Annotated in this window: 49 protein-coding genes, 1 tRNA gene and 2 pseudogenes (1 of these 52 only partly in view); 21 read left to right on the forward strand and 31 right to left on the reverse strand. The window is 43.6% G+C overall.

Features of this window, described 5'->3' with window-relative positions; translation table 11 throughout:
* Positions 1-21: 21 nt before the first annotated feature.
* Positions 22-933 carry a LysR family transcriptional regulator gene (locus AZ602_RS00210; protein ID WP_103033178.1) on the reverse strand — a complete coding sequence of 304 codons (912 nt, stop codon included), beginning with the start codon at positions 931-933 and terminating at the stop codon, positions 22-24.
* 169 nt (positions 934-1102) lie between these two features.
* On the opposite strand from AZ602_RS00210, the gene AZ602_RS00215 reads away from it, so the two are divergent.
* Complete coding sequence (locus AZ602_RS00215) at positions 1103-1648, forward strand: VOC family protein (RefSeq protein WP_103033179.1); 546 nt, start codon at positions 1103-1105, stop codon at positions 1646-1648.
* Positions 1649-1695: 47 nt separating this feature from the next.
* Entirely contained in the window at positions 1696-2694 is a 999-nt protein-coding gene (locus AZ602_RS00220; protein WP_103033180.1) for a fumarylacetoacetate hydrolase family protein, read from the forward strand.
* 233 nt (positions 2695-2927) lie between these two features.
* Here AZ602_RS00220 and AZ602_RS00225 read toward each other — a convergent pair whose 3' ends face one another.
* Both AZ602_RS00225 and AZ602_RS00230 read right to left on the reverse strand, forming a co-directional pair.
* Positions 2928-4127 carry an anaerobic sulfatase maturase gene (locus AZ602_RS00225; RefSeq protein ID WP_199174054.1) on the reverse strand — a complete coding sequence of 400 codons (1200 nt, stop codon included), beginning with the start codon at positions 4125-4127 and terminating at the stop codon, positions 2928-2930.
* Positions 4128-4180: 53 nt separating this feature from the next.
* On the reverse strand, positions 4181-5857 hold the full coding sequence (locus AZ602_RS00230; RefSeq protein WP_158245096.1) for an arylsulfatase: 1677 nt from the start codon (positions 5855-5857) through the stop codon (positions 4181-4183).
* 237 nt (positions 5858-6094) lie between these two features.
* Between AZ602_RS00230 and AZ602_RS00235 the strand changes: the two genes are divergently transcribed.
* The 7 genes from AZ602_RS00235 to AZ602_RS00265 all read left to right on the forward strand — a co-directional run bounded on the left by AZ602_RS00235 (position 6095) and on the right by AZ602_RS00265 (position 12946).
* On the forward strand, positions 6095-7180 hold the full coding sequence (locus AZ602_RS00235) for a TRAP transporter substrate-binding protein (protein WP_199174055.1): 1086 nt from the start codon (positions 6095-6097) through the stop codon (positions 7178-7180).
* A 55-nt stretch (positions 7181-7235) separates the two neighbouring features.
* Positions 7236-7772: a TRAP transporter small permease gene (locus AZ602_RS00240; RefSeq protein ID WP_103033183.1), complete on the forward strand. Its 537-nt coding sequence runs from the start codon at positions 7236-7238 to the stop codon at positions 7770-7772.
* Positions 7773-7791: 19 nt separating this feature from the next.
* Positions 7792-9117 (forward strand): TRAP transporter large permease, encoded by a 1326-nt coding sequence (locus AZ602_RS00245; RefSeq protein WP_103033184.1) that lies wholly within the window; start codon positions 7792-7794, stop codon positions 9115-9117.
* A 204-nt stretch (positions 9118-9321) separates the two neighbouring features.
* On the forward strand, positions 9322-10020 hold the full coding sequence (locus AZ602_RS00250; protein WP_103033185.1) for a CoA transferase subunit A: 699 nt from the start codon (positions 9322-9324) through the stop codon (positions 10018-10020).
* Positions 10021-10059: 39 nt separating this feature from the next.
* Positions 10060-10689: a 3-oxoacid CoA-transferase subunit B gene (locus AZ602_RS00255; RefSeq protein ID WP_103033186.1), complete on the forward strand. Its 630-nt coding sequence runs from the start codon at positions 10060-10062 to the stop codon at positions 10687-10689.
* A gap of 30 nt (positions 10690-10719) precedes the next feature.
* Positions 10720-11901 carry an acetyl-CoA C-acetyltransferase gene (locus tag AZ602_RS00260; RefSeq protein ID WP_103033187.1) on the forward strand — a complete coding sequence of 394 codons (1182 nt, stop codon included), beginning with the start codon at positions 10720-10722 and terminating at the stop codon, positions 11899-11901.
* Between the two features lie 178 nt (positions 11902-12079).
* Positions 12080-12946: a hypothetical protein gene (locus AZ602_RS00265; protein WP_103033188.1), complete on the forward strand. Its 867-nt coding sequence runs from the start codon at positions 12080-12082 to the stop codon at positions 12944-12946.
* A 392-nt stretch (positions 12947-13338) separates the two neighbouring features.
* On the opposite strand, the gene hrpA is transcribed toward AZ602_RS00265, so the two are convergent.
* The gene (gene hrpA, locus AZ602_RS00270) at positions 13339-17544 is read right to left on the reverse strand and encodes an ATP-dependent RNA helicase HrpA (protein WP_369803828.1); all 4206 of its coding nucleotides are present in this window, start codon (positions 17542-17544) and stop codon (positions 13339-13341) included.
* A gap of 225 nt (positions 17545-17769) precedes the next feature.
* Between hrpA and AZ602_RS00275 the strand changes: the two genes are divergently transcribed.
* Positions 17770-19191: a DUF3482 domain-containing protein gene (locus AZ602_RS00275; protein WP_103033189.1), complete on the forward strand. Its 1422-nt coding sequence runs from the start codon at positions 17770-17772 to the stop codon at positions 19189-19191.
* A 450-nt stretch (positions 19192-19641) separates the two neighbouring features.
* Here the strand turns inward: AZ602_RS00275 and AZ602_RS00280 are convergent, their stop codons facing one another.
* The 3 genes from AZ602_RS00280 to AZ602_RS09960 are packed head-to-tail and all read right to left on the reverse strand — an operon-like array spanning position 19642 to position 22432.
* A complete protein-coding gene (locus tag AZ602_RS00280; RefSeq protein ID WP_103033190.1) occupies positions 19642-20220 on the reverse strand; it encodes a hypothetical protein in 579 nt (192 codons plus the stop codon).
* A gap of 48 nt (positions 20221-20268) precedes the next feature.
* Entirely contained in the window at positions 20269-22179 is a 1911-nt protein-coding gene (locus AZ602_RS00285) for a hypothetical protein (RefSeq protein ID WP_146025204.1), read from the reverse strand.
* The gene (locus AZ602_RS09960) at positions 22139-22432 is read right to left on the reverse strand and encodes a hypothetical protein (protein ID WP_146025205.1); all 294 of its coding nucleotides are present in this window, start codon (positions 22430-22432) and stop codon (positions 22139-22141) included. The genes AZ602_RS00285 and AZ602_RS09960 overlap by 41 nt, the downstream gene beginning before the upstream one ends.
* A 237-nt stretch (positions 22433-22669) precedes the next feature.
* Here AZ602_RS09960 and AZ602_RS00295 point away from each other — a divergent pair, with 237 nt between their 5' ends.
* From AZ602_RS00295 to AZ602_RS00305, 3 genes are all read left to right on the forward strand, one after another.
* Positions 22670-22963 (forward strand): transposase, encoded by a 294-nt coding sequence (locus AZ602_RS00295; protein ID WP_078317111.1) that lies wholly within the window; start codon positions 22670-22672, stop codon positions 22961-22963.
* A gap of 289 nt (positions 22964-23252) precedes the next feature.
* Positions 23253-24326: a DNA cytosine methyltransferase gene (locus AZ602_RS00300; RefSeq protein WP_103033193.1), complete on the forward strand. Its 1074-nt coding sequence runs from the start codon at positions 23253-23255 to the stop codon at positions 24324-24326.
* On the forward strand, positions 24317-25534 hold the full coding sequence (locus AZ602_RS00305) for a DNA cytosine methyltransferase (RefSeq protein ID WP_103033194.1): 1218 nt from the start codon (positions 24317-24319) through the stop codon (positions 25532-25534). Before AZ602_RS00300 ends, AZ602_RS00305 begins: the two co-directional genes overlap by 10 nt.
* Positions 25535-25576: 42 nt before the next feature.
* On the opposite strand, the gene AZ602_RS00310 is transcribed toward AZ602_RS00305, so the two are convergent.
* The 8 genes and pseudogenes from AZ602_RS00310 to AZ602_RS00345 form a co-directional block, all read right to left on the reverse strand.
* A complete protein-coding gene (locus AZ602_RS00310) occupies positions 25577-26761 on the reverse strand; it encodes a DNA cytosine methyltransferase (protein ID WP_078317108.1) in 1185 nt (394 codons plus the stop codon).
* A 15-nt stretch (positions 26762-26776) separates the two neighbouring features.
* A complete protein-coding gene (locus AZ602_RS00315; RefSeq protein ID WP_078317107.1) occupies positions 26777-28888 on the reverse strand; it encodes an AIPR family protein in 2112 nt (703 codons plus the stop codon).
* Between the two features lie 23 nt (positions 28889-28911).
* Entirely contained in the window at positions 28912-29886 is a 975-nt protein-coding gene (locus AZ602_RS00320) for a PD-(D/E)XK motif protein (protein WP_158077912.1), read from the reverse strand.
* Entirely contained in the window at positions 29879-32578 is a 2700-nt protein-coding gene (locus tag AZ602_RS00325; RefSeq protein ID WP_158077911.1) for a Z1 domain-containing protein, read from the reverse strand. The genes AZ602_RS00320 and AZ602_RS00325 overlap by 8 nt, the downstream gene beginning before the upstream one ends.
* Complete coding sequence (locus AZ602_RS00330; protein WP_103033195.1) at positions 32568-34025, reverse strand: ATP-binding protein; 1458 nt, start codon at positions 34023-34025, stop codon at positions 32568-32570. The genes AZ602_RS00325 and AZ602_RS00330 overlap by 11 nt, the downstream gene beginning before the upstream one ends.
* Before the next feature lie 715 nt (positions 34026-34740).
* Positions 34741-34872, reverse strand: a pseudogene (locus AZ602_RS00335) (IS3 family transposase); the annotation flags it as partial.
* Positions 34873-35080: 208 nt separating this feature from the next.
* A pseudogene (locus AZ602_RS00340) lies at positions 35081-35230 on the reverse strand (integrase arm-type DNA-binding domain-containing protein); the annotation flags it as partial.
* Between the two features lie 173 nt (positions 35231-35403).
* Positions 35404-35490 (reverse strand) — tRNA-Leu (locus tag AZ602_RS00345).
* Between the two features lie 340 nt (positions 35491-35830).
* Between AZ602_RS00345 and AZ602_RS00350 the strand changes: the two genes are divergently transcribed.
* Complete coding sequence (locus AZ602_RS00350; protein WP_103033196.1) at positions 35831-37498, forward strand: ABC transporter substrate-binding protein; 1668 nt, start codon at positions 35831-35833, stop codon at positions 37496-37498.
* Between the two features lie 141 nt (positions 37499-37639).
* On the opposite strand, the gene leuB is transcribed toward AZ602_RS00350, so the two are convergent.
* The 6 genes from leuB to leuC form a co-directional block, all read right to left on the reverse strand.
* Positions 37640-38710: a 3-isopropylmalate dehydrogenase gene (gene leuB / locus AZ602_RS00355; protein WP_103033197.1), complete on the reverse strand. Its 1071-nt coding sequence runs from the start codon at positions 38708-38710 to the stop codon at positions 37640-37642.
* A 63-nt stretch (positions 38711-38773) separates the two neighbouring features.
* Positions 38774-39421 (reverse strand): 3-isopropylmalate dehydratase small subunit, encoded by a 648-nt coding sequence (gene leuD, locus AZ602_RS00360; RefSeq protein WP_103033198.1) that lies wholly within the window; start codon positions 39419-39421, stop codon positions 38774-38776.
* 19 nt (positions 39422-39440) lie between these two features.
* Complete coding sequence (locus tag AZ602_RS00365) at positions 39441-39830, reverse strand: type II toxin-antitoxin system VapC family toxin (protein ID WP_199174056.1); 390 nt, start codon at positions 39828-39830, stop codon at positions 39441-39443.
* On the reverse strand, positions 39814-40038 hold the full coding sequence (locus AZ602_RS00370; protein WP_103033200.1) for a hypothetical protein: 225 nt from the start codon (positions 40036-40038) through the stop codon (positions 39814-39816). The genes AZ602_RS00365 and AZ602_RS00370 overlap by 17 nt, the downstream gene beginning before the upstream one ends.
* Before the next feature lie 9 nt (positions 40039-40047).
* Complete coding sequence (locus tag AZ602_RS00375; protein WP_103033201.1) at positions 40048-40365, reverse strand: hypothetical protein; 318 nt, start codon at positions 40363-40365, stop codon at positions 40048-40050.
* A 24-nt stretch (positions 40366-40389) separates the two neighbouring features.
* Positions 40390-41808 carry a 3-isopropylmalate dehydratase large subunit gene (leuC, locus tag AZ602_RS00380; RefSeq protein ID WP_103033202.1) on the reverse strand — a complete coding sequence of 473 codons (1419 nt, stop codon included), beginning with the start codon at positions 41806-41808 and terminating at the stop codon, positions 40390-40392.
* A gap of 459 nt (positions 41809-42267) precedes the next feature.
* Here leuC and AZ602_RS00385 point away from each other — a divergent pair, with 459 nt between their 5' ends.
* Together AZ602_RS00385 and AZ602_RS00390 are read left to right on the forward strand one after the other, a co-directional pair.
* Complete coding sequence (locus AZ602_RS00385) at positions 42268-42570, forward strand: hypothetical protein (RefSeq protein WP_103033203.1); 303 nt, start codon at positions 42268-42270, stop codon at positions 42568-42570.
* Positions 42571-42699: 129 nt separating this feature from the next.
* Positions 42700-43572, forward strand: coding sequence for a LysR family transcriptional regulator (locus AZ602_RS00390; protein WP_103033204.1), 873 nt, complete (start codon positions 42700-42702; stop codon positions 43570-43572).
* Between the two features lie 107 nt (positions 43573-43679).
* Here the strand turns inward: AZ602_RS00390 and ruvA are convergent, their stop codons facing one another.
* The 7 genes from ruvA to pdxA all read right to left on the reverse strand — a co-directional run bounded on the left by ruvA (position 43680) and on the right by pdxA (position 50330).
* Positions 43680-44297, reverse strand: coding sequence for a Holliday junction branch migration protein RuvA (gene ruvA / locus AZ602_RS00395; protein ID WP_078317095.1), 618 nt, complete (start codon positions 44295-44297; stop codon positions 43680-43682).
* Positions 44294-45331, reverse strand: coding sequence for a class II fructose-bisphosphate aldolase (gene fba / locus AZ602_RS00400; protein WP_103033205.1), 1038 nt, complete (start codon positions 45329-45331; stop codon positions 44294-44296). Before fba ends, ruvA begins: the two co-directional genes overlap by 4 nt.
* A 122-nt stretch (positions 45332-45453) precedes the next feature.
* Complete coding sequence (locus AZ602_RS00405; RefSeq protein WP_078317093.1) at positions 45454-45744, reverse strand: entericidin; 291 nt, start codon at positions 45742-45744, stop codon at positions 45454-45456.
* Between the two features lie 213 nt (positions 45745-45957).
* Positions 45958-47160 (reverse strand): phosphoglycerate kinase, encoded by a 1203-nt coding sequence (locus AZ602_RS00410; RefSeq protein WP_103033206.1) that lies wholly within the window; start codon positions 47158-47160, stop codon positions 45958-45960.
* Between the two features lie 145 nt (positions 47161-47305).
* Positions 47306-48139 carry a symmetrical bis(5'-nucleosyl)-tetraphosphatase gene (locus AZ602_RS00415; RefSeq protein WP_103033207.1) on the reverse strand — a complete coding sequence of 278 codons (834 nt, stop codon included), beginning with the start codon at positions 48137-48139 and terminating at the stop codon, positions 47306-47308.
* A gap of 39 nt (positions 48140-48178) precedes the next feature.
* Positions 48179-49030 carry a 16S rRNA (adenine(1518)-N(6)/adenine(1519)-N(6))-dimethyltransferase RsmA gene (gene rsmA, locus AZ602_RS00420; protein ID WP_103033519.1) on the reverse strand — a complete coding sequence of 284 codons (852 nt, stop codon included), beginning with the start codon at positions 49028-49030 and terminating at the stop codon, positions 48179-48181.
* Between the two features lie 199 nt (positions 49031-49229).
* A complete protein-coding gene (pdxA, locus tag AZ602_RS00425) occupies positions 49230-50330 on the reverse strand; it encodes a 4-hydroxythreonine-4-phosphate dehydrogenase PdxA (protein WP_103033208.1) in 1101 nt (366 codons plus the stop codon).
* 162 nt (positions 50331-50492) lie between these two features.
* Here pdxA and dnaB point away from each other — a divergent pair, with 162 nt between their 5' ends.
* The 3 genes from dnaB to AZ602_RS00440 all read left to right on the forward strand — a co-directional run bounded on the left by dnaB (position 50493) and on the right by AZ602_RS00440 (position 53889).
* A complete protein-coding gene (gene dnaB, locus AZ602_RS00430; protein WP_078317088.1) occupies positions 50493-51893 on the forward strand; it encodes a replicative DNA helicase in 1401 nt (466 codons plus the stop codon).
* Positions 51894-51980: 87 nt separating this feature from the next.
* Positions 51981-53111, forward strand: a complete 1131-nt coding sequence (gene alr / locus AZ602_RS00435; RefSeq protein ID WP_103033209.1) for an alanine racemase — start codon at positions 51981-51983, stop codon at positions 53109-53111.
* Positions 53112-53130: 19 nt separating this feature from the next.
* Positions 53131-53889 carry a MipA/OmpV family protein gene (locus AZ602_RS00440; protein ID WP_227525119.1) on the forward strand — a complete coding sequence of 253 codons (759 nt, stop codon included), beginning with the start codon at positions 53131-53133 and terminating at the stop codon, positions 53887-53889.
* An 85-nt stretch (positions 53890-53974) separates the two neighbouring features.
* On the opposite strand, the gene bfr (AZ602_RS00445) is transcribed toward AZ602_RS00440, so the two are convergent.
* The 3 genes from bfr (AZ602_RS00445) to AZ602_RS00455 form a co-directional block, all read right to left on the reverse strand.
* Positions 53975-54448, reverse strand: a complete 474-nt coding sequence (gene bfr, locus AZ602_RS00445; RefSeq protein WP_103033211.1) for a bacterioferritin — start codon at positions 54446-54448, stop codon at positions 53975-53977.
* A gap of 12 nt (positions 54449-54460) precedes the next feature.
* Positions 54461-54955, reverse strand: a complete 495-nt coding sequence (bfr, locus tag AZ602_RS00450; RefSeq protein WP_078317084.1) for a bacterioferritin — start codon at positions 54953-54955, stop codon at positions 54461-54463.
* A gap of 449 nt (positions 54956-55404) precedes the next feature.
* Positions 55405-55617 (reverse strand): bacterioferritin-associated ferredoxin, encoded by a 213-nt coding sequence (locus AZ602_RS00455; RefSeq protein WP_369803831.1) that lies wholly within the window; start codon positions 55615-55617, stop codon positions 55405-55407.
* A gap of 329 nt (positions 55618-55946) precedes the next feature.
* Here AZ602_RS00455 and AZ602_RS00460 point away from each other — a divergent pair, with 329 nt between their 5' ends.
* Together AZ602_RS00460 and AZ602_RS00465 are read left to right on the forward strand one after the other, a co-directional pair.
* A complete protein-coding gene (locus AZ602_RS00460) occupies positions 55947-56966 on the forward strand; it encodes a WG repeat-containing protein (protein WP_158245097.1) in 1020 nt (339 codons plus the stop codon).
* A gap of 64 nt (positions 56967-57030) precedes the next feature.
* Positions 57031-57671: the start of an L-serine ammonia-lyase gene (locus AZ602_RS00465; RefSeq protein WP_103033214.1), read on the forward strand. Its footprint extends 775 nt past the window's final position; only the first 641 of its 1416 coding nucleotides appear in the window; its start codon is at positions 57031-57033; its stop codon lies off the right edge, out of view.

A 57671-nucleotide genomic window follows, 5' to 3' on the forward strand; every position in this document is an offset into this window, starting at 1 on the left:
AGCGCACCTCTACGGGTCGCCTTAGGTATAGTCATGACTTTGTAAATGCTGACACAGCACCACATAAAACTTATGCGCTGCATCTGACAGCGTACGGCCACGCAAGCGATACAGATAGGATGCTCGGGTGATGCGTGGTGATGCCAGCGCTCGCATTTCAAGACCATTTTGGGCGACTCGGGTGCGAGAATAGGGCAAACATATCGTCAGCCCCAGCCCTTGGCTGACCATACTAAATGCCGTCGTCAAAAAATTCACCTGATAAGCGGCATTTTTGATCATCGCTGCTTCATCGCTTGGCAAATCAGCACTTAGCACTTCAGAAAACATCCCGGCCATCGTGATTAGCGGCTCATGCTTTAGATCCTTCCATTCGACACTCTCACGCTGACACAAAGGATGCGTCGGCGGCATCACCACATAAAACGGCAAATCAAACAACAACTCCGATGACAAGCTATCGGCGATATTACGAGCAGGCGCTATCCCAAAATCCACCTCGCTTGACGCCACCGCATCGATGACTGCATCGACTGAGCAATCTTTCATGGATACTTTGATATTGGGATAAGAGGCGACAAACTCTGCGATCACCTTGGGCAGAATCGATGCCGCCAGCTGCTGACTGACAGCGACATTCACCACACCGCTTTCAAGCGCCTTTAGTCTGCTCACTTCGGTGGTCATATTTTCAACATCATACAAAATCTTGGTCGCCATCGGGTAGATGTGCTGACCTGCCACCGACAAGGTCAGCTTACGCGTCGTCCGATCAAATAGACGCAGTGATAGCGTACCCTCAAAATCCTTAATCAAGCCGCTCAATGCCGACTGTGTCAGATGCAGGCTCTCCGCCGCCTTTGTAAAACTGCCCGTCTCTGCCACTGCCTTAAAGGCGCGGAGCTGGCGCAATGTAATGTTATTTAGGTTCATAATAACCACTCAGAATTGAATTATGCATAACTTATCATAAATATCGATAAATAATCAAGAAAATCCCGTTTTACCTTTGCGCTGTTTTTTGGTGAAATGATACCAAGATCAATGCAGGTGCATTTTTCGCTTACCAAGATGGCACAACTTAATATCAAGGAGTAAAGATATGACAATCACCCAAGGCGTGCATCATGTGGCTTATCGCTGTAAAGATGCCAAAGAAACCGTCGAATGGTACCAAAAACATCTGGATATGGGCTTTGTACTCGCCATCGCCGAAGACAAAGTACCATCAACCGGTGAACCTGATCCGTATATGCACATCTTTTTGGATGTGGGCGGCGGTAATATTTTGGCATTTTTTGAGCTGCCGACCAAGCCTGAAATGGGGCGTGATGAGAACACACCGCTATGGACACAGCACTTGGCGCTCAAAGTCAAAGATATGGATACGCTACTTGCTACTAAAGAACGCCTAATCGCAGGCGGTGTCGATGTGCTAGGCCCAGTGAATCATACGCTGTTTCAGTCGATTTATTGCTTTGATCCGAATGGCCACCGCATCGAGCTTGCTTGTGATGTCACTACTGACAAGATGGCAAAGGCACTTGATAAGGTCAAATGGGATATGCTGAGCGAATGGGCAGTCACCAAAAAAGCCCCACAGCACGCACGCTGGGTACATGATGGCACTGAGCCACCAGAAGTGTGATTTATCTCAATCATCATTTAATTTAATTAACAATAAGGAAATATCAAATGAAATTAGCAACTCTAAAAAAAGGCGGTTTGGATGGTACTTTGGTTGTTGTCAGCCGTGATTTGAGCATCTGCCGTGAAGTCGCTGACATCGCACCGACGCTACAATCAGCCCTAGATAACTGGGATGAGGTCGCCCCAAAACTACAAGCAGTTTATCAAGAGCTTAATGATAGCAAAGATGGCGTGGCATTCGACCAAACCGCTTGTCATTCACCACTACCACGCGCCTATCAATGGGCGGATGGCTCAGCTTACCTAAACCATGTGGAGCTGGTGCGTAAGGCTCGTAATTCAGAAGTGCCTGCGTCTTTTTATGAAGATCCACTCATGTATCAAGGCGGCTCAGACAGCTTCATCGGCCCACGAGATGAGATCATCGCCAAAGAAGCATGGGGCATCGACATGGAGGCGGAAGTTACCGTCGTGACTGGTAAAGTCGCTCTAGGTAGCACGCCTGAAGAAGCGGCTAAGCAAATTCGCCTGGTGATGTTGGTCAATGATGTCTCGCTGCGCAATCTGATTCCAGCAGAGCTTGCCAAAGGTTTTGGCTTTTTCCAAAGTAAGCCTGCATCAGCATTTAGCCCTGTGGCGGTCACCCCTGATGAGCTAGAAGATTGGTCAGATGACGCCAAATTGCACCTGCCATTGGTCGTGCATCTAAATGACAACCTATTTGGTCGCCCAAATGCTGGCACGGATATGACTTTTAGCTTTGGTCAGCTCGTCGCTCATGCCGCCAAAACTCGCAACCTAGCCGCCGGCACCATCATCGGCTCAGGCACAGTCTCAAATAAGCAGGACAGCCTATGGGGTTCAAGTGTTGAGCATGGCGGTGTCGGCTATTGCTGCCTAGCCGAACTTCGTATGTACGAAGCCATCGAGGGCAAACCACAAACCCCATTTATGACTGATGGTGATGTGGTGCGTGTGGAGATGTTTGACAAAGCAGGTAATAACATCTTTGGCACGATTGAAAATACTGTCAAAACCATCTGATTGCGTGTTTAACGCTTAATCCAAAAAAATTGGCCATCGCTTAGGTGATGGTCAATTTTTTTAACTCATGTAGTAGTTTTCGCTGATGACTTATTGATAATAGCTAAGTGATAATCACCAAATGGAAATTACCGACAGACTATTACAAAGCGACAAACATCAAGCCATCAACCGCTAACACAAAACAACTCATCATTCATCATGACCTCAGCTGATCAATGGGTCATGAAATATCAGCGATGAGCTTGAGGGATAACTTTGGCTTGGGTAAGGCGGCTATGGATCGTGGGTAGGTCTTGTGCCACTTGTGAAAAATATGTCTTGAGTCCTGTACACAGATAATTAAGACGATGCGTGCCATCACTGTCTGCGATAAAGCGATTTTTTGGGCATTCACCCCAGCATAGTTTTAAGAACTTGCAACGCTTACAATCACTGGGCAGGTTTAGATGCTTGGCATAGCCAAAACTCGCCTGCTGTTGGCTAAAAGTCAGTTTAGATTCGTCAATCTGAGTGATATTGCCCAAGCGATATTCTGGATACACAAAATGATCGCAGCTATAGACATCGCCATTATGCTCGATGGCTAGTGCCTTGCCACAGATCGGTGCGGTAGTGCATTTTTGGGCACCCAGACCAAATGCCTGCGAAATGGTATTTTCAAACTGATCGACAAACACTTTACCATAGTCATTAGCAAGCCACTCATGCCAAACCGTCACCAAAAACCGACCCCAGTCATCGGGCGTCACCGACCAGTCTGTGACACAGCTGGCATGGGTGTGGATGCGGCGCTCATTCGCATCGGGCGATGCGCGCATATACAAAGTTGCTTGTGTGTCAAAATCCACAGGCGCAACAGCACTCAAAAACTGAATCATACGAGAACGCACTTCATCTCGTAAAAAACGATAAACTTCAAGCGGTGCTTGTGCATTGTAGTGATTCACCACGCACAGTGCATGAAAGGGGATTTGGTACTGGTGCAAAAGATTAATGGCTTTTTTGACATAATCAAAGGTCGGCTTACCATTTTTGGTAACTCGCAGCTTATCATGCAGTGGCTTTGGGCCATCGATGGAAATGCCGACCAAGAAATTTTCCGCCTTCAAAAACTGGCACCACTCATCATCAATCAGTAGTCCATTGGTTTGCAGATCGTTTAAAATTCGCTGATTGGGCTTGGCATGGCGTTTTTGTAGCTCGACGGCTTTTTTGAAAAATGCCAAACCCATCAAGGTCGGCTCACCGCCTTGCCAAGTAAACACCACTTCATCAGTTGTTTGAGCGTTGATGTATTGGACGATATGCTGCTCAAGTACCGCATCGCTCATGCGTGGTGACTTAGGCTGATTGAGTAGATTTTCTTTATGTAAATAAAAGCAATACTCACAGTCAATATTGCACTGTGAGCCGCTTGGTTTAATCATCATATGAAACGCAAAAACATCGGATGGTTTTTGCGTTTGGTCATGTTTTATCATAGTTAGTCAGCTACCTGTGGATTGATTGGGCTGATTTCTACCACTTTGACAGCATCTGAATACTTAGCATACTGCTCGATCAAAGCCGCCAAAACTTCTGGATGATCTTTGGCAATGTTATTCGTCTCACCAGGATCGGCATGGACATCATACAGTTTCCACTGACCAGCATCAAGCTGATCGATTGGCAGTCCTGCCGGCAAATTGCCTGTGTAAACCGCTTTAAAATTGCCTTGACGCACCTGGCGGTGACCACGCATCTCAAGTGACTCGGCACGGATCGGTCCTTCTAGCTGTGCCGATGGTGCAGCTAGACGATTATTGAGGCTCATGCCAGTCATCGGTGTTTTGTTTGCTGCTGTGGCTTTTGAGACGCCTGCCAGATCCAATAAGGTCGGTGCCAAATCTTTTAGGGTACTGTAACGACCTTCAATGCTACCTGCTTTGGCAGTCGGTGCTTTGATAATCAGCGGTGAGCGGATACCGCCATCGGTGGTAAATCCCTTAAAATAGGCAAAAGGCGACATGGATGCCTGCGCCCATGCAGGACCTGTTGACACATAGCTGCTGGCTTGACCCATATTTGCCAAAACATTATCTCGAGAAGCACGGATCCAACTGCCCCATTTTTGAGATGCTTCTCGAGATGCACCTGCTGCCCCATTATCCGATAAGAAGACGATGACAGTGTTATCATACTGACCTGTGGCTTTTAGGTGGCTGATGACGCGACCGATATTATGATCCATGTTATCCACCATTGCTGCATATAGCTGCATTCGCTTGGTCTCTACAGCTCGTTGATCATCACTTAGGCTTTGCCAGTCAGGAGCTGCGATGAGTGGATGAGCGGCAGCATCTTTTGACACCAAACCCATCTGCTGCAAGCGAGCAAAACGCTGATCGGCAAGTGCTTGTGGCCCATCGCGATAAAAGCCTTGATATTTATCAACATAAGCCTGTGGTGCTTGCAAAGGTGAATGTGGAGCGGTATAAGCCAAAAAGGCAAAAAATGGCTGCTCTACTGGCTGCTTTGACAAACTCTCCAAGAGATAATCGGTATAAAAATCAGTCGAAAACGCGCCCTCGGGCAGCTGCACATCTGCGCCATTATGACTGTATAAATCTCGCCCATCTGGTGAATCTTGGCGGTCTTGATAGCGATAGTTATTCGCTTCACCATTAAGTAGTGCAAATGAGTCATCAAACCCCCAAGCGTTCGGCTGATGCTCAATGGCTTTGCCCAAATGCCACTTACCCGATAAGACAGTGTGATAGCCTGCGTTTTTGAATCGCTGTGCGATGGTGGTGGCGTTATCCGTCAAGTGTCCGACATAGTTGGGTGCTGCTGCTTGCTCTGGTGTATTGAGTTCATAGATATTACCCAAGCCGACTTCATGCGGATCAGCACCAGTCAAAAACATCGCACGAGATGGTGAGGAATAAGGCGATACGAAGAAATTGGTGAAGCTGACACCTTCTTTGGCAAGCGCATCCAAATACGGCGTCTGAATCTCACCACCATAAGGGGCGATGTCCGACCAACCCAGATCATCAGCCATGATGACCAAGATATTTGGCGATGTTTGCTTGGCATGAGCAGGTAGGGTGATGCTGCCTAGGGCGATCGCCAAAGCCAGTGACAGTGGATGCGTGGCCGTTTTGAATAAGTTTGACATGGGGACATTCCTTTGAAATTGAAAAATATTCATCATAATGAATAAATTATGCTAATATCACATAATCAATCACTTATGATGACATCATTGTACAGTCAATCATCCGATGAATTTATCATGAATTTATATAAATAAATCAGAAAATACCACTGTTATTTTTTTGTCAAAACAAGTTTAATAAGCACATCGATTCAAATTATATGGGTGCCAAGCAAGGCATGGGATTGGGAGAGTAGCATGAAGCTAAAAACACTATCAATGATTATGGGTGTCATGATCTTGGCAGCCTGCACCGAAGACAGACTACCAAAACCATCACCGATCGGCGAAAACGAGCGTGTCGTCTTGCGTGTGGCGCATTTTTGGCCAGCGACAGCCATGAGCCAAAAGAAAGTACTTGAGCCATGGTGCGCAACCATCACCGAGCAGTCTGGTGGGCAGATGACCTGTCAGTTCTATCCTGCGATGCAGCTGGGTGGCACGCCTGCACAGCTGATGGATCTGGCTCAAGATGGCATCGCTGACATCGTATTTACACTGCCAGGCTATACACCAGGTCGCTTTCCGATCATGGAAGTGATGGAGCTACCATTTATGACCATCGACGGTGAATACAGCAGCCGTGTGGCATGGCAGATTTATCAAGAATTTGCCCAAGAAGAATTTGCAATGGTCAAGCCATTGGCATTTAATGTGCACGATCGCGGGCAAATTTTAAATAACCGCCGTCCGATTACCAAGATCGAAGATTTTAAAGGACTAAAACTGCGTGCGCCGACTCGCTTGACCAACAAGATGGTCGAGGCACTGGGCGCAACTCCAGTCAGCATCCCGATGCCAGCTTTGACCGATGCCACATCTAAGGGTGTTGTTGATGGCGTTGTGCTGCCTTGGGAGGTGATTCCAACTTTAAAATTACAAGAAGTTGCTCGCTATGCCAGCGAAATCAACGCTCCAGATCCTGTGCTGTACAGTGCACTATTCACGATTTCCATGAATAAATATAAATACGAAGCACTACCGCCTAAGCTCAAAAAGATCATCGATGACAACACAGGCGCCAATTTCTCACAACAGCTTGGTCGCACTTGGGATGAACAAATCACCACCGCACGCCAAAAAATCGAGGATAATGGCAATCCGATCAATCAGATCGCATCTGATGAAGTGGCACGCATCCAAGAAGCTGCCAAGCAAGTTGAAGCTGACTGGATTGCTGAAATGAACGCCAAGGGCTATGATGGTCAAGCCATCGTCAATCGAGCAAAAGAGTTGATCGCTGAAGCCAAACAAGCTAAAGATGCAGCAGCGACAACCAACTAAATTAAATAATGATGGAATTTGTCAAAAAAAGACAAAATCAGGATGAGAGGTGACTATGGCCGAATTTTTTGAAACACAAGTACAAGATGACACACCACAGGATGCCATCGGCCGATTTTTGATGGCGTGGTCCAAGCTGTCAGCCTTTGGTGGTGTGGTGGTGTTGGTCTTGATTTGCTTAATCGCCACCGCAAGCGTCATCGGCCGTGCGTTATTTGCCACGCCCATCAAAGGTGATGTGGAGCTGGTGCAGCTTGGTTGCTCTTGGGCGATTGCGGCATTTTTACCATATGGCCAGATGAAAAAAGCACATGTCATCGTGGACTTTTTTACCCTAAAGGCACCAAAAAGTCTGCGCCGCGTGTTTGATATTTTTGCGGCAGTATTATTAGCATTATTTGCACTGCTATTGATGTGGCGCAGTTATTTTGGTGCTATCGATGCCATCAAGCATGGCACGACGACGATGATTTTGGGAATGCCAGAGTGGATTGCTCACATCACCATCGCACCAGGATTTTTCTTATTGGCTTTGACGGCTTTGTACACCGCTTGGCAATTTATCAAAAACTATGATGGCTATGCCAAATAATAACTAAGGATGGAAAATTATGGATCCAATGATTATCGGACTTGGGATGGGTGCATTTACCATCTTGTTATTGGTTTTTCGTATTCATATTGGTATTGCCATGCTAATGGCTGGTGTCACAGGCTATGTGATGATCGCAGGCTGGTATCCACTATTGAGCTACCTAAAAGGCATGCCATTTGCTCGCTTTTCGGTCTATGATTTATCCGTCGTACCGCTGTTTTTGTTGATGGGTAACATCGCTTCTCGTGGCGGCTTATCCAAGCGACTGTTCCAATCTGCCAATGCGTTTTTGGGGCATTATCGTGGCGGTGCTGCCATCAGTGCTGTTGGTGCTTGTGCTGGCTTTGGTGCGATTTGTGGATCATCATTGGCTACTGCAGCGACGATGGGTCAAGTGGCGTTGCCTGAACTTAAGCGAGCCAATTATTCAGATGCACTGGCAACGGGCGCTCTGGCAGCAGGCGGCACGCTAGGGATCTTGATTCCGCCATCGGTGGTACTGGTGATCTATGCCGTCTTGACCGAACAAAATGTCTCAGCGATGTTTATGGCATCACTGATCCCTGGCATCATCGCCATGCTGGGCTACATGCTTGCCATCGCCATCTATGTACGCATCGTGCCGAATAGCGGTCCTGCGATGCCACGCATGAGCTGGAGCGATCGCATCACACTATTAAAAGGCGTATGGCCTGTAATTGCGGTATTTGTATTGGTCATCGGCGGTATCTATGGCGGTCTATTCACCCCAACAGAAGCTGCTGCCATTGGTACAGTCGCTGTTGGCATCCTAGCCTTTGTGACCAAAGAAATGACTTGGTCGGGTCTGATGAATGCACTGTATGACACTGCTGCATCGACGGCGATGATTTTTCTAATCTTACTTGGCGCTGATGTATTGAACGCATTTTTTGCACTATCACAGATGCCGATTAGTCTGGCTGAATGGGTGATTAATAGCGGTCTATCACCGCTGACCGTGCTACTTGCGATGATCATCATCTATATCGTGCTTGGTTGTGTGATGGATAGCCTATCGATGATTCTCTTGACGATTCCTGTGTTTTTCCCTATCATCATGGGTATGGATTTTTGGGGACTGGATCCGACAGATAAGGCGATTTGGTTTGGTGTACTTGCTTTGATGGTCGTCGAGATCGGCTTGATCACACCGCCTGTAGGTATGAATATCTTTATCATCAACAGCATGGCAAAAAATGTCTCGATGAAAGAAACTTATAAAGGTGTGCTGCCATTTTTATGTTCGGATCTGATCCGCATCGTGGCACTAGTATTTATGCCGTCGATGGCACTGTGGCTGGTTCATGTCCTGAATGGGTAATAGCAGTAGGGCGATGGTTTTGAGTCTATGGTGAATAAAATTAGCTTCAAAACCATCATGATTTATGTAATACTATTGCATATTTGTACTAATAACTTAACAATTTAATGATAGGTATAAAGAAATAAACTGCCATATAAGGTCGCTCATCTGCACAGCATTTTTTTATCTAACTTTAATGTCAACTCAACCTAAGGAATGATTATGAGTAAAGTTTATCCATCAGCACAAGCAGCACTTGCCGATATCGTCGCAGATCATCAAACCATTGCCGTCGGCGGCTTTGGACTATGCGGCATCCCCGAAAGCTTAATCACCGCCTTGCGTGATAGTGACGTGACTGGTTTGACTTGCATTAGCAACAACGCTGGCGTGGATGATTTTGGCTTGGGACTACTCTTACAAACTCGCCAAATCAAAAAAATGATCGCCTCGTATGTTGGCGAAAACAAAGAATTTGAACGCCAGTTTTTATCAGGGGAATTGGAAGTGGAACTCACACCACAAGGCACCTTGGCAGAAAAACTACGAGCAGGCGGTGCAGGGATTCCAGCCTTTTTTACCAAAACAGGGGTCGGCACCCAAGTCGCTGAAGGCAAAGAAGTGCGTGAATTTGATGGCGAAGCATATGTGATGGAACGCTCACTTACCGCTGATGTGGCGCTCGTCAAGGCGTACAAGGCGGATAAGGCAGGCAATCTGGTGTTTCGTAAAACCGCACGCAACTTCAACCCCGATGTTGCCACCGCAGGCAAAATCACCGTCGTTGAAGTCGAAGAACTCGTTGAGACGGGTGAGATTGACCCTGACAGCGTCCATCTGCCCGGTATCTATGTGCATCGTATCGTGGTCAATAACAACCCCGAAAAACGCATCGAACAACGCACCATTTCAAAATCATAATTGATATCATAAATAATATTAAAGAATAAGGAGTAACTCATGGCTTGGACTCGCGAACAGATGGCACAGCGTGCCGCCGCAGAATTACAAGACGGTTTTTATGTCAATCTTGGCATTGGATTGCCGACATTGGTCGCAAACTACATCCCCGATGGCGTCAATGTCATGCTACAGTCCGAAAATGGGCTACTTGGCATCGGCGCATTCCCCACTGAAGAAGATCTGGATGCTGATTTGATTAATGCTGGTAAGCAGACTGTCACCGCACAGACTGGTGCCAGTTTCTTTAGCAGCAGTCAGTCCTTTGGCATGATTCGTGGCGGCAAGGTGAATTTGGCAATCCTGGGTGCGATGGAAGTCAGTGAGCGGGGCGATTTGGCGAACTGGATGATCCCAGGCAAGATGGTCAAAGGCATGGGTGGGGCGATGGACTTGGTCGCAGGCGTTCAACGAGTCATTGTGCTGATGGAGCATACCGCCAAAGATGGCTCGTTTAAGATCAAGCCAAATTGCGATTTGCCATTGACCGGTCAAAAAGTCGTTCACCGCATCATCACCGATCTTGCTGTGCTCGATGTGACCGCTGATGGCCTAAAGCTAGTTGAGCTTGCCGATGGCGTAAGTTTTGATGAATTACAAAGCAAAACTGGCGTAAAAGTATCACAATAAATTTAGGAAAATTCATCATAAGGAGATACCATGACTGATGTAGTCGTCATCGTCGCTGCCAAACGAACGGCAGTGGGTTCATTTTTAGGGTCATTATCAAGCGTGCCTGCACCCAAGCTTGGCTCGGCTGTGATTAGCGACTTACTGGCTGACACAGGTGTCAGTCCTGACGTGGTAAGCGAAGTGATTATGGGCAATGTCTTGACCACTGGCGTGGGGCAGAATCCTGCTCGCCAAGCTGCCATCTTTGCAGGGCTACCGGTCCAAACGCCTGCTACCACCGTCAATGTCGTCTGTGGCTCCGGCCTAAAAGCCGTGCAAATGGGCGTGCAAGCCATCCTATGCGGTGATAGCGACATCGTCATCGCAGGTGGTCAAGAATCGATGAGCCAAAGTCCGCATTTCATCCACCTGCGTGACGGCATCAAGATGGGCAACGGCAGTCTGACCGACAGCATGGTCGCAGATGGCTTGACCGATGTGTATCATGGCTATCACATGGGCATCACCGCCGAAAACATCGCTGAGAGATATGGCATTGATCGCAGCACCCAAGATGAATTTGCACTCTCATCCCAACAAAAAGCTGCCAAGGCTGCTGCTGATGATAAATTTATCAATGAAATCAGTGCTGTATCCGTAGCACAGAAAAAGGGTGATGCCATCATCGTCAATCGTGATGAGTACATTAAGCCAAACACAAGCCTAGACGGTCTTGGCAAACTCCGTGCCGCATTCAAAAAAGACGGTACCGTCACCGCAGGCAACGCATCAGGCATCAATGATGGTGCAGCAGCAGTGATGCTGATGAAGCAAAGCCGAGCCGAAGCACTTGGACTACCGATTTTGGCAAAAATCGTCTCATATTCAGCCACAGGCATCGAGCCTGAAGTGATGGGCTTGGGTCCTGTATCAGCAGTCAAATCGGTACTGGATAAGGCTGGCTGGCAGGTCGATGATGTCGATCTGTTTGAGGCCAATGAAGCTTTTGCTGCTCAAGCACTGGGCGTCGCCAAAGAGCTGAATCTGCCAACTGAGCGAGTAAATGTCAATGGCGGTGCGATCGCCATCGGCCATCCGATCGGCGCATCTGGCTGCCGCATCCTTGTGACGCTCGTGCATGAGCTGATCCGCAGTGGCAAATCTAAAGGCGTTGCTACCTTGTGCGTCGGTGGCGGTATGGGACTTGCAATGGCGATTGAGCGAGTTTGATTGCCTGTAAACCATAACTCAAAAGCATCTTGGCATCTTGAATTAATTTTCAAGATGCTTTTGTTATTGTTGATGATTTAGAAATGCACTGTAAAAGAAATATCAAAACATTCAAAGTGCTATTGACAAACCCCGCAAGGAAGTTTATAAACATTGCATCACATCATTGGAATAGACTATGCCTATCTATACAAAAGACAAACTTGAGCAAGATATATCAAATAAAATTGTTGAGTATGTTGCAAATTCCGCTTCTAATATGAAGCAGAAAGAAATTGATTATATCAATAATAGCGAATATAAGTGGATTTATGATGATCAAATCAAACGGTTAGAACTGGATATTCACAAATCCATATTATCATTACAAGCCTATTATCCAAAAACCTATCAATATTTAAATAATTTTCAATTAAATTGCCAACTAGCGGTTTATTGGTATCAATTAACAGAGCTTGAATTATCTTTATCAACATTTTTTGAACTAAACCAAAGAATTTACTTTTTAACTGACCCACGCAGGGATTATTATGATTGGCTACCAATCTATTTAAAAGATGGTTGGTTAAAAGCATTTGGTGGTGTGTTGCTGTCGGAGGATTTTAGATTTATTCAAGATGGAACAATGTTAATTGGCGATCCTTACAGTTGCTGGAAACCATTTGATATTTACCTATCCAATTCACGCAAAAAAGCCAAGCAAGCAATTGAAAGTTTGGTTAAAAAAATTCCCTATGCTTTTATTGATATTGAAATTGAAGGTGTTGAAAAACAAGAAAAATACATAACAAAGGGCTTTCCCAATCTAAGGGTTATGATAGATTGCCGTAAGCCTGATGAAAACCCAAAAGAATATGATTTGATACTCATGTGTTACTATTATGACCATCGTATGTTTTGGGTAAAAGATGGTGATTTTATTAATAGCATTTATGAAATCAGCAATCCGCAAACAATGCTAGATGAATATTTTTTACATGTCTTTTCTCAAACGGGTGAAGAATATGCCAGATTTGATTTTAGCCCATGGGCTAGTAAACTCTAACCAGTTTTGTCGAATGGATTGGGTGTGCGGTTACACAGACTCACGCCCAAATATAACATCAAATCAATTAATCAAAGCAAAGAGCGCATAGATAAATCAAGAAATCATGGTTCATATTATTTTTTTAAATATCAATACTTACAAAATAAATATGAAGCTACGGTGCATTTCATATAATTTAACATAATATACATTATGCGAAGTATAAGCAATCGGACTTAACAGCTTTTGCCCGATTATTTTAATCAACTGCCGCCTTATCAATTTGCCATATTGGCAAGCCTAAGAATCTATCAACTAAGATTAGACATATTTAGTCAGGCGAAAATTTAAAATACGGCCAAGTAAGCAGCTCATCGGCGATGATGCTATTAACATCACCGCCGATGGATTTATTTGGTGTTCAAAGATGCCCAAAGTTTTTCTAGGCGTTTGGCAGAAACTGGCTGCGCGGTTTTCATCGGCTGGGCAAATAAATTGATGCGGTATTCCTCCACAAGCCAGCGATATTCAGCAAACTTTGGCTGATGCGCGCATGTTGCCAGTCGCTCCATGTGAGCGTCAAGCAGATACACCGCATCCAGATCAGCATCCAGATTGTGCTGGAGTCGATCCAGTCGAATATTGAGCGCTTGCAGATAGCGCGGATATTGACGCCAATACTGATATGAGCTGCGATACACAAAATCAGACAGCTTTAGGTCATCTAGCTGATCTTCGATGTCCTCAATGCTTTCAGCAAAAATCTCATTGTCTAACATCAAAAGCTTGCCACGCGCGGTCTGCCATGCGGTATAAATGTCTTTTAACAACTTTAAAATCGACTGTCCGACCAATAAAAACTGAGCCAAAATCTGCTCTTGACAAGCCTGATACTCAGCTTCATCCATCGGCAAATGCGTCACTAGCCATTCATTTTGAGCTGTGATAAGGCCTGTAATCGCAGCGCGTGCGTGTTGAGCTTGGTTGCCCATGGCTGATTTTTCAAAATCGATGCCATGCTCATGCAGACAAGCATCCAATGTCGCATCCACCACGATATTTTTTAATTTTTCTAAATCACCAAGCGGCGCAAAAGCCAATTTAAACGCCTTATCAATCTGACCAGTCAGCTGCTTTTGTTTGGCACCCAGCTTAGATTTGATCAGGCTTAACACGCCTTTTTTGTGGGCGATCAGTGCTGCATTAATCTCGGTGAAATTTGCAATAAACACCGCAGTGCTGTTTTGAGCCGCTTGTAGAGCGGAGAATTCTTGCATCACGATGCCTGACGCGTGCTTATTTTTGACAAAATCAAAATGTGCTGGAAAATCATGATGTAGCCCCTTTTCTATCACCGTGCTTTGTTCGGTGGCTTGGCGATGACGAGCTTGCAGATGCTCCAAATCACGGCTTTTTTCGATCACACGATTTTTATCATCCACCACACAAATCAGCGGTCTAAGATAATCATCTACTTTCTCAGGTGCGAAATCTTGGGGCGTAGTACGCACACCTAAGGCCATCAATGCTGCCACCAACTGATCCAAAAGCCCCATCGAGCCTGACACATCAAGCTGACCAAATATCTTTTGGCAAGTGTCAGGGATTGGTACGATTTGTCGGCGTATTTCTTTAGGTAAAGTTTTTAATAATTGCAAAACGAGCTCATAACGCCAACCTGCAATTCCCCAAAGCAGCGCCACAGGATCGAGCTGCGCCAATGCCTTGACAGGCACGCGCACACTGACGCCATCATCATCGCTGGCCGGATCAAAGATATAAGACAACGGCAACCGCAGACCGCCTAAGTGCCAGCTTTCTGGGAATTGACGGCTGTCATCGATGGACTCATTGAGCACATCTTCATCACTAAAATGCAAAAAATTGGGCGATTTATTTTCAGCGTCGTGATAAAACTCCTCAAAACTTTTGCGACTGGCAATGTGCTTGGGAATTTTGGCATCATAAAATTGATACAATGCCTCTTCATCCACCAGCAGATCGCGGCGGCGCATCTTATCTTCGATGCGTTCGATGTCTCTGATTTTATTGGCATTATCTGCCAAAAATTTGATGTGCATGCCGTATTGATTGGCCACCAAAGCATCACGAATAAAAATCTCACGCGCCTGTTCTAAGTCAATCTGCTCAAAATTCACCAATTCTTTGGCGATGACAATGAGTCCAAATAAGCTAATCTGCGCATAAGCACGCACGCGCCCTGCTTTTTTTGACCAATGCGGCTCAAAATAGTGGTATTTGAGCAGATTTGGCGCCGCTTTGATGATCCATTCAGGTTCGATTTTTGCCAAAGTGCGCATGTACACCTGCGAGGTCTCGACCACTTCAAAGGCCATCAGCCATTGCACGCCCTTCTTATGCAGCGTGCTGGCAGGAAAAATCCGCGCCTTCTGGCCGCGCGCCATCAAATATTCACCGACGGTATCGGTTTTATGCGCCACAAAAGACAGCAGCGCAGTCAGCAAAGCTCGATGAATATTGGCATATTGTGCTGCTTGCTGATTGTTTTTGTCATCCGATTTAAGCTGCTTGGCGCCTACCAATGCCTGACGGATCTGAGTATTGGCTGAGGTTTTGGCAGAAGTTTTGCTTAAGGATAAGCGCACGCCTTTTTTGGTATCAACCTTATCGGTGGCATCAGTGGCCTTTGTGCTTTTGTGAATATCAAAGCCCATCTCCGCCATCATCTGTGTCAGCTGAGTATGAGTTTTTTGCCATTCTCGGATGCGCGCGTGGCTCAGATAATGTTTTTTGGCAAAATTGCGCCTTGCGTTACTGGATAGGATTTGATGGTCATTGATGGCATGTCGATCAAATAATGCTTGAAATAATTCAAGATAAAATAAAAAATCAGAATCATCTCGGCGAAACAGCGCATGCTTTTGGTCAGCTTGCGCCTGCTTGTTTATCGGCCTTTCACGAACATCTTGAACCGATAGAGCCGAAACGATAATCAACATATCTGCCAGACAGTCAAACACATCACCTGCCACCAGCATACGCGCCAAGCGTGGATCGATGGGCATTTTGGCCATCTGTTGGCCAATTTTGGTAAGGCTGCCCTTTTGAGCGCGCCCTTTTTTGGCACGGGTTTTGGTAAAAGATTGCTCATCCAATGCCCCAAGCTCAATGAGCAGCTTGCGACCGTCATTGACCAATCGTAAATCAGGCGGCGTGATAAAATCAAACGATTGCACATCACCAAGCTGCAGTCGCTCCATCTGCAAAATCACCGATGCCAAGTTCATGCGCAAGATTTCAGGCTCAGTAAATTCAGGACGACTATTAAAATCTTCTTCAGAATACATACGAATACATACCCCAGATGCCACACGGCCACAGCGCCCTTTTCGCTGATTGGCGGCGGCTTGGCTAATCGCTTCGATCGGCAGTCGCTGAATGCGCGAACGATAATTATAGCGAGAAATACGCGCAAATCCCAAGTCGATGACATAGCGAATGTTGGGTACAGTCAATGCAGTTTCTGCGACATTGGTGGCGATGATGATGCGCCGACCTTTGGCGCTGGGCGAGAATATGCGCTGCTGCTCTTGATAACTTTGACGAGCAAACAATGGCAATACCTCAGTGTGCGCAGGTGCATAATTATTTAAAATATCTTGTAAATCTCGGATCTCGGCTTCGGTCGCGGCAAAGATGAGAATATCTGCTTGATCTGGATGTCCCTTGGCACGCGCATCCTCAAAGCATTCATTCACCGCTGTGGTCAGCGCTCTTGGCAAATTATCTTCGATCTCATCAAATGCATCTTCATCTTGACTTGTAACAATGGTGTCAGTCAGTGGCCGATAGCGCACCTCAACAGGATAACTGCACCCTTCAACCACGAACACAGGTGCAGGCTGACCATTGATGGCAAAATAATGTGAAAACCGCTCAGTATCCAATGTCGCTGAGGTGATGATCACCTTTAAATCAGGGCGTTTTGGGAGCAGCCTTTTTAAATAACCCATGATAAAATCAATGTTCAAGCTGCGCTCATGAGCCTCATCGATGATGATGGTATCATAATTTGATAAAAACTTATCCGAACCAAGCTCAGCAAGCAAAATACCATCAGTCATCAGCTTGACGATCGAGTGCTTACCGCCCTCTTCTGTGAAGCGGATCTTAAAACTAATCGTCTGTCCCAGTGTCTCATCGAGCTCTTCTGCGATGCGTGTTGCCACAGAGCGAGCGGCCAGACGACGCGGCTGAGTATGCCCAATCTGGCCTGTCACGCCTCGACCTGCAAGCATGGCAAGCTTGGGCAGTTGCGTGGTTTTACCCGAGCCTGTTTCCCCTGCGATGATGACGACCTGATGCTCACGGATCGCTTTGATCAAGGTTTCGGCTTCGGCAGTGACAGGCAGATCATTGTTAAGCTTATTTGCCAAATCATGCGGAATGCTCTGGATGCGCTTGGCCACTTGATCAGCAGATCGCTGATGGATGGCATCATAGCGTTGTTGGCATTTTTCTTTAAGATCGCCTGAGGTACTTTCGATTTGTTTTTTTAGTTTGTATAAATAATGTCTGTCTTTTGCCATCACAGATACATCGGTATGATTTGGCATGGTTATGGGTGTTTTCATAAGCTTATTTATAATCAAAAATTCAACATATCGGCTATTTATTGGGGCGAATGTCAATTTATAAAGTGTCAATATACAAAAGTATTCATCAAAAATCACAAGCTTTTTTTCTAGCTTGATCATGATGGCTTTGGCTTTTTTTTCATCTCATAACAAGCTATAATGCCATTATCCAACCCATCCATTCATCAGCTAATAGCGCACATAATCCAAAAAAGCACTTTCATGAAACAAGACATCGCATTCAATGCCAAAACCACCATTTCAGTGATCGGCCACACCAATGTCGGCAAGACCTCACTACTGCGTACATTACTGCGCGACAGCTATTTTGGCGAGGTAAAAAATGCATCAGCGACCACGCGCCATGTCGCCGCTGTGCAGATTTTATCTGATGATGGCAAACCGCTCGTGACTTTACACGACACCCCAGGGCTAGAAGATGCCAGCGGTGTGATGGATTTTATTCAAGACCATACCGATGGCCGTGCTGATGGTGTCGAGCGGCTGCAGACATTTTTAGGGGCAGTGGCGGAACATGATAGTAATCTGGACGGTGATTTTAGTCAAGAGGCCAAAGTCATCAAAAGCCTTATTGATGCAGACATCGCCATCTATGTCATTGACGCGCGTGAGCCTGTATTGTCCAAATATAAAGATGAGCTGGCGATTTTGGCCAGTTCGGGTACGCCGATTTTACCTGTGTTTAATTTCATTCATCAAGGCCAAGATAATCTGGAGCTCTGGCGCGAGATGCTATCGCGCAGAGCGTTGCACATTGCGTGCAGTTTTGATACCGTGGCTTTTGACTTTGATAATGAAATGCAGTTATGGATGCACTTGGCCACTTTGTCAAACCAAGATCCTGCCATCGTTCAGCTGATCAATGAGCGGCGAGCAGCTTGGCAAAATCTATTAGAGTCTGGCAGTCAAATGATTGCGGATTTTTTGGTGAATGTGGCAAGCTTTAGTCAAAAAATCGATGAAAAAGATGATCCAGCGCCGACGCTTAGCCGTATGCAAAATGCAGTGCGTCAGGCCGAAAGTATTCTGCACGAACGCCTGTTAACGCAGTATCGTTTTTATAATGAATCTGTGAGCGGTGATTTGCCAACCATCAGCGGTGAGACGCTCGATATCTTTGATGGCGATCTGCTTAGTCGCTATGGTATCCGAACCGCAGGCGGCAGCGTGACAGGGATGTTGATTGGTGCTGGCATCGACGCTGCCACGCTTGGCGCAAGTCTGGGTCTGGGTACAGCGATCGGTGGTGTGCTTGGTGGCATCCTGCCAAATACAGGCGCGATCAAAGACAAAGCCATGGGTGTGCAGACGCTTAGCATCGATCAGGCCACTGTAACACTGATCGCCGCTCGCGCGCAGAGTCTGCATCATCATCTGCGTCATCGCGGTCATGCCAGCTTATCGGCCATCACCGCTGATGGCACCACCCTGCCATGGCAAAGCGATAAACTGCCTTCTGCCATCCGCAAGGCGCGCGCTCATCCTGAGTATTCTAGCCTGTCAGGCAGCTATGATGACAAAGCAAACTTAAGAAGTGATCTGGCCGATGATTTGGCAGAGTTATTGGTGGCGCATGTGGAGAGTTTGGGGAGTGAGGGATACTCGCGCGTGTCTTTAAATTAGTATATAGAGTTATTTTTTTAAATTATTTAAATTCTTAATTATTTATTTTAACATTTAATTATTTATTTCGTTATTAGAAATATTTAGAATTCATACGTTTGGAAATAAATAGGTTAATGGCTGTAACTACAACTGCCAAGACGGTTAGGAATATACATATAGTGCTACAGCTAGCGTCTTTTAATGAATAGCAAGTAAGAGTGTTGGCACCACTTTATTGTTTGATTTATGCGTTTTGGTGACATTGTCCTTGTTATTTTTGGCTGAGCTATCAATAATATAGCACTATTTGGGTGTTTGTTGTCCACATGATCAGTTCTGTTACCGATCCTTTAGTGTTGATTGGGAGGCATCAAACACCCTGATGGAACTTTAATATTGGAAATTTGCTGAGTATACCTGTAATAGTACGCTAATTATTACTCAGAGTTGTAGTGATCCGATATTAGGTTATTCATCATCTTCGTACTCCTCATCAGGATCTGTGTGGGTATCCCAATACAAGACCTTAGGTGGCTGGTAGCCCATGTGGTCAAGGATATAACGGATTTCCTCAAAGCCTTCACCGGCACCATCATAACCTTTGTTCTTGGTGATTTGCTGTTTTGGATCATAATCAGTTAAGTCTAGGGCTTCTGCTTGCTCCATGTTCATGATGATTTCACGAGTGAATGGATTGATAGGAACTCCCATCATTCGACCCTCACCAGGGCCTGTGTTCATCACTTGGAACGTAAACATGGTATCACAGCCCATGACACCAAACATACCATTTTCGTACACACCATTGCAGTTCCAAATTGGCAGCTCTTTTGACAATAGGAAGCTTGAATCAAAGCATGCGCCGCCCACGACAGGGCAATAGCCCCATTTTTCAGCGATGTAGGTCAGCATTGGTAGATACTGCTTGATCATCAGTTGCTGTTCAGCAAGAGGTCGTTTAACAACACAATTACCATCTTTTTCTCGGTAAATGACAGGGTAGCCATCAATTTCAGTTGGACGGTTAGGGTTATCGATCAGACGCATAAGGTTTCTCCTTTGGTTAATAATTGCGTTTGTTAGTTAGTTAATTAATCACTTATCTTTGCTCAAAAATGACCATTCGATGGTTTCTTCAAGCACAGGGACAACTTCTTCTGGTTTTTCACCGGACAAAACATCATCATCGTCTAACATGATTAGGGTGGTGATGACATCCGCACCGTAGAATACGCCAGATGGCTGAACTGGTCTTTGAGAAGTGGCGCGACGCGCATCTTCTTCATTCGTACGAACTGGGCGATACCATGGCAAGTGACGAAGGTCTTGGGTTAAAAAGAAAGCTTGCTCTTCAATCAGTTTAGTATGAACTTTCTCTCTGCCATTGATAAAGTCTAGGAAACCATCTACTTCTTCTTCTTGACGAGTGAAGAAGTCCTCAATACCATGGAATACACTTTCAATCACTTGCATCAATTCACCGTGGGTCAATCTTACCCCTAAAGGCAGTATGACCTCTCGATTGATTTTTTCTTGGTACACGCTTTCTAAGGTTGGTTTTTCTGTGTCAAAGTAAACTTCAACGTCACCATTGATGCGCTCAACCATAGCTTGATAGTGTTCTTTTAGTTTCTCAGCAAACTTGACTGGACCGATCTCATTAAGCTCTTCAAGTTCTTCAAGCACAAAATCAGCGATGTCTTTATTGTTGTAGTCATACAAAGTAGCTCTTTCAACATGTTCATAAGACAACAGATCATCCCTTACCAACCCAGTGCTTTGTGTTGCATCCTCTACACCTGGATCAAACTCACCTCGCACATAACCCGTAAAATCTCTGGCTTTTCGCATAGCCAAGGTAGGGAATTTGATTTTAGAGCGAGCTTTTAGACGCTCCGCAATTTCTTCCTCAGATGGTTTTTCATAGATTTCGTATTCATCGTCCTCTTGAGTCTTGTCTGATGAAAGGTTATCCCGCCACTCAAATGGAAGTTTTTTAAGTTGACCAATGCCACCAAACCAACTTGCAGGGTAGTTAAACAAATAATCCAAGTTTTCAGGTTCACCACAAACAGTGTGTAGTGGTCTGTAATTTTTTACCCCGCGATTCATTGTAGCATCCAACACTAGGGCAAGATACAATGCATCTTTAATCATAGCAAGGTCATAAGCATGCATCAAACCTGATCGGGCTTCACCAGTAGTCGACCACAAAGCGCCACGCCCAAACACGCGAGCAGCGCGATCTGAGCGTTTAACCATAACATGCTTGAAGAAAGTTTCCGCAGGCGCGTGGGGAATGATATGATCATCCCATGCTGGAATCGTCCAAGCGTCTTCTGGATAGTAACAGCTTTCATCAATGTAGTTTTTCAGCTCATAGTTATTCATGTTCTTATCATAATCCGCAGGGATATGATTTTTTCTCAAAATTCTGCGCAGAATGATTGATTTATTGCGAATACGAGCGTTATCAGCAATCGTCTCTTCAAAACCTCGCCCAACATCAGCACCATCATAGAAGTGGTTAAACTCAGCAAATTGCTCTTCAGTGCTAAATCTGCCAAGGGCGTTTGGTAGAAGCGCCCACAAAGCAGGGATGTTGTTATCAGCATTCAACATAGGGATGAGAAGCTCATTTACTGCCCACAAGCATGCGGCACGCTGTACTGTATTCAAGCCAACATAGAAGCTTGGAGCGTTTTGCACGCGGTTTAAATCGTATTTATAAACCGACCATTCAGTCTCTTTAAGGCCGTCTTCGGTTTTCTCTTTGGTGAGTTCATGCAAGTAGAAATCACCATTAAAATGACCCTCGGGGCTGCTATAAGGCAGTTTGGAATCTTTTGCTAAGCAGTTGGCGATATGCTTGTCATTCAATGGGATGGCAACAGATTTGATGTTTGCATGAAGTGGCCAGAACCATTGTTCTTCATAGATAGGGTGATATGCCCCAAAGAAGCCGCTACACTGGGCGTGCAAATGCACGGTAGGTTTGCCCATCATGCATTAGTCGCTCATGCAGGTCAGCGAAATCAGTTGTCGTATCCCAATAGGAACGACCACGGTCCTCATAGAAGTCTTGGATGAAGCCGACAAGATGCTTGTATTTCGTCATCGTGCGTTGTTCAGCTTGAGCCCAAATAGGGGTCTCAACATTCAATCTATTAGAGAAGCGAAAGAACAGGGGGTTGAAGCCTTTTTCAAGTTCTTTGGCGTTCAGATTCAACGGAAGATGATTATTTTTCTCGGAAGACATAAATTAATCCTTAAATTAAGATTTAAAAACAAGGTTGTTTCTATGGGATATAGTATCATTCAAATGCTGAACCGTAAAGCGTTATTGGCTGCCCTAAAATTAAAAACGCCTTTGGCGTTGTTGTAGAGCATAACGCGGTTGTTAACATTGTGAACTTATCAGGGGCTGTCTGCACTAGCCCAACACCCCAAACACCCCATAAGAGGTTATACCACCCCAAACTAGAAGTAATCTCTCATGACAAAACAGCGTAAGCAGTACAGCACTGAGTTCAAACTAGAGATGTTCAAACTCATAGAAGAACAAAATCAGCGTGTTGTTGATGCTGCTAAGCAATATGATATCGGTAAATCGACTTTAGAAAACTGGCTTAAACGTTATCGTCTTGAACTTCAAGGTAAGCCATTGCCCACAGGTCATGCCTCAACACCAGAACAACTTCGTAAAGAAAATGCCCAGCTAAGACTTGAGCGAGACATCTTAAAAAAGGCATCCGCTCTATTAACTCAAGACAGCTTACTATTCCGCTAATAGAGCAATTGATGGTGCAAAACAGTGAGCTGACCACCAAAGCTCTGACCATGGCTTATACATACGCTTTAAACCAACTGGTGTGTTATTTCATTCAGATCAAGGCACTCATTACACCAGTCGTGCGTTTGCTGATGTTGTTGCTAGATGTAAGAGATGACACACAGCATGATTAGAAAAGGCAATTACTGGGATATGTTTGGCGGAAATAGCTTGATTTCTTTGTTAAAAATTCAAAAATCTGATAAAATATTGGATTTTAATTCTTGTTTGTTGGTATACTTTTCTAATGAGAAACAAGCCTACTGTAATTGATATGTTTTCGGGTTGTGGCGGTCTTTCAAGAGGCTTTATAGATGCAGGTTATGAAGTACTGCTCGGTGTTGATTTTGACGAGATGGCACTAAAAACATTCGAAAGAAATCACGAAGGAGCCATTGCGCTCAAAGGTGATTTATTTAAGGATGAAACTATTGATGAAATGGCTGAGGTGATCAACCATCGTTCAGTGGATGTTATTATTGGAGGACCACCTTGCCAAGGCTTTTCTTTGACAGGTAAGCGCCAAGAGGATGATGATCGTAATATATTGTTTTACAGCATGGTTAAAGCTGTTGAGTGCTTTCAACCCAAAGCGTTTGTACTGGAAAATGTCCCTAGCTTAGCCACTTTGTATCAAGGCAAAGCAAAAACAGCTATTTTGGAAGAATTTGGTAAACTGGGCTACACTATCAATTTCCAGGTCCTTTATGCACCTGATTACGGCGTTCCTCAAATTAGAAAGCGTATTTTCTTTGTTGGTTTAAAAGATGGTGCAAGCTTTGAATTCCCAGAGCCTGTGCACGCACCAGAAAACTATGTGACTTGCGAGCAAGCTATTGGTGATTTACCGAGTTTGCAAGATAGTGTTGGTCAAGCGATTGCCAAATACAACTCCCCTGCCACTTCAGAATACCAAAAGAAAATGCGTGCTAATTCGCCCACACTTCTAAATCATGTAGGTACAGTGCATACCGATCATGTGATTTCAGTCATCAGACAGGTTCCCGAAGGTGGTAATCACAAAGACCTACCACCAGGCGTTGGTGATAGTCGCAAGTTTAATGAAGCCTGGACTCGCTATCACAGCAAAAAACCATCTCGGACAATCGACACAGGACATAGAAACCATTTTCACTACAAATGGGATCGTGTACCCACTGTGCGTGAAAATGCTCGTTTGCAAAGTTTTCCTGATGATTTTGAATTTATTGGCAATAAAACTCAGCAGTATAAACAAGTGGGTAATGCCGTCCCACCCCTGCTCGGCTACCATCTTGCTAAAAAATTAAAACCTTATTTGGATAATCAAGTATGCCTTTAAATTATATTGATTTATTTGCAGGATGTGGTGGTTTATCTGAAGGTTTTCATAAAAACCCAAATTATAATTTCATCGCTGCGGTAGAATGGGAAAAAGATCCTGCAAGCACTTTAATCCATCGACTAAAAACCAAATGGCAAGATGCTAATGCCGAAGAAAAAGTACTGCGTTTTGATATTCAACGCACAGACGAGTTATTCAATGGTTGGGAGAATGATGAAGAGTACGGTACACATCATGGCTTAAATACCGTGGTTGGCAATCAGACAATTGATTTAATTATCGGTGGACCGCCATGCCAAGCATACTCAATGGCTGGCAGAGCTCAAGATGGCAACAATATGAAAGATGATTACCGCAATTATCTTTTTGAAAGTTACATCAAAGTCGTTGATAAATATCAGCCCAAACTCTTTGTCTTTGAAAATGTGGTTGGTTTATTGTCAGCTCAACCCAAAGATATACCTGTGACTGAACTAATCCGAAAAGAATTTGACAAACACGGCTATGCGATTATTTCTGATCTAAAAAAGCATGCTTTGCAAGATCTAACAGAATTTGGCGTACCCCAAAATCGCAAACGAGTAATTATTGTTGGAATAAGAAAAGACTTAGTCTTAGACAGTGAAAGTGTTTTGACTAATTTTTATCAGAATATTCTTCCAAATTATCACGCACCAAAGAAGACGGTATACGAAGCAATTGGGGATTTGCCAAAATTACTACCTGTGAACGAATATAAGGTAGGTTCTAAAAAATATTCGCACACGCCATTTGAAACTGGTATTAACGCTCACAATCCAAGGTATCACAACTCAATTGATATTGCGATATTTAAAATATTGGCAAGTGATATCGAGTCAGGACGCAAGGAATATCTTACAACAAAAAGTCTACAAAAGCTATATCTAGATTTTCGAGGTAGGAGCTCATCCGTACACAAGTATTATGTGCTTAGACAGAATGAACAAAGCAACACCATCCCTGCACACTTAAATAAGGATGGGTTGCGACATATCCATTATGACTCAAAACAAGCCAGATCAATTACTGTTAGAGAAGCGGCAAGATTACAAACTTTTGATGATGACTTTGAGTTTATGTGTTCGGCGGGGTCAAATTACAAGATGATTGGTAATGCAGTGCCTCCGCAATTTTCCAAGGCGCTTGCACAAGCTATTTTAGACTTATCAGCAAATTTGGAGTAACCAATATAGTCCAAATAAGGTTACGTCTTATAGCTAGAATTTTTAGCCCTCAGCATACTGGGCAATATCCAATTCTCGCAAAATAGCAATTAAAACATCAACTACAATACTATTGCCTGCTTGGCGATACATTTGTGTATCGCTCACATTGATTTTAAAACTATCTGGAAAGCCCATTAGTCGCAAACACTCTCTCGGGGTGAGCTTTCTAATTCTTCCATGTAAATGGGTGACATAATTATCGACCCCCGCTCTGTGCATTTTATGCATGCTTTGTAGCAACGTTCTTGCAACCGGTAAATCCGTTTTAGGCCTAGCTTTATATAATTTTGTCCCATGAGCTAAAACATACTTTTTAACACTGTCAGATAAATAATATTTTTCCTCCACATCCTTGACATTAAATACAAATGAATCAGCTTTATCTACAATATCAAACACAAAGTCGCCATGCCAATTAAATTGCTGATTTGCCTTTTGACATAATGCAACTTTACCATTTATCTGGGTGTAGCATTTGTTTTTATTTAATGAGCTAGTTACAAACTTAATACCTTTTTCACTTAGATAGTATTTACTATGCGTATAATCTTCCAAAAAATCTTGCATTGTATATTTTAAAACAATAGGTTTTGGAAATAAAAACCCTTGGGTGCGCCTCTTACGAAACCCAATAACAAATAATCGATTTCTATTTTGTGGAATGCCATAATCTTTACTATTCAATAACTGTGAGTAGATATCATAGCCCAACTCTTTGAAAGCACTCTGAACAATCCTCCATGTATTACCACCATCATGATTCAAAAGACCTTTAACATTTTCAAATATAAAAATTTTAGGTTTGGATTCTTTAACTACTCGGGCAAATTCATAAAATAAAGTACCTCTTGCATCCTCCAAGCCCAATCTTTTGCCAGCAATAGAAAATGCTTGGCATGGACTTCCACCAACCAAAAGATCTACCCCATAACGAAAAGGCTTGGCATTAAAATTCCTAATGTCATCATGCCACCTATCTTCACTAATCCTATAATTACTCAAATAGCTAATCTTGACAAATGGATCAATATCTCCCGCAAACTCAATACTGTGATTAATATTCAGGCGCAATAATGCTTGTTCAAGCGCACCAATGCCACTAAAGACAGTTCCAACCCTTAGCTTGCTAGGACTGCGGCAACTTAAATCGTCAACAAATTGATAATCATTTAGAGATTCTGTCATCTTACAAGCACCTTATCAGCTATTAAAAATAGATTGATTCTTGCTGTACTTTAAATAATCCTGCTCATATTTTTCAATTAAACCACTTAAAATAATACATTGTTTAAGTGATAGGTCTCGTGCCTGCCTACTCGCTGTTTGCAAAACACCTTCTTCAATCCTTGATAGATCAACTCTTGATTGGCAATATTCTAAAAATCCAAACCAAAAAGTCTTTCCATAGCTATTAATTTTTTCAACCAACTGAATATCTTGATTTCTTTTTTCCAATACGCCTCTCTCGCTAGTCGCTTTCTCAATATCCTCCAAGTCTAACAATTCTTTTTTGAATTGCTCTGAAATACAAGACTCGAGTGCATCTTTATAACTACCCGTTATCTGCGCCCAACAACCATCCTTCTTTGCCCATTCTGAAATATTACTAGTCGTACGACTTGGGTGATCAGTATTTAGCAAAATATCATTTACAGCCTTTGACAAAGTAATAAGCATGCTTTCAAATGCTTGGGAAATTTCATGATTTTTCCAAATTTGCTGATAGTTTATCTCTTTTTTGTTCCGCTTCAGGTGCCACGCAACAAAAGCAAGAGTGTAAATAACGATGTTGGCTCGATATCCATTGGTATACCACGGTTGAGTTTGCACGATTCGCTCCGTACGTTTAAAAATTATCGCACGGGCAATCACTTTTTTATAATAATCTTCATTGATTGAATTTTGAAACTCTTTCTTTTTCCAATTTTTCAAAATTTCCTCGGTGAATTTCACAAAATTCTTTTGCGCACCCATGTTTACCCATTTTGGCTCATTAAAATCCCAAACCATCATATATTTTGCCAAATCAGTTTTGTTGAATAATTGACTTTTTGGATATTTTATCTTGTTAAGCCTTGTGTCTTTTTGTAGCATCTCGTTATATTGACCACGAGACCGTTCATAAAACCATTGGGTTTGCCGATATGCGGTAGCTTGCACAACTGGAGCCCATATTCTTCTTGATAATTCCTCAAGTTTAACATGATAAGGATGGTTTGCAGATAGATCGGAGGCATTTACTTTGTTTTGAGTGTTGGCATATTGTGAGATTTTTGCTACCAAATCCTCATCAGTTAAATCACTGTTAATGATCGACAATTTCATTTGCACATAAATTCTAGATAAATCAGCCCCGTCTTTTAATTTGGCCCTTGCCAAAGAAACGGTTGTTTGTCCGCCATTAACAATCTGAAGATCCACTAGTTTGGTAATCTTCAAGACGCCACCAATATCTTCAACTTCCACAGAAGATGCCGTTGCTGTAATACCGTTATTATAAGCAAAAAAATACTCCGGCTGATCCAAAATTGTTCTACGAATTCCTTTATTCACCCCGCCTTTTGCTTGCAAAAAACTTCTCACATTTTGTTCCAACAATCTTGCTCCATGATCATTATACAGATCTGCCAAAACCCCGCCTGGAACAACTACCAAGTACGAGCGCATCTTCTCAGTTAAATTGGATGCATCCAAACAAGCTAACGCTGAATCATATCTATCAACAAAATCTATCTCGATAGCCTCTCTACTCTTAGAGGCATTTCTTAAATTTGCCCAGCGAGAAATATCCCAAAAATGATATTTGATATTTATCCCGTCAATCTCTACACGCAAGAAATCCTTAAATTTCTCACTGGTTGCTCTTTCGCTAATAAAGAATAAATTAACTTCATCAATATTTTCTTTATAATCCTCAATGTATTCTGCAATGCGATATGCAGAGTTTGACTCATCAATTTTTTGATATAATTCATTATTCAATGATTCAGTAAAAAATTTTAGAAGTCGCTTGAAATATAAATCGACATCCGTCTTGCCTATTCTTTCCAAACCATCCCTCTGCTCATAATCTGTAATAAAAAGATCAATTCTGACCGAATCACTCTCTTCATTCTCTTCGATGTCAAAACCATGTATATGAGCACCGTTATATGAGGGGTTGTTGCAGTCATTAAAAGCCTGGATATCGCCGATATCAATCAAATCCGAGGTGATTAAATCCAAAAAAGCCAACTGCTGATAGCTACCGTTTGCTGAAGCCTTTACAGAGGTCTCACTTTTAATCATTGAGAAAAATTCATTTAAATCCATATTGAACCTCGAATATCTATAACCTAATTTAAAGCATACAGCCCATTAATACAAATTGAGCTTTTAAACTGCTCAATCTTGTCGATTTCAATGCCATATTTTACATTTACCACGCCATCAGGTATTGCACCACTAGTTAGCTTCGGAAATCCATCACTTGCCAAATATGAACCAACTTTTCGAATTTGATATTTTAAATCATCATATTTTTCATTTTTTAAATAGCCTACCTCTAGCAACTTTTCATGTAGAATTAATTTACTAGACGAACTTAATAAATCCTCCAAATTTTCAACAAGTTGATTCAAGCTAACACCTGCATTTAGCATATCGCATTTAGTGACCGCATAAACCATTATATATAACTTCTCAACACTTGCTTGCAACTGATCCAAAGATGAGATGGTAATAACTTTTTTATCCATATTTCCAATAGATTTTATTTCCACGACCTCGTTTTCAAAAATAAAATCTTGTTGTAGTCTCTCTGGTCCACGCCATGACTCCACAACATATGAAGAAAATTCTTTGTTGTATTCAATTAAATCATGCATAAATTGCAATTCTGCAATCAATCCTTGAATTTTTTCCTCTGATAAAATACCTTTTCTTGATTGCATGAATCTTTGCCAATTTTTTAGATTGTTTAATAATTTGGCAACAAATAAGTCCTCATTGTTTTCAGAAACACACTCAGACAAAAGAATAAATAGGATATAGTCAAATATATCCAACATTTCCGCATTCAAGAGCTTAATATTGAGCAAAAACAATCCGCCTTCACTCTTTGCTAAATCAATTTTCATCGAGTTAATATTGAGATTAAGACTTCTCAGTAACATTAACGGATTTTTGCTTAACGATATTAAACACCGATAAGCTCCATCAAAATCTTTCGCGATATAAATATCAAAATTTGATGTTTCAAAAATTCTGCGGACGCTTAGCTTATCCTGCGCTGGTATCGCCAAGCTCGACCAAGGAAAGTATTTATTCATAATCCTCTCCCACCAAGTCCTCTTCATTGCCAGAGTCTAACAAGCTATTTATATAGGGACCATTTGCCAAAATTGTAGTAACCGTGGTATTGTTATCACCGTATGGAAAACTAAGGGCGATTGTTGGAACGCACTCAAGAGTGCTAGTATCATTAAGTCCATCAATACTCTTAATTTTTACTAGATACAGCAACAAAAGTGGCTTTTGTCTAGCACGTCTATAGCGAGCAGCTCGATTTTTTTCTTCACCATTCTCCAATTGATCCAAATCTAAACCGTGTTTTTCATCTTCCTGCCCGCCAACACGAGCTTTATTTAGCCGATAGAATGGCTCGCCTTTATCATAGGCTTTGCGTTCAATGCAATTAAAGTCAGCAAACGTTGTAATGTCAGATGTTTTATTTTTGGTAATAAATGTTACATCCATTTTTGGATACTTAGATTGTATTTTATCAAGGTATTCAATCGACTTTTGAAAGTGTAGTACATTCAAATCACTAAATCCAGGATTGAATTTTTCCAAAAAATCTACCACGATGGATGTGTCCACACCCTGAAATACATCCGCCTGCTTGGTCTCCAATGGTTTTCTTAAGTTTTGTTTCACCAAGCCATCCCAAAGTCGCTCAAACAAATCCAAGTTCGCTTTCTGAACACCCAAATCTTTAGTAAGCTGGTGTAACTCTTTTAGCTGACCGGCAAAAGATAACGACAATTCAATCTTCTGACCTCGTCTTGATTTATTTTTGGCAGTAACCATCAAGCCTTCTTCGCTTGACTGCACATAAAGCCCAAAGTCCTTTGGTGTCAGAGACATTTGATTCATACTAGCCACCTGATCCTTTAGATTCTGGCTAGCGTTTGCAATGTGTTGGTACCAAAAATACGCCTCCTCTGTCATAAAGATTCGGCACAAATCCTCGTAACCCGGTCGATAACCAAACCATCTACCCATTTGTAGTAAAGTATCATACATTTTGGTGCTTCGATAAAAATAACTAGTCGTCAAGCCCTCAATTGTCAGTCCACGAGATAGGCTAAAACCACCGATGGTAATAGCCATCAGTCCCTTGCCAATCTTTTTATAATCGTTATAGTCCAAGGCATCTTGAGACTTACTATTTACAACAAATGTTTTGAAGCTATAGTCTTTTGGAGAATCACCAAACATGTGAATTAACTCCACAAGCACTTCTTTCCAATGGAATAACTCTTCATCGGTCTTGGTATCATTTAAGAAATATTCATTGTAGCACTGGTGCAGTTGCTTAATTACTTCTGAACTCTTTTCAATATCGGGTAATTGCCCATTAATAATCAATTCTTTACGAATGTCATCAACATATGAATCCACATGATTTTTGATTTGATTTTGAACATTGACAAATGTTGAAACATTTATCAACATGGAGCAATGATCATTCGACTGACCTCTCAAATTTCTTATCGCTTTCGTGATTAAAAAACTTTGAATAGCTAATTTTAAAGATTGTGGCAGATCTGTCACTTTTAGTGTTTTTTTATGCCCTTTGGGAAAAAACCGATCGACCTCATATGGATCGAGTATCGAGATATGCTCCGACCCATCCCCATCTTTTAAAAATATTTTTTGCGGTCCAAAATAATTGGTTGGCGGACTCAATGAATAAATAAAATCTTTTGGAAATAAATCTTCTAAGGTTTCAGAGTTATACGCATCAGGGTCGATAAAGATGTTTGCAAATGGAGTCGCTGTATAACCAACATAACAGCTTTGGCGAAAAATATGTAGGATTTTTCTAAGGTAACTATTGGTTCTAGTTGGATCATCGCCAATTTGACTGGTGTTAATTGAAGCGTTGTCAGACTCATCATCAATCATAAGCATGGGAATGTCAATTTTATCGTCATGTCTATTTTTACTATACTTAGTTAGCCAAGTATATAAACTCTTCAGTGTATTGGTATTTTTCTTGATGACTAGCACAACAGGAGAGCGGGAGATGAGATCGCCGAGATTTGCTTGCATTTGATTGGCAAATCTACTATTAAAATCATCCTCCTGCGTGGTAAAAGAAATAGGATGTGGATGCTGTGGATTTAATTTGGCAACACCAATGGGCTTAACGCCCCCAATCTGCGCCTTAAGACTTTCTCTACCAATAAATCCCTCATCTACACGCTGCTGTGTTTGTTTTCTTAGGTTATTGTGGATGCCAGCAATGATGATAATAAATCGATAACCTGCATCTGCAGCCTTGGTGACTAAAGACAAATAGTTACCAGTTTTTCCTGATTGCACATCGCCAACCACCAAACCTCGTCTTTGAAATGATGTTGAGCTTAATGGATCTCCCAAAAGGCCTAATATTTCATCATTTACTTTAGATATTGTGTTGACAATTATTGGTGCCATACCTTTATGTTTTAAGAACTGCTCATAGCCATTGCTATAAATTTTATCCTCAGATAAAATTCTCTCGGGCCAATTTTTGTTATGTTCAGAAGTTGAATCTGTAATGACATCACCAACACTCATCGAGCAACTTAGCACTGATTCAATATGTCGGACAATAACATCAACAGAACCCTCATAGCCATAAACAGCGACAAATTGATTGGTCTTTTCCACAATTGCTTCACCAGTTGGTGATTTGCCATCAAAAAACGTAACTACGCTATTTGCGATACTTTGCTGAATGTCATTTAACATATTCATGCACCCATTTAATAAGTTGATTCTCAAAACCTAAAAAAAGACCTGTCTGCTTGCACGCTTCTAGCAACTTTTTCTCATCACTATCTATAGCAAAAATATCTGCAATTTGCAAGAATTTATTATGCAGAGATATTAAATCCACTGAATTTTCCGATGTACCAGTAATGGCTTTTGGTGCAGATGACATATCGGCATAAATCGATTCCACAGGTAGCGCTCGACTAAAAACATCCAAAATTAAAGACCACTGGCTCTTTTGAGAAGTATTGAGTGTCTTCTCAAATTCTTGAATAATTGGGTAATTTCTATTTATGGCATAAGTTATATATCCGTCATTAACAAGCCTTTCCCATGGTCTGTTTATTTGTGAAAGCGAGCGAGCGGTTCTTGCACCATAAATACGTTTGCTTGCCCCTGCTATTCTTTCAATAATTTCAATTAGTCTTTGTCTAACTGCAGATGGTGGAGACACTTTTGACTTCTTAACATCTATTTGCCATTCTGCATCCAGGGTATTGTCAAAGTGTATTTCAATTCGAGCAAGTTTTGTAGATTCACTTTTTTTAATCAATCGAAACCAATCTCCCCAGACCATTAGCCGGCCATTTCGATACACATAAAACCCTTGATTATTCAATAAATCGCTTTTATTTTTCAGATATTCTTCCTCGTCTTTTTTAAGCCACTTATGATGAGGAAGAATGTGGGTATGGATTGTCACTGCAGAGTCACCCACTTTTACTTTTTCCACTGGATGATTTTGCGTATTATGATTCTTAAGAAGAAAAGGGTCGACAGGATTAATCTTATTGCAATTCAAAGAAATCTCCAACTTATCGCCTTGAAGTCCAGACAAAAAGCGATGAAACACCAATGCAATATGATCTCTCAAGTTGTTTAATGTGTCATTTAAATACTTTGGGTTGTTATTTTTATCAAAGACTCTATCCACTTCCCTCCAAATAACTATTGTACCATGTGGTTCAACTAGCTTAACTAGATCATCATCAAGGTTAATATCTTTTGGTTCCCTAATCTGTAAAAGCCACTTCCCTTGATTGATCACATGATCTAAGTTCCATTCAACACAGTTAATTTCCTTATTTTTGGAAGTCAATACGATCAATCGTCTAGCTTGCGAAAAAGTAGCAGTTTTTAAACCCAATCCAAAGCGCCCTAAGTCGCTCTCCTTGCGAACCTCATTGGGGCCGATATAAGCAAAACGCATAGCTTCATAAAGCTCATCTTTGGACATTCCGATGCCATTGTCCGCTATGATTAGCTCAGGATTTTCACTACTTGTAAATCGAATTTCAATTTTTGATGCTTGTGCCGCTATGCTGTTGTCAATAATATCTGCAACGGCAGTATTGAGATTGTATCCAATATCTCGCAATGATTGGATGATAGAGGATGCTTTGGGCTCAAGTAGTTTTTCCATAACCAACTCCCCGAGAATTAAAAAAAATTATATAAATAATGTTATCTTATTTCAAGATCTATTGGGTGATCCGACCTGGTATTGAGCTATTTAAGCACCCTGAATTATACCAATCTTGAACACTTTTACCTTTGTGCGAAACAGCAGATAGTTGTAAACAACCTCCAATTATGCTTGATTCAACTCTCAATGTTTAGAAAACTTTGGTATTCAAGTGATTTTTACACAGTCGTAAGCGTCAGATGTTAATTTGGTGCATAAGATTAAGTAAGACCTTGGCCATAAATCAGATTGCATGAAGTCTTCAATAAGACAGCCATCGGTATTCAATGATACCTACAAACCAATTAAAACAAATTGGGTGTAATTTATTTTATAACAAATTTTAAGTTTTGCAAACTTTTTAAACTTTGATTTATTTATTTTCAAAAAAAAAAGAAAATCCACATTTCTGAAAAATGCAGATTGATTGCCATTTACACTATACAAAAAAAGCCATCTTTGGTTTCTTTAAATGCTTCAGCTCATACTGCGTATCGATTTGATTTTAGAACTAACATCAGCAAACGCACGACTGGTGTAATGAGTGCCTTGATCTGAATGAAATAACACACCAGTTGGTTTAAAGCGTATGTATAAGCCATGGTCAGAGCTTTGGTGGTCAGCTCACTGTTTTGCACCATCAATTGCTCTATTAGCGGAATAGTAAGCTGTCTTGAGTTAATAGAGCGGATGCCTTTTTTAAGATGTCTCGCTCAAGTCTTAGCTGGGCATTTTCTTTACGAAGTCGCTCAAGCTCTTGCTGCCCTGGTGTTAGGGCATGATGTGGGTAATGGCTTGCCTTTTCTAGTTTAAACTCAGTGCTGTACTGCTTACGCTGTTTTGTCATGAGAGATTACTTCTAGTTTGGGGTGGTATAACCTCTTATGGGGTGTTTGGGGGTGTTGTAGTGGTACAGCTTGGCTGGTGGTTTTTTATAGGGTGGTCAAATAAGAGTGGAATAAGTGGTCACGTGAAGAGTGGAATGGATGATCATTTGGAGTGGAAAGTGCAATCGGATGCTTATATTGCAGATACCAAGTTTTTGAGCCTGATGGCGTAATGTTTAGCACCAGTCCATTGCCATCATAAAGTCGGTATAACTTCTCTTTGGGCTTGGCATTATTAATTTCAGCAGTAGTTAAAGGTTTGGTTGTGCGATCCATAACAGTATAGATTCCATCTAAAAAAGTATAAATATAAGCTGTACTGTTATATATACTGTTATTAATGCCAGATTTCAAAGTGGTATATAGGTATCCATCGGACAACAAAAAACCCTTAAAGCTATATACTTCAAGGGTTTTCATGTATCTTCGAATCCTTTCGGACTCTCAAATGGTACCAGTGGTCGGACTCGAACCGACACGCTTTTAAGGGCAACGGATTTTGAATCCGTCGTGTCTACCAATTTCACCACACTGGCATGTATGGTTAAGCTCATCGGCTTATGTGTGCGTATTATACGGATATTTTTACGCTTGTCAAATCATTTTTTCAAAAAAAATTCCAATATTTGATTTATTTAACAACTGTTGCCAATCATAACCCCAAAATCACTTTTGATCACCTGAATATGATCGCAAATGCATCGTAAATTCGGCCTATCGCTTATTAAATTAAAATACTAAGATAAAAATTACTTTTTTTCTTGACAATTATGTTGGTTTTGCTAATATCTGACGATGTCTACGCATTTTAAGATCGGTGCGTGACATGGTTTATTTGTTCTTTTTGCGGCATTTGATTTATTAAGGAAAATTGATATGATCCATCGGAAACCTGCGGCGGCTACTTTGGCTTTGGCGTCTTTACTGGGTTTGACAGCTTGTGGTGGCGATAACTCAAACAGTTCAGCTCCAGCACTCACTGTTGGCGAAGGCCAAACATCCATCGCAGCCACTGGCACAGCACCTGCGGATAAGGATACGCTAGTGATTGTAAATGGCGCTGAAGCCAGTTCTCTTGATCCACAAAAATCTCAAGACACCGTCAGCTCTGCCATCATTCGCCAGATGTTTGATGGCTTGGTTTCAACCGATGCCGAGGGTAAAACCGTCCCTGGTTTGGCAGAAAAATGGGAAACTCAGGACAATAAAGTTTGGACACTCACCCTGCGCGATGCCAAATGGTCAAACGGTGATCCGATCACAGCTCATGATGCAGTATATGCCCTGCGTCGCTTGGTAGATCCTAATACAGGCGCTTATTATGCCAGCTACTTGGCAGATGCCAAAGTTGTCAATGCCGAGGCGGTGGCCACGGGCAAAGCGCCTTTGACACAGCTGGGTGTGGCAGCACTGGATGATAAGACGCTGCAGATTACTTTGACTGAAGCGGTACCTTATTTCATTGATATGTTGGCTTTGCCAGTGACTTTCCCCGTTCATCAAAAAACCATCGAAACCCATGGCGATAAATGGCTAAGCCCTGAAAACATCGTCGTCAGTGGTGCTTATAAATTGGAACAAACTGTTGTCGGCAGTCACACGACTTTGGTCAAAAACCCTCAATATTATGATGCCGCCAAAGCCACCATCGAAAAGGTGCAATTCCTGCCAGTGCCAGCTGAAGGCGGCCTAAACCGCTATCGTGCTGGCGAGGTCGATGTGTCGCTTGTTCCAGGTGATCAGATTCAAAAAGTACAATCAGAATCTGGCAGTGAGCTACAAGTCTCACCACGCCTATGCACCTACTACCTAGAGCCGAATATCGCAGCTGCACCGCTGAATGATCCGCGTGTGCGTGAAGCGCTGTCGATGGCGATCGTACGCGAAACTTTCCCATTAATCCTAAAACGCGGCGAAGAGCCAGCCTATCAATTGACCCCACTGTCTATCCAAGGTATGCAAGAGGCAGCACCAGCATGGAAGTCGATGGATCAAGAAGCGCGTAACCAAAAAGCCAAAGAGCTGCTTGCTGAAGCTGGTTATACAGCCGATAAACCTTTACAATTTGAATTCTTATATTCAACCAGCGAAACGGGCAAGAAACTGTCAAGTGCCATCAATGCCATGTGGACGCAAAACCTTGGTGGCGCTGTGAAAGCCAGCCAAATTAACCAAGAGTGGAAGTCTTTCTTGGACACCAAAAATCAAGGCAGCTTTTCTTTGGCAATGTCTGGTTGGTGTGCTGACTATAACGAGCCTTCAAGCTTTTTAAACTTACTTAAAACAGGCAACAGCAACAACACGGGCAAATACTCAAACCAAGCTTATGATAACCTACTGGCAAGCACTTTGACCGCCGAGGCTACTGATGAAGCGCGCGCTGGCGCTTATAAAGATCTTGAGCTGTTAATCAGCACAGATACTGCCGTGATCCCACTATATACCGCGGTGGGTGTGCGCTTGGTTAAGCCATATATTGGCGGCTTCTCAACCAAAGATCCGTTGGATGGCTATCTGGTAAAAGATTTGACGATCAATAAATAATTGATAGTTAGATCGCCAAAGCACCGTTGTTTATCAATGGTGCTTTTTTAATTTAAATATTTTTTGTTTATTGATGAAATTTTATAAATAACAAAAAAGCCAAAACCGATCATCAGTTTTGGCTTTGGGATAGCAGACCGATTATAATGCAGCCAGCACCGCCTCACCCATCTTTGAGCATGACACGAGTGTTGTGCCATCTTCATAAATATCCGCGGTACGAAGTCCTTGCTCAAGCACTTTGCCGACAGCATCTTCTACTTGCTTGGCTCGTGCTTCATCACCTAGGCTATAGCGAAGTAACATGGCAAGCGACAAAATGGTCGCTAGCGGATTTGCCTTATCTTGACCTGCAATATCAGGAGCAGAGCCATGGCTTGGCTCGTATAGACCTTTGCCATGTTCATCAAGGCTTGCTGATGGCAGCATACCGATAGAGCCTGTCAGCATCGATGCTTGGTCAGACAAGATATCACCAAAGATATTACCTGTGGCAATTACATCAAACTGCTTTGGTGCTTTGACCAGCTGCATCGCTGCATTATCCACATACATATGACTAAGCTCAACATCTGGATAGTCTTTACCCACTTCGGTAAAAATCTCTTTCCACAGCTCAGTGGCTTCTAGCACATTGGCCTTGTCCACGCTGCACAGCTTCTTGCCACGCTTTTGAGCTGCTCCAAAAGATACCTTGGCGATACGGCGAATTTCGCTTTCAGAGTATTTCATGGTGTTAAAGCCTTCACGCTCGCCGTTTTCAAGCGTACGAATACCGCGTGGCTCACCAAAATAAATATCACCCGTCAGCTCACGCACGATGAGAATATCCAGTCCTGCCACTACTTCAGGTTTTAGGGTGGATGCATTAGCAAGCTCTTTATAAAGAATCGCTGGACGCAGATTGGCAAATAAATTCAAGTCCTTACGAATGGCAAGTAGCCCGCGTTCAGGACGCAGTGGACGCTCAAGTGTGTCATATTGTGGCGAACCGACCGCCCCAAGCAGTACAGCATCTGCTTTTCGCACGACTTCTTGAGTCTCGGCAGGATATGGCGAGCCATACGCGTCATAGGCTTCACCGCCCAATTTGGCGTATTCATAACTGACATCTAAGCCATCAGCAATCAGTTTATCTAGGACTTTCACCGCTTGGGCAACGATTTCAGGCCCGATACCATCACCGTTTAAAATTGCAATGTGTTTGCTCATTGTTATTTCCTTAAAATTAAAACAAGTTAAGGGCGAAAACCACCCTTAACTCTCAACTGACAATTATGCCAAATCCTTAAACACCCACGGTCTATCCGCACGGGCTTTTTCTTCAAAGGCACGAATGCTATCGCTATCTTGCAAGGTTAAACCAATATCATCCAAACCATTTAACAGGCAGTGTTTACGAAACGCATCGACTTCAAAATGATATTCGCGACCATTTGGCGAAATTACTTTTTGATTTTCTAAATCTACGGTTAAGGTAAAACCCACATTTGCTTCGCAGTCTTTAAATAACTCATCAACTTCACTTCCGGTTAAGATGACAGGCAACATACCGTTTTTAAAGCTATTATTAAAGAAAATATCGGCATAACTTGGAGCAATAACGGTACGGAATCCATATTCATTTAATGCCCAAGGCGCGTGTTCACGGCTTGAACCACAACCAAAATTACTGCGAGTCAGTAAAATGGTTGCACCTTGATAACGCTCTTGGTTGAGCACAAAATCAGGATTTTTTGGGCGTTTAGCAATATCTTGTCCCAAATAGCCTTCATCAAGGTAGCGTAATTCATCAAATAAATTATCGCCAAACCCTGTGCGTTTAATGGATTTTAAAAACTGTTTTGGGATAATTAAATCCGTATCCACATTGGCACGGTCAAGTGGTGCAACAATGCCTGTAAGGGTGGTGTATTTTTGCATAAAATATTCCTTTTAGATTTTACCAAACACACTGTTGATAGTGTTTAGTTAAATTACTATCTTTACTAATCAAAATGCTATTATCAAGCATGGCATGAGCAACAATCAAACGGTCAAAAGCATCACGAGTAAAATCACAAGTCAATGCCGTGTTTACAACATCTAGCCATGATTTTTGGCAAATACTCAAGTTAATACTTTGCTTCAATGATTGTAAAATCATCTCAGGCGAATCATTAAGTCTTTTTATCTCATAAAGATATTGCAACTCCAGTTTTACCATTGGAGAGACAAATAAATAGTTATTTTTCAGCAAGTCAATCACTTTATCCGAAAATCTATCCATCTCCATAAGATAAAGCCAGATGACAGTATGTGTATCTAAATAAATATTATGTCGGGAAATCAAGATTTAACTCCTTTTCCCAACTGATATTTACCAAATCATCAGAATCGCCATTAACTGCATTTGGATGAGGTGTTAAATTAGATAAATCATTCAAAGGCTTTGATTCTTGCTTGACTGAATTCATAATTTTCTCAGCCAAAATGATTTTATCAGCCTTATCCAAATGCTCAATCATTTGATAATATTGCTCAACAACAGAAATTGGCATTTTTATCTCCTATTGTGATAAATCAAACTCTTTTGTCAGTTCAGTTAAAATGGCAGATAGACAACTTTCAACATCAACAAAATAATGTGGTTTATGCGACATCTCAAGACGGTAGTTTTCTTGGACAAATAGCGTTTCACTTGCAATCCAATCAGGCTTGATAGCAAAAGTTGGTTTAATATCATAGCTATCTTGTCGCCAAAGTTGTGCAAAATAACCTTTTTGAGAATGTTTTAAAATCTCAATTCTAAATAGCCATTCTTCATCATCAGCCATAGCAATAGGGTCAAGCTGGATTATTTTTACAACTTCTGTATAAGCAATCATCACTTGCTCTTATCTTAAAAACCTTTAGAATGTCCGCACATCTACAAAATGCCCTGCAATCGCTGCTGCTGCTGCCATTGCTGGACTCACTAAATGTGTACGACCGCCATTACCTTGACGACCTTCAAAGTTACGGTTGCTGGTACTGGCACAATGTTCGCCTGCTTGCAATTTATCAGCATTCATCGCAAGGCACATTGAGCACCCCGGTTCACGCCATTCAAAACCTGCATCGATAAAGATTTTATCTAATCCTTCTTCTTCTGCTTGTTTTTTAACCAAACCAGACCCTGGAACAACCATCGCTTGTTTAATGGTATCAGCAACTTTACGTCCTTTAACCACTTCAGCCGCTGCACGGATATCTTCAATGCGTGAATTGGTGCAAGAGCCAATAAATACTCGGTCAAGGGCAATATCAGCAAGGGATTGTCCTGCTGTTAAACCCATATATTGATAAGCACGCGTCCAGTCATTTTTTTGTACATCGTCTTTTGCTTGCTCAAGAGTTGGTACATTTTGCGTTACTGGAATGACCATTTCAGGTGATGTTCCCCATGAGACTTGTGGTTCAATGTCTTCACCATTCATCACAATCACGGTATCAAAATGAGCATCATCATCTGAATGTAAGGTGTTCCAATATGCTACGGCTTTGTCCCAGTCTGCACCAGTTGGGGCATACGGACGACCCTTAACATATTCAATGGTTTTTTCATCAACAGCAACTAAGCCAACTCTTGCTCCGCCTTCGATTGCCATATTACAAACGGTCATGCGTCCTTCGATAGACATATCACGGAATACTTGTCCGCCAAATTCAATGGCGTGTCCTGTTCCGCCTGCTGTACCAATTTTACCGATGATGGCAAGTACCACATCTTTAGGGGTAACGCCAGGCCCAAGTTTGCCGTCCACACGCACCAGCATATTTTTCATTTTCTTTTGGACTAGGCATTGTGTCGCCAAGACATGCTCAACTTCGCTGGTACCAATACCATGAGCAAGACAACCAAATGCACCATGCGTTGCAGTATGGCTATCACCACAGACAACGGTCATGCCTGGTAAGGTCAAGCCTTGTTCTGGCCCGACCACATGGACGATGCCTTGACGCACATCATTAATGGTAAATTCGGTGATGTTGAATTTTTGGCAATTTTCGTCCAAAGTTTGTACTTGAATGCGTGAAGTTTCGTCTTTGATGCCGCTCACACCCTCGCTGCGCTCTTTGGCAGATGTTGGTACATTGTGATCAGGCGTGGCAATATTTGCCGATAAACGCCAAGGCTTGCGACCTGCAAGCTCCAAGCCTTCAAATGCTTGTGGTGAGGTGACTTCGTGTAATAATTGACGGTCAATGTAAATCAAACTTGAGCCATCATCACGGCTTGCCACCAAATGGTCGTCCCAAAGTTTATCATATAAAGTTTTGCCTGCCATTTTATACTCCTAAATGGTTGGGTAAATTTAAAATTATTAAACAATCTATACTAATTTGGCATAATCATTATACCATAAAACAAAAGCACTTCCCAATCGTCCGTTCATGATGGTGCGTGGTAAAGCATCGCTCTGTTCGATTAGCCATAGTTTAATAGATATGTGTAATTATAGCAAAAATAAATTCATAATAATAATTTATATTTTTTATAAAATTGATAACTTATTGGAATAATAAGCCCAATCTCGATCAAACTTTAGAAAACCGAGTAACCAGATATTGTACAATATGTAAAATTGTATTACATTATGATGCATAATTAAAGTTGAAAATAATGCCAAGCTTTTTTGGCATTGACTTTAATACAGTTAAACTGATAGCGACACAAGACTATATATAGTCGCTGTTATAATTGATTTAACCTAAGATCTCAAAGATCTTTATCACGGAGTGTTTGTATGGCGATTTATGGCATTTCTATTGCAATGTTTTTATTGATTTTGGTCATTGGGCTGTTCATCGTGCGCCGCACAGGCATCCGAAGCGAAAGAGTGATTACCATTTTGTGTGTGGTAGGATTTTTGTGCCAGATCTTGATTAATTGGATGTTCTGGGGAGAAGGCTCGATCTACAATCCTTTTGCGCATGCCGTCGCTGATCAAAGCAGCTTGACTTTCTTGGTGCTATGCTTGATCAGTATCTTTTGTTATTCTGCGCTGTTGATGCTGCTGTATAAGGCCAATGAGTTTTATAACGAATGATGTTTCAATATGGGTAAATTATGCATTCCTAAAAATTTAGGTTGAAAAACTTTTTGGAATACATTAAGCTATCACAACCTTGATGCAATATGCGCATCATGCCCACCATCATCATATCGGACGGACGCGATGAATACGACCAACTTGGCCACTTTTGTGGCAGTCATGCAAACAGGCAGTATCTCGGGTGCTGCCGAGAAATTGTACATCACACAGCCTGCTGTCAGCAAACGCATCAAAAACCTTGAAGATGAGTTTGGTACAGTACTGTTTGACACCGTCGGTCGCAGTATCATCCCAACAGCTTCTGCGCATGAGCTGCTACCCTTTGTGCGTCGATGGCTCGATGACTATGAGGCGTGCAAAGCCAGTCTTCAGCATGCCAAAGAAGTGGCATCGGGACGACTGGTTATCGGGACAAGTCATCATATCGGACTGCATCACTTAGCGCCCGTGCTCAGACGCTTTATTCAGACCTATCCTGCTGTACAGCTTGAGGTGCGTTTTGTCGATTCTGAAGAGGCGCATAAGGCGGTACTGGAGGGTGAAATTTCATTGGCTTTTTTGACCCTGCCGCCTACCTTTGACCGCAGACTAAATTATCACACCTTGTGGAGTGATCCGCTGTATTTTGTGACAGGTACGCTAAGCTCACTTGCCCAAAAATCCAAGGTTAGCCTTTTGCAGCTGGCTCATTACCCTGCCATCTTACCCGCTGCCAATACCTTTACCAGTCAGATCACGCTGGCGGAGTTTGCCAAGCACAATCTGCGCCCATATGCAACGATGAGCACCAATCCGCTGGAGTCGATCCGTATGCTCGTGTCAGTTGGTCTTGGGTGGTCAGTGCTGCCAGAGACTTTGATTAATCAGGATTTGATTAAGATTGATATGGCTGAAAACATCGAACTGCAGCGCCATTTGGGTTTGGTGACCAATCCCAATCTGACTCGTTCAGCCAGCATGCAAGCGCTGTTATCGATGCTGTCGATCAATGAATAACCAAATTTTATTTAAGACTTTATCAGAGTCATCGTTTTATCTATCATAGCAAAATAAATTCATGCCCCAAGCTGTTCGCCTGAGGCATGAATAATGCAAGTAGTTGATTAAAATCCAGATAGTTGGCGCAGTGCCGCCTTGAGCAGATCGGATGTGTTTGTGATCTGATCTGACTGTGTAGCTTTGATGGCGGCTTGGGCTTCTTTTTCTTTATAGCCCAAATGAATCAAAGCACTCTCAACTTCAGCGATCATCTGCATGCTGTTATCAAAGCCATCTTCTACAAATAACCCATCAACACCGATCATCTCATCGCTGCCAAACTCTTGCAATTTGCCTTTTAAGTCCAAAATGATGCGTTGGGCAGTCTTTTTGCCAATTCCAGGCACGCGCACCAAGGCCACATCATTGTCCTGATCCACAGCGCGCTTGATCTCAGCTGCAGTCAATGTCGATAGCATCGCCGCCGCCATCTTAGCACCAACACCGTTAATTTTAATGAGTTTGCGAAACACATCCCGATCTGGTTTATCAATAAAGCCAAATAAGCTGTGCGCATCTTCGCGTACCACCAAATGTGTATGAATGGTCACGGTATTGCCCAATGCCAGCTGACAAAATGACGGTATGGGCAGCTCAATCTCATAGCCCACACCGCCAGCTGTCATCACGCAGGCGACAGGTGCATTCAATGACTGCACCTGCCCTGTAATCATACCAATCATTGGTAATATTCTACCATTTTCTCTAGGCTAATCGGGCGAATCTTGCTGGCATTGCCTGCCGCACCAAATGCCTCATAACGAGCCACACAGATCTCTTCCATCGCTTTCATTGATGCTGCCAAGTATTTGCGTGGGTCAAATTCAGCAGGATGCTCGGTCATGAATTTACGAATCGCACCGGTTGATGCCAGACGCAAATCGGTATCAATGTTGATCTTGCGTACACCATGCTTGATGGCATCGACAAGCTGCTCAACTGGCACACCGTAGGTCTCACCGATGTTACCGCCATTTTCGTTGATGATTTTTAGCCATTCTTGTGGTACTGAGCTTGAGCCGTGCATGACTAGGTGGGTATTTGGCAGTGCTTCGTGGATTTCTTTGATGCGGTCGATCGCTAGGATATCACCTGTCGGTGGACGAGTGAATTTGTACGCACCATGTGATGTACCTACTGCGATGGCCAAAGCATCAACATTGGTGTCAGCAACGAATTGGCGAGCTTCTTCGACCGAAGTCAATAGCTGGCTGTGGTCAAGGACGCCTTCAGCACCCACGCCATCTTCTTCGCCTGCCATACCAGTTTCTAGGCTACCTAGACAGCCGATTTCACCTTCGACAGACACGCCGCACGCATGTGCCATCTTGACGACTTCACGAGTCACGCGAACATTGTAGTCATAATCCGCTGGGGTTTTGCCGTCTTCTTTGAGCGAGCCATCCATCATCACCGAGCTAAAGCCAAGCTGAATTGAGCGCTGGCAAACTGCTGGGCTTGTGCCATGATCTTGGTGCATCACCACAGGGATGTGTGGCCACTCTTCAATGGCTGATAGGATTAGATGACGCAAAAATGGTGCGCCAGCATATTTGCGAGCGCCTGCTGATGCCTGTACGATCACAGGTGAATCCGTCTTGTCCGCTGCCATCATGATGGCGCGCATCTGTTCTAAGTTATTGACATTAAAAGCAGGCAAGCCATAAGCGTGTTCGCCAGCATGGTCAAGTAATTGGCGCAGTGATACCAGTGCCATGTAATTTCTCCATTTGATGAGTGATGGTATAAATAAGCATGATTATACCATAAATGCCGATTTTACACACCCCAAAATAATAAAAAAGCCGACACAGTGTCGGCTTCTAAGCAGCTTATTGATCAGTATTGCTGATCTTCTGGGGCGCGCGCTTCGGCTGAATTGTCATTGCCCGCAGCTTCGGTTACCGCAGCACCGATGCTCTTGGCAGCCTCTGACGCGGTTTCAGCGGCATTTTCAACTGCATTGCTGCCTGCTTGTGCAGCGGCTTCAGCTTCACGAGCGACTTGCTCGGTGTTAGCCTTGGTGTCGGCTGCTGCAGATTCGACAGTTTGACTGGCAGAATCTTGAGTTTGCTGACTGCAAGCGGCAAGCATGGCAGCAAAAACAACGGCTGGAAGAATCTTTTTCATCTGTTATTCTCTCTTATGATGTGCCTAAGAAATTTCTCGATATACTTATCGACCTAATGCCTTTAGTTTAGCCATCTAAAGGCCGTTTGACAAGAGATAATCGAAAAATGCAACAAAAAGTAACAAAGCCTTAATCTTATTAAAAGCCATGTTGCAAGATGGCTTAAGCTTGCTAACCACAGATAAATCACCCGCCCAAGCCATCAAAAAAACTTATTTTGCGGCAGCCTCAAGCGCGGCGATGGCTGGCAGTGTCTTGCCCTCAACAAACTCAAGGAAGGCACCACCGCCAGTTGATAGATAGCTGACATCATCAGCCACTTGATATTTGTCAATCGCTGCCAATGTATCACCGCCACCTGCGATACTAAAACCTGCGCTGTCTTTCACCGCTTGTGACAAAATCTGAGTGCCTGTGCCAAATTGATCCACCTCAAACACACCCACAGGACCGTTCCATAGGATGGTAGCGGCCGCTTTGATGTGTTCTGCGATTTTTTGAGCGCTGTCTTTTGAGATATCCAAAATCATCTCATTATCAGCGATGTCATCGACCGATTTGACCACCGCGTCCGCCTTGGCAAGCGAACCTAAAAAGTCATCAAAATCAATTTGAGATTTGTCAGCAACCACCACTTCTGACGGCAGTAAAATCTGAGTTTTGGCCATAATTTCTTTGGCGGTGTCGATCAAATCAGGCTCATGCAATGAAGAGCCAACATTTACGCCTGTGGCTGCTAAAAAAGTATTGGCAATACCGCCACCGACGACGATGCTATCGCATTTATCAGCCAGACTTAATAATACATCGAGCTTGGTGGAGACTTTTGAGCCACCAACGATCGCCACAACTGGCGCTGCAGGATTGTTAAGCGCACGAGACAGAGCGGTCAGCTCATCGGTCAATAGATTGCCCGAACACACTGCTTTGCCTTGGGCTGCAGCAGCGCGGATCACCCCTTCGGTGGATGCTTGGGCGCGGTGAGCGGTACCAAAGGCATCCATCACAAATACATCGCACAGATTGGCATATTGTTCAGAAAGCTTATCAGAATTTTTCTTTTCGCCAACATTAAAGCGAACATTTTCAAGTAAAACAAGCTCACCAGGCGCTACTTCGACGCCATTTAGATACTCTTTTTCAAAGCGTACAGGTGCATCCAAATGCTCATCCAAATAGGCCGCTACAGGTGCCAGTGAATATTTTTCATCAAATTCACCCTCGCTAGGACGACCCAAATGCGACGCTACAAGCACAGCAGCACCTTGTGCCAGCGCATCTTTAAGAGTCGGCAGTGCTGCTTGTAGGCGCACATCACTGGTGATGACACCATCTTTGATCGGCACATTCAGATCTTCACGAATCAACACGCGCTTGCCTGCCAAATCCAGATCTTTCATTGCAATTACAGTCATAACTCATCCTTAGTGTTGTTAAAAATCAGTGTTATAAAGAAAAATATCAAATTTGCTGCAGTGTTTCGATGGATGCTGCCACAACATTGATGGATTATAATGCAAATTTTATGGTAGTTGCAAGCCATCATGTGACTTGACCAGATCAGATCGCGATCACCACACCATCTGCCAGCCGATATGCCACAAGCTTACCACCCCACACGCAGCCACCATCGAGCGCACGGACATTTTTAGTGGCGACTTGTGCCTTGAGCGCTGCCCAATGCCCAAAAAGAATCCGCCGTTCACGCACCACAAACCACTCAAACCATGGCCGAAAGTCCAATGGCATCTCATCATCAAGCGTCTCTTTGAACGAAAACTCAAGCAAGCCTGTTGCCGTACACAGACGCATCCGAGTAAAGTAGTTGGCGATCGCACGCATTCGCTTATAGCCATTGAGCTTATCCGACCATTCATCCGATTTTTTGCTGTATAGATTGGGCAGTAGGCGATCGAGCTGTTTTAGACTGCCGCCAAGCTGTTTTTCTAGTTCTTTGGCGTAGCCTTTGGCTTCTTTGATGCTCCAATTTGGTGGGATGCCTGCATGGGTCAGTACTGTGCGATGATCGGGATACACCAGTAGCGGCTGTTTGCGTAGCCAGTTAAGCAATTCATCACAATCAGGTGCTTCAAAAATCGCTGCCGTTTTATCTTTTGGCTTGGGATTCATCACCCCTCGCCAAGTAGCGATCAAGGTGATATCATGATTGCCAAGTACGGTAGTTAACGCACCAATGTCGGACAATCGTTTGACTTCACGCAAGGTGGATAAAGAATCTTCGCCGCGTGCCACGATGTCGCCAGCCAGCCAAATCTTATCTTGGGTTTCATCAAAATCCAGCACATCAAGCAGCTGATTGAACGCGCCAAAACAGCCTTGCAAATCACCGATCACATACTCATGACGATAGTTTTTGGTTTTATATTTTTTCATACAGCTAAATAATTATAACCAGTTTTCAAATCAAATGTATCATGCATTACGCTTTTTATTGACAATCAAATCCGCTAACGAAACAAATTCTGATACACTCAAGGTCTCAGGGCGAGCCTGTGGGTTGATGCCCACTGCTTCAAAATCCGCTTCATCCAAAGTCGGCAATAATGCATTTGCCTTAAAAATCGCGCGCAAAGTCTTACGACGATGATTAAACGCTTCACGCACAACCAACTCAAAGACTTTCTCATCATGAGCAGTAATCGGCTTGATGGCATAAGGAATCAGACGAAACACCGCACTGGTCACCTTGGGCGGTGGATTGAACGCCCCTTTTGGCACCGTGAGCAGATACTCTGATTGGCAATAATACTGCATAATCACTGACAATCTGCCGTATTCTTTGGTGTTTGGTTCGGCGGTGATGCGATCAACGACTTCTTTTTGGAGCATAAAGTGCATATCTTTGATGACATCACTAAACTCAAGCAAGCGAAACAAAATCGGCGTCGAGATATTATAAGGCAAATTTCCCACCACACGAAACGCACCCTTGCCCACTTGCTCAGCCAAGGCACGATAATCGATGTGCATGGCGTTGTCATTGATGATGGTAAAATCAGGATGGCTATTGGCACCGATATTAATCTTCAGCTGAGCTGCCAAATCTCGGTCAAGCTCAATTACCGTCATCCCATCAACTTCTGCAAGTAGTGGCTCGGTCAGTGCACCCAAGCCTGGCCCAATCTCAAGCAGATTATCCGCTTTATCAAGGCGAATCGATGTGACAATTTGGGCAATGACATTGGTGTCGTGCAAGAAATTTTGCCCAAAACGCTTGCGGGGTGCGTGCTTGGCTTGCTGTGGGGATTTTGGAATAATGTGCATAAATTCTAACTTATCTAATCGCAAAATTAACCGTTTATCATACCATGATTTGATGGGTTTTTGGGGATTTTTTGGTGGCAAAGTATCGGATATCTGTTGGTCATGCGTATGCTTATGTCCCACACTTTTTAGTTCTTTGGCTTGTGACTTTAGATTCAGCTGTGGTATGGACTGACCATGCCACACAGCTGATTTGACATCAACTCATCATCAGCGCATAAGCAATCGCCTGTAGCAAGCTTGAGCTACTCGCCTGCCCTGTCCCTGCCAAATCAAGTGCCGTGCCATGATCCACCGATGTACGCACATAGGGTAGTCCAAGCGTGATATTCACCGTATCGCCAAAGCCATGTGATTTGAGCGGTGCCAAGCCTTGATCATGATACATGGCAATCACCACATCACAATGTGATAGGTGATGGCGAGTAAACAGCGTATCGGCGGGCATGGCAAGCGAGATATCCATACCGTCATCACGGTAGTTCTGTAGGACAGGATTGATGATGTGAATTTCTTCATCACCCAAATGACCACTCTCGCCTGCGTGTGGATTGAGTCCGCAGACTAAGATTTTGGGATTTGGGATGCCAAACTGATGCGTCAGTGCATGATGCGTGATGACGACCGTACTTGCCACTTCATCAGCCGTGATGGCATCAGCTACAGCGCGTAGCGGTAGATGTGTCGTGACCAGTGCCACTTTCATGACACGATTGGCCAGCATCATCACCACCTTATCACAGCCTGCCTTATGCATAAAATACTCGGTATGCCCACTGAACAAATCACCATTATCCAACTGCACACCACCATCAATCATCACAGATTTTTGCAAGGGTGCGGTGATGATGGCAGCTACTTGTTTTGTTGATGCCAAAACATGCGCCAGATGCAGCTGCCGCTCGACCATAGGGGCATTACGCGCAGATAGTTGACCTGCGACGACTTTGTCAGTGCAAGGTATATGCAAAATAATGACAGAGTGTGCTATGCTAGACAGTTTATTTTTGATAAATTGATTATCAATATTATCAATATCATCAGGCAAATCATCAATCACTGCATAATCAGCCATCTGATGGGCGTTAATTGCCTTTAGCATGGCAACGCGCTCATCAAAAGCAAAGCAATCGGCCAAAATCAGCAGCGACGCAGGCAGCTGGTCGCGATGATGGCACAGCACATCAATGACAATATCCATGCCGATACCAGCAGGCTCGCCCGTGGTGATCAGATATGGCAGTTGATCGCAAGCTTGATGTGGTGCGGCTTTGGCAGACTTTGCGAAAAATGCTGTCATTTTGGCGTATCCTTTAGGGGTGGTTTTGTGGTACAATTTGGCGGATGAATAAAGAATAATTCTAGCATTTTTGCCAAGCTTTACCAATCAAATTTTACCCATTTACTTATTTGGCCATCGCCAGATAAGTACTTTTTTAGCCATCCACGCCAGTTAGTTTTTATGAGTAATCACACCGAAAAACCCGACAGCTTATTGACCCTACAGCCGCCCCATAATATCGAGATGGAGCGCTCTTTATTGGCATCATTGATGAGTATTAACGACTCATTTGCCAACATTGAGCATCTGATCAGCGCTGAGGATTTTTATGGTGAGCGGCATAAGCGGATTTTTGAGGCCATTAGTCATTTGGCGCGTGTCAATGAGCCTTATGACAGCATCATGGTGCATGATTATCTTAGCCGTGTTGGGCAGTTGACCGCTGCTGGCGGTGAGGAATATTTGATCGCCATCAACCAAAGCACGGCCAATTTTTTTAATCTGATCAATTATGCTGAAAAAGTCCGAGAAATGTCTGTCTATCGGCAGCTGATTTCTTCGGCAAACCACATGCTCAATCTGGCTTATCATCCCAAAAAACAAAGCGTCACTGAGATTTTAGACACCATCGAATCGGATATTTTTCGCATCGGTGAGAGCTTTGCGCGCGGCACCAGCAAAACAGGGCCGCAGCGGATCGATGATGTACTGGCCAATGTCGTCACTCAACTCGATGAGATTCGCTTGCGTCCAGAGGGCTTGGTCGGTCTGGATACAGGATTTATCGGCCTAAATAATAAAACGCTGGGTTTTCAAAATGGCAACCTGATTATCCTAGCAGCGCGCCCTGCAATGGGTAAGACGGCGCTGGCGCTGAATTTTGCTCAGTCGGCTTTGATGTCCAACAAGTCGGTGGTGATTTTCTCGATGGAAATGCCAGCTGAGTCCATCGCCATGCGTATGTTGGCAGCATGGGGCAGTATCGACATGCGGCGCATCATGTCAGCGGATATGAATGAAGATGAGTGGGGTCGGTTTATGAATGGCGTGACTTTGCTCCAAGATAAGCATCTGTATATCGACGATCGCTCAGATCTAAGCCCATCGGAGGTGCGCGCCACATGTCGCCGCATCGCCAAAAACCATCCAGATGGGCTAGGCTTCGTACTCATCGACTACATGCAGCTGATGCGCGTGCCAGGGATGGGCGATAATAAAGTCAATGAAATGGGCGAGATCTCGCGCAGCTTGAAAGCTTTGGCGCGTGAATTAAACTGCCCTGTGGTGGCGCTGTCACAGCTGAACCGTAAAGTCGAAGAACGCCCAAATAAGCGCCCACTGATCTCCGACATTCGTGAATCAGGTCAGATCGAACAGGATGCCGACTTGATCTTATTTGTCTATCGCCATCATTATTATTATCCAGATAAAGACGACATCAAGCACTTAGCAGAGCTGATCATCGGCAAGAACCGTCAGGGCGAGCGAGGCAAAGTCCCACTCAAATTCTTGGGCGAATATGTACGATTTGAAGATCTGGTGCCAGGCGATGTGCCTGAAGATTATGATATGGATGAATGATATGCAGCCAATGCCCAGCATCTGTGTATCAGGCCATCAGCCCAGCCGATTGAGTTTTTTATAGTTTTATCAAAATAGACAAAGCACATGCGAAACACAACCATCACCATCGATCAACATGCCTTGGCACATAATTTGCAAGTCATCAAACAACACTTAAAGCCTACCACCAAAGTCCTTGCAATGGTCAAGGCCGATGCCTATGGCCACGGCATCAAGGCGGCTCTACCTGCTTTGATGGCTGCAGATGGCTTCGGTGTGGCGTGCATGAGCGAGGCTCTGGCCATCAAAGCCTTAGGTAATCAAAAGCCTGTGGTGCTGATCGAGGGCGTGTTTAGTCAAACAGAATGGCAAACAGCGCTGGCGCATGACTTTGGCTGTGTGATTCATCAAATCGAGCAGCTGAATTGGGCGCTATCATTAACGCCCGATGATGATGCCTTTGGGCGCACCATATGGCTAAAATATAATACTGGCATGAGTCGGCTAGGCTTTGGTGATGACGCCATCATCGAGGCGGCGCGACAGCTGAATGATGCAGGCTATCGGCTGATATTGACCAGTCATTTTGCCTGTGCCGATGAGCAGTCACATCCGATGAATGCTCGACAAATTCTAAAGTTTAATCAGATGCTCAATGCCATTCGTCAATTTGCACCGCAGACCCTAGCCAGCTTATGCAATTCAGCAGGTATCATCAATTTTGCTGATCAACAGCACGACTGGGTGCGCGCAGGCATCGCCTTATATGGCTCAAAGCCTGTGGCCGATCAAAGCGCGCATGAACTGGGTCTAAAGCCCGCCATGACACTGTCTTCACAAGTGATGGCACTGCACACACTTGCTGATCAAGATTGCGTCGGCTACAGCGCTCTGTGGATGGCGACAAAAGCCCATCAGATCGCCGTCGTAGCCATCGGCTATGGTGACGGCTATCCACGAGTGGTCTCATCTGCCAAGGTCAGTATCACCGATGCGCACGGCAAAGTGCATCAGCGTGAGATCATCGGTCGTGTGGCGATGGATATGCTAATGATTGATGTTGATAGGCTTGAGATCAATATCGGTGCGCCTGTGGTGCTGTGGGGCGCATCACCCAGCATTGATGAGGTCGCGAGTTGCGCTGGCACCATCGGCTATGAGCTGATGTGTCGCTTGACCCAGCGCCCAAAGCGTCGTATAGTAAGCATCAATCAACCAATATCTTCTCAAAATTAAATCTGCATTAAGGATTAATATGAAATCTGCCTTTCATTTCGCCATCATCAGCGCAGCTGCTATGAGCATCATTGCCCATGCTGACAGCCTGCCGATCGATCCAGACGCCAAATTCAGCGCAGGAATGAGCGTGACGCATCTGTCTTCTGCTTATGATGCTGATGCACAGACCTTTGTGCTGCCACAAGCTTTTTATGACAATAACCGCGTGTACATCGAGGGCGCGGAGGCAGGCATTTATCCTTATAAAGACAATCGCCATCATCTGCGTGCAGGTATCAGCTATGATGGTCGCAACTTCGATCCTGAAGATGCGCATGGCAGCTTAGCACAGCTCAATGAGCGCAAATCCTCGACGCTGGCGCATATCAGCTACATGTACCTTAGCCCGATCGGTGGTCTGCGCGCCAAAGCCACTACTGACTTATTGGATAAGCATGGTGGCCAAACGCTGTCACTGGCACATGTCAGTAAATTCACCAAGGATGATTGGACCATTTACCCAAGCTTCGGTGCGACTTGGCGCAGTGAAGATTATAATAACTATTATTATGGCGTCAGTGATGCTGAATCCATCCGCTCAGGCGTGGCAGCTTATCAAGCCGAATCCAGCTGGTCGCCATTTGTCTCTGCCACCGTCAATTATCAAGCCACACCACGCATCAGCGTGTTTATTAACCAAAACATCGAATGGCTATCTGACACCCAAAAGAACAGCCCGATGACCAGTGATGACATCGAAAGCAGAACGCGCGTTGGTTTTAATTATCAATTCTAATCGATGCGCTTCATGTATTGATGATCATCGAGCCAAAAAAAGCAGCCATATTCGGCTGCTTTATTCATTCAGGATCAGTAGATGCTCAATCTTCTTGGGCTTTAAGCTGAATGTAGTTTTGGATACCCATCGATGCGATCAGCTCGTTTTGGGTATCTAGCCAATCGATATGCTCTTCGTTGCCATCTTTTAGAGCGACCAGTAGCTCGCGTGAGACATAATCGCGGTTGGTTTCACAAGTATTGATGGCCTCCACCAAAAGATCGTGCTTGCGATTTTCAAGCTTTAGATCGCAGCTTAAAATCTCAGCGACATCTTCACCGATCAAAATCTTGCCATATTCTTGCAAATTTGGCAGACCCTCAAGCAATAAAATGCGTTCGATCAGCTGATCTGACCATTTCATCTCTTGGATCGATTGCTTATAAAAAGCTTCGTTTAGCTCACCGATGCCCCAGTTTTTGACGATGCGCGCATGCAAGAAATACTGGTTGATGGCGATTAGTGACTGTCCTAGTGCTGCATTGAGCGCGCGGATGACTTCTTTATTACCTTTCATATCATCTCCTTATCAGTGAGCTGCGTTGGCTTGAGATGGCTCACCTGCCATGCTTTGTAGGTAGTTTTCAAGACCCATCAACTCGATCAGACGCAGTTGCTGCTCTAGCCAATGTGCGTGGTCTTGCTCGGTGTCTTCTAGCTGACGCACCAACATATCGCGAGTCACATAGTCACGCTCAGCTTCACACAGCGCGATGCCCTCTTTAAGATGCTCTTGCACACTGTATTCAAGTTCAAGATCGCTTTTTAGCATACTTGGTACATCAGTACCGATGTTGATGGCAGATACTTGCATATTTGGCGTGCCGCCAAGCATCAAAATGCGAGAAATAATCAGCTGAGCGTGCAAGGTCTCATCGTCCATCTCGTGATGGATGCGATCATACAGCTTGCCCAGATGCCATTCAGCATACATTTGAGAGTGAATGAAATACTGATCACGCGCACCCAGTTCGCCGCCCAATAGGAAATTTAGATAATCAATGACTTTTTGAGAGGATTTCATCACTCGCTCCTGTGTAAAAGTTAAAAATTTGTAGGGATTATGGTAGCACATTTATGCCCAAAATCCAGCAATGGATTGTAATAGTTATGAACTGCGAACGCTTAGCACTCTGACAATCGCTCGCAACTGCAAGCAGTAGTCATTATTGCTTATCAGCGATGGCACCGATGCAGCATAATTTCATAAATATTTGAAAATTATAGCTATTTTTTAAAATACTAAGTCAAAATCCAAGTTATTCACACTTGATGATTATTTTCAAACTGATAATGCTTATCGATACAAAAAATCAATCATTGGGCAGTAGACAAAAACGAACCCGATCATCACAAGTTAGCAACAATCGGGTAACATAAAAACGCATATACAGCGATCGCATGATGCTATCTGATGTATGGTTGGTTAAAATATCACAACCAGTATCTAAAAGATCGTCCTATCAGGGCCAATCAGCTTGCCATCACATCGATGGCGACGGCATTTTGGTTATGCTCATCGAGCAAATCCTGCACCATTGGGATACAGCAGCCACAGCATGTGCCGACAGATAGCGTATCTTGCAGTCCTTTCATGCAGCAGACGCCAGCGGCGAGCGCGGTTTTAATTTGTGTGTCTTTGACATCATGACAGATACAGACATACATCTGATCACTCCTTTTCATGGCCGTTGGGTGTCACCCAAAATCTGATATAAAAAGAAACAGACAACAACTCTCTGTATTTGATGATTATAATAACAATAACTGTTCGCATTTGCAAATGTTTTTTGATTTTTTAGCTGATTTAAGTATGATTTTCCAACGCATGATGTTTTTATGATGGAATGCCATGTGCTAATTGAGCAGTTCATGGATAATAATCACAATGGCATCTATACAAATCACCTTTTGATGGGTAAAATGTCACTTCAGATCCGCCCAAAGATGCAGGCACTGACCATCGACAATTAAATAGAATACTTAGTATCTTAAATCTTAATATGCACAGCTTTATGATTAAAATTTCAATGACCAAAACCCTGATCGCAGCATCGCTTTTAGCAGCCAGTCTTGGCAGCGCATATGCCTGCACGCCACCAAAAAGCCATTTTAAAAATACCGCCTGCACAAGCCAAAGCGGTGTGTTTTTGGCCACCAAGGACAATGGACAGCCTGTGGCACTCTTGGATGCTCGCGGCAACAAAACCGCTGATTTATTCGCCTATCAAGCCGCCCTGCCCAGTCAGTTTGCCGCAGGGATCATGCCAGTACTCAAAAACGGCAAAGTCGGCTACATTAATGCACAAGGTAAAGTGGTCATCGGCTTTGAATATGATCGCATGCCATCTGGCATTTGGGCGCGTGGTGTTCGAGAGGATCGGCTTATCGCGTATGCCAATGGTCGCTTTGTGGTGCTTGCCAGCAATGGTCGCCTGATCCGCACCTTTGATCGCAGTGTCAGCCAAATCACCGACTATGTCAATGGCGTGGCAAGCGTCACCCAAAGCGGTCAGCGCTACGACATCGACAAACAAGGCAATCGCATCCATCCGCCAGTGGTCAGCTCAAGCGTATCAAATACAGCGGCCAGCCCTAACCAAACCCGCATCACAAGCCAAACCATCGCACCCACACAGCCGACAACCACCAGCCGCATCACAACTGTGCAGTCCAGCACTCAGGTAAGCAGCGCCCCGACTACAGCTCTGATTAAGCGCGAGCAAAACGGCAAATGGGGCTTTGTCGATGCCCAAGGCAATCTGCGTGTGCTGTATGCCTTTGATGAAGTGCGCGACTATGCCGAGGGCTTGGCTGCTGTGCGTCAGGGCAACTATTGGGGCTTTATTGATGAAAAAGCTGACTTGGTGATCCCTTTTCGATTTCACAAAGACGGCATTCACCCAAATAGCGCCACGCCCAATAAGCCTGCCCGCCCGTTGATCTTTGAAAATGGCAAAGCTTGGATTGGCAATCTGGGTGATGGCAGCAAAATGTGCATCACAAAAACTGGCATCAATAGCAGCTGCTCATAATCATCAACTGGTGTGATAGCAGCCAACTTTAACCTGAATAGATTATAATAAAAAAGGATGAAACATGATCAGTGTCTTTGAATTATTTAAAATCGGCATTGGGCCATCCAGTTCACACACCGTCGGCCCAATGGTCGCCGCCAATCGCTTTTTGGCAGATCTGGGCGATCGACTGACACAGGTTGATGAGATCACGATTGAGCTGTATGGATCATTGTCATCGACTGGCAAAGGACATGCTACCGATACCGCGATCTTGCTTGGGCTTTTGGGCCATGAGCCGCGCAGCATCGATACCACCGCCACGGATGAGTATCTACAGCCCATTTACCAAGAGCATAAACTCACCCTTGGCGGGCGTCATGAAGTGTTTTTTGATGGTGATCAGCATCTGTTATGGGATGATCAGCCGCTGCCCCAGCATCCCAACGGCATGCGCCTGACGGCAAAACTTGGCGATGGCTCGACAATATCGCGCACTTATTTTTCGATTGGTGGCGGCTTTATCAAAGACAGTGATGAGTTAGAATCAAGCGAAAATCATGATGAAAAACAGGCGTTTATCTATGATTTTAATAGTGCCGAGCAACTGGCCGAACTGTGCCAAAAGCACAACCTTAACATCGCTGAACTGATGCTTGAAAATGAAAAAACACTCAGATCAGAATCCGAGATCAAAGATTATTTGAATGAAGTCTGGGATAC

The sequence above is a fragment of the Moraxella sp. RCAD0137 genome (assembly GCF_002894025.1).
Taxonomy (GTDB): domain Bacteria; phylum Pseudomonadota; class Gammaproteobacteria; order Pseudomonadales; family Moraxellaceae; genus Moraxella; species Moraxella porci.

Bases quoted from the DNA above. Each gene is read 5' to 3' on its own strand.
- AZ602_RS00265 (WP_103033188.1), top strand. From the start codon at position 12,080: ATGCCTATCTATACAAAAGACAAACTTGAGCAAGATATATCAAATAAA.
- AZ602_RS00235 (WP_199174055.1), top strand. From the start codon at position 6,095: ATGAAGCTAAAAACACTATCAATGATTATGGGTGTCATGATCTTGGCA.
- AZ602_RS00455 (WP_369803831.1), bottom strand. From the start codon at position 55,617: ATGAAAAGGAGTGATCAGATGTATGTCTGTATCTGTCATGATGTCAAA.
- AZ602_RS00320 (WP_158077912.1), bottom strand. From the start codon at position 29,886: ATGAATAAATACTTTCCTTGGTCGAGCTTGGCGATACCAGCGCAGGAT.
- AZ602_RS00285 (WP_146025204.1), bottom strand. From the start codon at position 22,179: ATGATGGGCAAACCTACCGTGCATTTGCACGCCCAGTGTAGCGGCTTC.
- AZ602_RS00275 (WP_103033189.1), top strand. From the start codon at position 17,770: ATGAAACAAGACATCGCATTCAATGCCAAAACCACCATTTCAGTGATC.
- AZ602_RS00220 (WP_103033180.1), top strand. From the start codon at position 1,696: ATGAAATTAGCAACTCTAAAAAAAGGCGGTTTGGATGGTACTTTGGTT.
- AZ602_RS09960 (WP_146025205.1), bottom strand. From the start codon at position 22,432: ATGTCTTCCGAGAAAAATAATCATCTTCCGTTGAATCTGAACGCCAAA.
- AZ602_RS00370 (WP_103033200.1), bottom strand. From the start codon at position 40,038: ATGCCAATTTCTGTTGTTGAGCAATATTATCAAATGATTGAGCATTTG.
- AZ602_RS00260 (WP_103033187.1), top strand. From the start codon at position 10,720: ATGACTGATGTAGTCGTCATCGTCGCTGCCAAACGAACGGCAGTGGGT.
- AZ602_RS00405 (WP_078317093.1), bottom strand. From the start codon at position 45,744: ATGAAAAAGATTCTTCCAGCCGTTGTTTTTGCTGCCATGCTTGCCGCT.
- AZ602_RS00255 (WP_103033186.1), top strand. From the start codon at position 10,060: ATGGCTTGGACTCGCGAACAGATGGCACAGCGTGCCGCCGCAGAATTA.
- AZ602_RS00440 (WP_227525119.1), top strand. From the start codon at position 53,131: ATGAAATCTGCCTTTCATTTCGCCATCATCAGCGCAGCTGCTATGAGC.
- AZ602_RS00385 (WP_103033203.1), top strand. From the start codon at position 42,268: ATGGCGATTTATGGCATTTCTATTGCAATGTTTTTATTGATTTTGGTC.
- AZ602_RS00330 (WP_103033195.1), bottom strand. From the start codon at position 34,025: ATGGAAAAACTACTTGAGCCCAAAGCATCCTCTATCATCCAATCATTG.
- AZ602_RS00375 (WP_103033201.1), bottom strand. From the start codon at position 40,365: ATGATTGCTTATACAGAAGTTGTAAAAATAATCCAGCTTGACCCTATT.
- fba (WP_103033205.1), bottom strand. From the start codon at position 45,331: ATGGCACTGGTATCACTGCGCCAATTACTTGACCATGCTGGCGAACAC.
- pdxA (WP_103033208.1), bottom strand. From the start codon at position 50,330: ATGACAGCATTTTTCGCAAAGTCTGCCAAAGCCGCACCACATCAAGCT.
- AZ602_RS00240 (WP_103033183.1), top strand. From the start codon at position 7,236: ATGGCCGAATTTTTTGAAACACAAGTACAAGATGACACACCACAGGAT.
- AZ602_RS00350 (WP_103033196.1), top strand. From the start codon at position 35,831: ATGATCCATCGGAAACCTGCGGCGGCTACTTTGGCTTTGGCGTCTTTA.
- leuD (WP_103033198.1), bottom strand. From the start codon at position 39,421: ATGCAAAAATACACCACCCTTACAGGCATTGTTGCACCACTTGACCGT.
- AZ602_RS00460 (WP_158245097.1), top strand. From the start codon at position 55,947: ATGATTAAAATTTCAATGACCAAAACCCTGATCGCAGCATCGCTTTTA.
- AZ602_RS00280 (WP_103033190.1), bottom strand. From the start codon at position 20,220: ATGCGTCTGATCGATAACCCTAACCGTCCAACTGAAATTGATGGCTAC.
- AZ602_RS00415 (WP_103033207.1), bottom strand. From the start codon at position 48,139: ATGAAAAAATATAAAACCAAAAACTATCGTCATGAGTATGTGATCGGT.
- AZ602_RS00225 (WP_199174054.1), bottom strand. From the start codon at position 4,127: ATGATGATTAAACCAAGCGGCTCACAGTGCAATATTGACTGTGAGTAT.
- bfr (WP_078317084.1), bottom strand. From the start codon at position 54,955: ATGAAATCCTCTCAAAAAGTCATTGATTATCTAAATTTCCTATTGGGC.
- AZ602_RS00295 (WP_078317111.1), top strand. From the start codon at position 22,670: ATGACAAAACAGCGTAAGCAGTACAGCACTGAGTTCAAACTAGAGATG.
- AZ602_RS00310 (WP_078317108.1), bottom strand. From the start codon at position 26,761: ATGACAGAATCTCTAAATGATTATCAATTTGTTGACGATTTAAGTTGC.
- AZ602_RS00325 (WP_158077911.1), bottom strand. From the start codon at position 32,578: ATGTTAAATGACATTCAGCAAAGTATCGCAAATAGCGTAGTTACGTTT.
- leuB (WP_103033197.1), bottom strand. From the start codon at position 38,710: ATGAGCAAACACATTGCAATTTTAAACGGTGATGGTATCGGGCCTGAA.
- AZ602_RS00390 (WP_103033204.1), top strand. From the start codon at position 42,700: ATGAATACGACCAACTTGGCCACTTTTGTGGCAGTCATGCAAACAGGC.
- AZ602_RS00210 (WP_103033178.1), bottom strand. From the start codon at position 933: ATGAACCTAAATAACATTACATTGCGCCAGCTCCGCGCCTTTAAGGCA.
- AZ602_RS00300 (WP_103033193.1), top strand. From the start codon at position 23,253: ATGAGAAACAAGCCTACTGTAATTGATATGTTTTCGGGTTGTGGCGGT.
- ruvA (WP_078317095.1), bottom strand. From the start codon at position 44,297: ATGATTGGTATGATTACAGGGCAGGTGCAGTCATTGAATGCACCTGTC.
- AZ602_RS00250 (WP_103033185.1), top strand. From the start codon at position 9,322: ATGAGTAAAGTTTATCCATCAGCACAAGCAGCACTTGCCGATATCGTC.
- AZ602_RS00245 (WP_103033184.1), top strand. From the start codon at position 7,792: ATGGATCCAATGATTATCGGACTTGGGATGGGTGCATTTACCATCTTG.
- leuC (WP_103033202.1), bottom strand. From the start codon at position 41,808: ATGGCAGGCAAAACTTTATATGATAAACTTTGGGACGACCATTTGGTG.
- alr (WP_103033209.1), top strand. From the start codon at position 51,981: ATGCGAAACACAACCATCACCATCGATCAACATGCCTTGGCACATAAT.
- AZ602_RS00305 (WP_103033194.1), top strand. From the start codon at position 24,317: ATGCCTTTAAATTATATTGATTTATTTGCAGGATGTGGTGGTTTATCT.
- AZ602_RS00215 (WP_103033179.1), top strand. From the start codon at position 1,103: ATGACAATCACCCAAGGCGTGCATCATGTGGCTTATCGCTGTAAAGAT.
- AZ602_RS00410 (WP_103033206.1), bottom strand. From the start codon at position 47,160: ATGACTGTAATTGCAATGAAAGATCTGGATTTGGCAGGCAAGCGCGTG.
- dnaB (WP_078317088.1), top strand. From the start codon at position 50,493: ATGAGTAATCACACCGAAAAACCCGACAGCTTATTGACCCTACAGCCG.
- bfr (WP_103033211.1), bottom strand. From the start codon at position 54,448: ATGAAAGGTAATAAAGAAGTCATCCGCGCGCTCAATGCAGCACTAGGA.
- AZ602_RS00230 (WP_158245096.1), bottom strand. From the start codon at position 5,857: ATGTCAAACTTATTCAAAACGGCCACGCATCCACTGTCACTGGCTTTG.
- hrpA (WP_369803828.1), bottom strand. From the start codon at position 17,544: ATGAAAACACCCATAACCATGCCAAATCATACCGATGTATCTGTGATG.
- AZ602_RS00315 (WP_078317107.1), bottom strand. From the start codon at position 28,888: ATGGATTTAAATGAATTTTTCTCAATGATTAAAAGTGAGACCTCTGTA.
- rsmA (WP_103033519.1), bottom strand. From the start codon at position 49,030: ATGCACATTATTCCAAAATCCCCACAGCAAGCCAAGCACGCACCCCGC.